The 46,715-nt window shown below is 39.8% G+C and carries 43 protein-coding genes and 1 tRNA gene; 30 read left to right on the top strand and 14 right to left on the bottom strand.

Features of this window, described 5'->3' with window-relative positions:
- The first annotated feature begins 214 nt into the window (after positions 1-214).
- Both LCH52_16525 and LCH52_16520 read left to right on the top strand, forming a co-directional pair.
- A tRNA-Ser gene (locus LCH52_16525) sits at positions 215-304 on the top strand.
- A 103-nt stretch (positions 305-407) separates the two neighbouring features.
- Positions 408-1,502: a site-specific integrase gene (locus LCH52_16520; GenBank protein ID MCA0390096.1), complete on the top strand. Its 1,095-nt coding sequence runs from the start codon at positions 408-410 to the stop codon at positions 1,500-1,502.
- Between the two features lie 250 nt (positions 1,503-1,752).
- Here LCH52_16520 and LCH52_16515 read toward each other — a convergent pair whose 3' ends face one another.
- From LCH52_16515 to LCH52_16505, 3 genes are all read right to left on the bottom strand, one after another.
- A complete protein-coding gene (locus LCH52_16515) occupies positions 1,753-3,099 on the bottom strand; it encodes a T9SS type A sorting domain-containing protein (GenBank protein MCA0390095.1) in 1,347 nt (448 codons plus the stop codon).
- Between the two features lie 492 nt (positions 3,100-3,591).
- Positions 3,592-4,539: a hypothetical protein gene (locus tag LCH52_16510; protein ID MCA0390094.1), complete on the bottom strand. Its 948-nt coding sequence runs from the start codon at positions 4,537-4,539 to the stop codon at positions 3,592-3,594.
- A gap of 50 nt (positions 4,540-4,589) precedes the next feature.
- On the bottom strand, positions 4,590-4,913 hold the full coding sequence (locus LCH52_16505; GenBank protein MCA0390093.1) for a hypothetical protein: 324 nt from the start codon (positions 4,911-4,913) through the stop codon (positions 4,590-4,592).
- 296 nt (positions 4,914-5,209) lie between these two features.
- Here LCH52_16505 and LCH52_16500 point away from each other — a divergent pair, with 296 nt between their 5' ends.
- The 8 genes from LCH52_16500 to LCH52_16465 all read left to right on the top strand — a co-directional run bounded on the left by LCH52_16500 (position 5,210) and on the right by LCH52_16465 (position 10,358).
- The gene (locus tag LCH52_16500; protein ID MCA0390092.1) at positions 5,210-5,911 is read left to right on the top strand and encodes a hypothetical protein; all 702 of its coding nucleotides are present in this window, start codon (positions 5,210-5,212) and stop codon (positions 5,909-5,911) included.
- Between the two features lie 15 nt (positions 5,912-5,926).
- On the top strand, positions 5,927-6,538 hold the full coding sequence (locus LCH52_16495; protein ID MCA0390091.1) for a hypothetical protein: 612 nt from the start codon (positions 5,927-5,929) through the stop codon (positions 6,536-6,538).
- Positions 6,539-6,574: 36 nt separating this feature from the next.
- Entirely contained in the window at positions 6,575-7,495 is a 921-nt protein-coding gene (locus LCH52_16490; GenBank protein ID MCA0390090.1) for a hypothetical protein, read from the top strand.
- Positions 7,496-7,515: 20 nt separating this feature from the next.
- Complete coding sequence (locus tag LCH52_16485; GenBank protein ID MCA0390089.1) at positions 7,516-7,689, top strand: hypothetical protein; 174 nt, start codon at positions 7,516-7,518, stop codon at positions 7,687-7,689.
- 2 nt (positions 7,690-7,691) lie between these two features.
- Entirely contained in the window at positions 7,692-8,258 is a 567-nt protein-coding gene (locus LCH52_16480) for a host-nuclease inhibitor Gam family protein (protein ID MCA0390088.1), read from the top strand.
- Positions 8,197-8,679: a hypothetical protein gene (locus tag LCH52_16475; GenBank protein MCA0390087.1), complete on the top strand. Its 483-nt coding sequence runs from the start codon at positions 8,197-8,199 to the stop codon at positions 8,677-8,679. Before LCH52_16480 ends, LCH52_16475 begins: the two co-directional genes overlap by 62 nt.
- Before the next feature lie 9 nt (positions 8,680-8,688).
- Entirely contained in the window at positions 8,689-9,444 is a 756-nt protein-coding gene (locus LCH52_16470) for a DUF945 domain-containing protein (protein ID MCA0390086.1), read from the top strand.
- A 404-nt stretch (positions 9,445-9,848) separates the two neighbouring features.
- Positions 9,849-10,358, top strand: a complete 510-nt coding sequence (locus LCH52_16465) for a hypothetical protein (protein ID MCA0390085.1) — start codon at positions 9,849-9,851, stop codon at positions 10,356-10,358.
- Between the two features lie 891 nt (positions 10,359-11,249).
- Here LCH52_16465 and LCH52_16460 read toward each other — a convergent pair.
- Genes LCH52_16460 through LCH52_16445 form a run of 4 tightly spaced genes read right to left on the bottom strand, consistent with a single transcriptional unit; the run spans position 11,250 to position 14,165 of the window.
- Positions 11,250-11,621, bottom strand: coding sequence for a hypothetical protein (locus tag LCH52_16460; GenBank protein ID MCA0390084.1), 372 nt, complete (start codon positions 11,619-11,621; stop codon positions 11,250-11,252).
- Positions 11,611-13,710 (bottom strand): DUF5906 domain-containing protein, encoded by a 2,100-nt coding sequence (locus LCH52_16455; GenBank protein MCA0390083.1) that lies wholly within the window; start codon positions 13,708-13,710, stop codon positions 11,611-11,613. Before LCH52_16455 ends, LCH52_16460 begins: the two co-directional genes overlap by 11 nt.
- Positions 13,679-13,933 carry a hypothetical protein gene (locus LCH52_16450; GenBank protein ID MCA0390082.1) on the bottom strand — a complete coding sequence of 85 codons (255 nt, stop codon included), beginning with the start codon at positions 13,931-13,933 and terminating at the stop codon, positions 13,679-13,681. The genes LCH52_16455 and LCH52_16450 overlap by 32 nt, the downstream gene beginning before the upstream one ends.
- Complete coding sequence (locus LCH52_16445; GenBank protein MCA0390081.1) at positions 13,923-14,165, bottom strand: hypothetical protein; 243 nt, start codon at positions 14,163-14,165, stop codon at positions 13,923-13,925. The genes LCH52_16450 and LCH52_16445 overlap by 11 nt, the downstream gene beginning before the upstream one ends.
- A 421-nt stretch (positions 14,166-14,586) precedes the next feature.
- On the opposite strand from LCH52_16445, the gene LCH52_16440 reads away from it, so the two are divergent.
- From LCH52_16440 to LCH52_16395, 10 genes are all read left to right on the top strand, one after another.
- Positions 14,587-15,270, top strand: a complete 684-nt coding sequence (locus LCH52_16440) for a helix-turn-helix domain-containing protein (protein ID MCA0390080.1) — start codon at positions 14,587-14,589, stop codon at positions 15,268-15,270.
- A gap of 844 nt (positions 15,271-16,114) precedes the next feature.
- Entirely contained in the window at positions 16,115-17,815 is a 1,701-nt protein-coding gene (locus LCH52_16435) for a GHKL domain-containing protein (protein MCA0390079.1), read from the top strand.
- Between the two features lie 2 nt (positions 17,816-17,817).
- Positions 17,818-19,161 (top strand): sigma-54 dependent transcriptional regulator, encoded by a 1,344-nt coding sequence (locus LCH52_16430; protein MCA0390078.1) that lies wholly within the window; start codon positions 17,818-17,820, stop codon positions 19,159-19,161.
- 323 nt (positions 19,162-19,484) lie between these two features.
- Positions 19,485-22,841, top strand: coding sequence for a CusA/CzcA family heavy metal efflux RND transporter (locus LCH52_16425; GenBank protein ID MCA0390077.1), 3,357 nt, complete (start codon positions 19,485-19,487; stop codon positions 22,839-22,841).
- Entirely contained in the window at positions 22,841-24,169 is a 1,329-nt protein-coding gene (locus tag LCH52_16420; protein MCA0390076.1) for a TolC family protein, read from the top strand. Before LCH52_16425 ends, LCH52_16420 begins: the two co-directional genes overlap by 1 nt.
- A gap of 38 nt (positions 24,170-24,207) precedes the next feature.
- Entirely contained in the window at positions 24,208-25,509 is a 1,302-nt protein-coding gene (locus LCH52_16415; protein MCA0390075.1) for an efflux RND transporter periplasmic adaptor subunit, read from the top strand.
- 21 nt (positions 25,510-25,530) lie between these two features.
- Positions 25,531-25,896: a hypothetical protein gene (locus tag LCH52_16410; GenBank protein ID MCA0390074.1), complete on the top strand. Its 366-nt coding sequence runs from the start codon at positions 25,531-25,533 to the stop codon at positions 25,894-25,896.
- A gap of 36 nt (positions 25,897-25,932) precedes the next feature.
- Positions 25,933-26,487, top strand: coding sequence for an Ig-like domain-containing protein (locus tag LCH52_16405; protein MCA0390073.1), 555 nt, complete (start codon positions 25,933-25,935; stop codon positions 26,485-26,487).
- 152 nt (positions 26,488-26,639) lie between these two features.
- Positions 26,640-27,194: a hypothetical protein gene (locus LCH52_16400; GenBank protein MCA0390072.1), complete on the top strand. Its 555-nt coding sequence runs from the start codon at positions 26,640-26,642 to the stop codon at positions 27,192-27,194.
- Between the two features lie 121 nt (positions 27,195-27,315).
- Positions 27,316-28,089: a methyltransferase domain-containing protein gene (locus LCH52_16395; protein ID MCA0390071.1), complete on the top strand. Its 774-nt coding sequence runs from the start codon at positions 27,316-27,318 to the stop codon at positions 28,087-28,089.
- Positions 28,090-28,502: 413 nt separating this feature from the next.
- On the opposite strand, the gene LCH52_16390 is transcribed toward LCH52_16395, so the two are convergent.
- The gene (locus tag LCH52_16390) at positions 28,503-29,648 is read right to left on the bottom strand and encodes an ATP-binding protein (GenBank protein ID MCA0390070.1); all 1,146 of its coding nucleotides are present in this window, start codon (positions 29,646-29,648) and stop codon (positions 28,503-28,505) included.
- A 187-nt stretch (positions 29,649-29,835) separates the two neighbouring features.
- On the opposite strand from LCH52_16390, the gene LCH52_16385 reads away from it, so the two are divergent.
- Positions 29,836-30,828: an alpha/beta hydrolase gene (locus LCH52_16385; protein MCA0390069.1), complete on the top strand. Its 993-nt coding sequence runs from the start codon at positions 29,836-29,838 to the stop codon at positions 30,826-30,828.
- An 18-nt stretch (positions 30,829-30,846) separates the two neighbouring features.
- On the opposite strand, the gene LCH52_16380 is transcribed toward LCH52_16385, so the two are convergent.
- Together LCH52_16380 and katG are read right to left on the bottom strand one after the other, a co-directional pair.
- Positions 30,847-31,677 carry a Fic family protein gene (locus LCH52_16380; GenBank protein ID MCA0390068.1) on the bottom strand — a complete coding sequence of 277 codons (831 nt, stop codon included), beginning with the start codon at positions 31,675-31,677 and terminating at the stop codon, positions 30,847-30,849.
- A gap of 360 nt (positions 31,678-32,037) precedes the next feature.
- Entirely contained in the window at positions 32,038-34,236 is a 2,199-nt protein-coding gene (gene katG / locus LCH52_16375) for a catalase/peroxidase HPI (GenBank protein ID MCA0390067.1), read from the bottom strand.
- Positions 34,237-34,890: 654 nt separating this feature from the next.
- On the opposite strand from katG, the gene LCH52_16370 reads away from it, so the two are divergent.
- From LCH52_16370 to LCH52_16350, 5 genes are all read left to right on the top strand, one after another.
- Positions 34,891-35,370 carry a hypothetical protein gene (locus LCH52_16370; GenBank protein ID MCA0390066.1) on the top strand — a complete coding sequence of 160 codons (480 nt, stop codon included), beginning with the start codon at positions 34,891-34,893 and terminating at the stop codon, positions 35,368-35,370.
- Positions 35,371-35,579: 209 nt separating this feature from the next.
- Entirely contained in the window at positions 35,580-36,140 is a 561-nt protein-coding gene (locus tag LCH52_16365; protein MCA0390065.1) for a hypothetical protein, read from the top strand.
- Positions 36,137-37,057 carry a hypothetical protein gene (locus LCH52_16360; protein ID MCA0390064.1) on the top strand — a complete coding sequence of 307 codons (921 nt, stop codon included), beginning with the start codon at positions 36,137-36,139 and terminating at the stop codon, positions 37,055-37,057. The genes LCH52_16365 and LCH52_16360 overlap by 4 nt, the downstream gene beginning before the upstream one ends.
- Positions 37,058-37,235: 178 nt before the next feature.
- The gene (locus LCH52_16355; GenBank protein ID MCA0390063.1) at positions 37,236-38,255 is read left to right on the top strand and encodes a hypothetical protein; all 1,020 of its coding nucleotides are present in this window, start codon (positions 37,236-37,238) and stop codon (positions 38,253-38,255) included.
- A 123-nt stretch (positions 38,256-38,378) separates the two neighbouring features.
- The gene (locus LCH52_16350; GenBank protein ID MCA0390062.1) at positions 38,379-38,765 is read left to right on the top strand and encodes a DUF4878 domain-containing protein; all 387 of its coding nucleotides are present in this window, start codon (positions 38,379-38,381) and stop codon (positions 38,763-38,765) included.
- Between the two features lie 76 nt (positions 38,766-38,841).
- Here the strand turns inward: LCH52_16350 and LCH52_16345 are convergent, their stop codons facing one another.
- Positions 38,842-39,186, bottom strand: a complete 345-nt coding sequence (locus LCH52_16345; GenBank protein MCA0390061.1) for a hypothetical protein — start codon at positions 39,184-39,186, stop codon at positions 38,842-38,844.
- Positions 39,187-39,296: 110 nt separating this feature from the next.
- Between LCH52_16345 and LCH52_16340 the strand changes: the two genes are divergently transcribed.
- The 3 genes from LCH52_16340 to LCH52_16330 all read left to right on the top strand — a co-directional run bounded on the left by LCH52_16340 (position 39,297) and on the right by LCH52_16330 (position 43,569).
- On the top strand, positions 39,297-40,211 hold the full coding sequence (locus LCH52_16340; GenBank protein MCA0390060.1) for a hypothetical protein: 915 nt from the start codon (positions 39,297-39,299) through the stop codon (positions 40,209-40,211).
- A 55-nt stretch (positions 40,212-40,266) separates the two neighbouring features.
- Complete coding sequence (locus LCH52_16335) at positions 40,267-41,067, top strand: cation transporter (protein ID MCA0390059.1); 801 nt, start codon at positions 40,267-40,269, stop codon at positions 41,065-41,067.
- A gap of 222 nt (positions 41,068-41,289) precedes the next feature.
- Positions 41,290-43,569 carry a PAS domain S-box protein gene (locus LCH52_16330; protein ID MCA0390058.1) on the top strand — a complete coding sequence of 760 codons (2,280 nt, stop codon included), beginning with the start codon at positions 41,290-41,292 and terminating at the stop codon, positions 43,567-43,569.
- 62 nt (positions 43,570-43,631) lie between these two features.
- Here the strand turns inward: LCH52_16330 and LCH52_16325 are convergent, their stop codons facing one another.
- Together LCH52_16325 and LCH52_16320 are read right to left on the bottom strand one after the other, a co-directional pair.
- Positions 43,632-43,787: a toxin-antitoxin system HicB family antitoxin gene (locus LCH52_16325; GenBank protein MCA0390057.1), complete on the bottom strand. Its 156-nt coding sequence runs from the start codon at positions 43,785-43,787 to the stop codon at positions 43,632-43,634.
- A gap of 1 nt (position 43,788) precedes the next feature.
- Positions 43,789-44,667 carry an SPFH domain-containing protein gene (locus tag LCH52_16320; protein MCA0390056.1) on the bottom strand — a complete coding sequence of 293 codons (879 nt, stop codon included), beginning with the start codon at positions 44,665-44,667 and terminating at the stop codon, positions 43,789-43,791.
- A gap of 192 nt (positions 44,668-44,859) precedes the next feature.
- Here LCH52_16320 and LCH52_16315 point away from each other — a divergent pair, with 192 nt between their 5' ends.
- Entirely contained in the window at positions 44,860-46,014 is a 1,155-nt protein-coding gene (locus tag LCH52_16315; protein MCA0390055.1) for a serine/threonine-protein phosphatase, read from the top strand.
- 82 nt (positions 46,015-46,096) lie between these two features.
- Here the strand turns inward: LCH52_16315 and rpsT are convergent, their stop codons facing one another.
- Positions 46,097-46,357, bottom strand: coding sequence for a 30S ribosomal protein S20 (gene rpsT, locus LCH52_16310; GenBank protein ID MCA0390054.1), 261 nt, complete (start codon positions 46,355-46,357; stop codon positions 46,097-46,099).
- Positions 46,358-46,715 lie beyond the last annotated feature (358 nt).

The following is a 46,715-nucleotide window of genomic DNA, read 5'->3' as shown; positions in this document are numbered from 1 at the left end:
TATTTCTCTTTGACTCATTTGAAATGTTGATCCCAATCTTAGGTCTCCTGTTTTTGAAACCTAATTTATTAATTTGAGTGTCATTTCTATCGAGTCGTAGCAGTGTCATTTCTATTGTGTTATTACATAATTTATTTAGTTGTGTCTAAAATATTTGTCGGAAATTGAAAAAAATAATATATTTGTGGTCTAAATTTTCGGTAATACGAAAAATGGAGAGCTGGCAGAGTGGTTGAATGCGGCGGTCTTGAAAACCGTTATATCCTCACGGGTATCCGGGGTTCGAATCCCTGGCTCTCCGCCAATTGACAATAAGCCCTTTATCTGAAACAACTTAGATAAAGGGCTATTTTTTTTATTTGCACATTTTTTGTACATTTTAACCTCAAAAAATGGGAAATGTGCATATGAAAAAGAAAATCCCTTCAATCAACCTCACGAGGCGGAAGACAAAAAAAGGTTATTCATATGGGGTCTCCTACCGGTACGCCGGTGAGCATTACCGCTATGTAGTAGGGACCAAGCAGGAAGCCGAACGTGAAAGAGCAAGACTAATCAGGCAATTTGACGAGGGAAGGTTCGGATTGGATTCGATTAATCCGATATCATTGGAAAACCTCATTGCAGACTACGCGGAAACCAAACTTCATCATTTTGCCGAATCTTCGATTAAACGCTATAATAATTATGCTCAACCCTTCTTGAAATACATAACTAAGTACTTCAGTCTCGCTGCTAAAGATGTCTCACTTATGAAGTCTAACTATATTCAGAAGTTCTTGAACGAGGTTTTGGGATCAAATGATTTCACTGAAAAACCATGGGCAAAAAAGACAGCAAACAGTTGCAGAAAATATCTTATCGGACTCTTTGTACATGGAATAAAGATCAAAGCATGTAAAGAAAATCCCGTTACGGGAATAGAACCTTTCAAGATAATTGAAAAACCTCGTGTTAAGTTCTATTCCTTAGATGAGTTAAAAATCATTTTTGAAAAGTTGAATGACCACTGGCGTCCCTTCTTCAGGTTTCTTCTTTTCACTGGATTAAGAAATGCAGAAATCAGAACCCTGAGATGGTCGAATGTGCACCTCGATGTGCCACATCCCTTTATGGAGATAACATCAAATGAAGATATTACTACAAAGAATCGCAAAGTAAAAATTCTTCGACTCAACGAACATGCAATCGAAATACTTCAAAAGCAGGTTAGAAAAAACGAAACCTATGTGTTCTACACCCCGAAAAGTTACAAAATGATTTCAAAAAATGTTCCGTTACACATAATTAAAGGAATACTCAAGAAGGTGGGACTCAAAGGAAATGTTCATAAGTTTAGGCATAGCTTTGCTTCCCACTTGGCGATGCAAGGTGTAAACTTTAATGCACTTGCCGAGCTTCTAGGACATAGTGATCAAGATTCGGTAAAAATCTACGCACATCTTTCGCCGGCACATTTACACTCTGAAGTTAAAAAGCTCGACAACTTAAAGATTGATTGATCTAATGCTAAAGCGTCAGGATGAATGAATTCCAGTTTGAATAATGACTTTTTCGCATAAAGTGGCTTAGGTGATAGTTAATCGACCTTAACAAACCTTAACATCAAATCGTCGAGTCTAAACAGCAACTTAACTTGAACCTTTAAAAGTCTAGTTAAAAAAGAAAGAGCATATGGATCGATAAATTTCTTATCTATCCACATGCTCTTCTTTGTTTTCATCTTCGGTGATGTTAAGCTAAAGCCACTAACTACTTCAACAAAGTCATCTTTTTTGAAATCGAACCTTGCTCAGTAGTTAGCCTGTAGAAATAAACACCAGATGTCAGTTTTGACGCATCAAAGGTAACCGTGTGCCTTCCGGCTTCCTGATATCCATTAACAAGTGTCGCGACTTCCTGACCCAGAGAGTTGTAAACCACTATTGACACATCACCCGCAACCGGCAACGCGAAACGCACAACGGTTACCGGATTGAACGGATTCGGGTAGTTTTGTGAAAGCTCGTAAGAGGCTACTTCTGACTGCCCATCTTCAACACCGGTGATATACTGATATGTAGCAGTTGCCGTTGTTGAAGAGATGGACACATTATCTTGCTTGTTGTTGTAGTAAAATTCACATTGATTCGGCGTTAACACCCAACTATTATTTGACCATAAATGGCAACTTGCAGATATTGTGTTGTTGAAAGAATCGTAAGAGTAAGTGTATCTCACCCAATTCACCCATGCACCGTTTTCCAACTTCTCCGTCAAATAAGTCAATTGATTTCCACTTGCGTCATAGGTGTAGGTTACTCTACGAGTAGTGATCCAAGCACTATTTTGCCAATTTTCCCACAACTCTGTCAATCGATTTTCATTTGCATCATAATTAAATGTGCCTCTAACTTCACCCACCCATGCACCGTTCCGCCAAGGCTCACTCAACCATGTCAACTGGTTCCCATTTGTATCATAGGTATAGGTGTATCTATAACTATTAACCCATACGCCGTTTTCCATTCTATGCCTTAAATCAGTCAATAAATTATTATTAAAGTCGTAGGTGTAAGTTTCTCTCCACTGATTCACCCATGCACCGTTTTCCCAATCCTCTCTCGTAAAGGACAATGTATTGTCGTCACCGTCATAGGTATAGCTGTCTCTCTGATCATTCACCCAAGCACCGTTTGTCCAATCCTCCCACAGGTAAGTCAATATATTCCCATTTGCGTCATAGGTGGCGGATCCTCTGAAATCATTCACCCATGTACCGTTTTGCCAATTCTCACGAATACGCGTCAATCGATTCCCATTTGCGTCATAGGTGGAAGTTCTTCTTGAATCATTCACCCAAGCACCGTTTGTCCAATCCTCCCACAACTCTGTCAATTGATTCCCGTTTGCGTCATAGGTGTAAGTATATCTCCTAATATTAACCCATGCACCGTTTTGCCAATTCTCCCTCAACTCACTCAATCGATTTCCATTTGCGTCGTAGGTGTAAGTGTAGCGCTCGTCATCTCCAACAAGAGAAAGTAGTATAAATAATCCACCCCCTGAATATACATCTGATTTTTTGATTCGGAGAGTTCTCTCAAACTTTGAGTCCAAATCGGGATTCTCTCGGTTATCAAGCTTCTGTAGAGCGTCTCGCTCATGCCTTAGGTTTTGTTCATGCTTGGAAGATTCACGGTACGAATCAGGGATCTGTCCGAAAGTTATAAATGATAATATGCCGATTAGAATTAACAACCTGCTGTAAAAGGTTTTCATATACTGCCTCTAAATTTATTGTGGGTAAAAAAATGCCCTAAAACTTACTCATATTTTCCGACTTCACCAAAAAGATGAGCAATTGAGAATTAAAGTCCGATGTTCAGTTCATTAACCTCACTAAAAATTAAGTGGTCCGAAGCATCACAATCAATGATTCAATTTCATCATAAAGGTTGAAAAGATTGTGAAATGCGATGATTGCGAAAAATATTTGAGAGGTATGAAGGCTAGAAAATTCAGCAGTCTTAGGGGATTCAACGAAGATAGTCTTGTGTTACCAATCTTAGATGAAATACGATTTCAATGGTTAATACCACTTCATGGGGATCACCTCAAAGATGAAACTACTCTTTTTAAATATTCATCTAGTATCGGATTTTTTAACAACCTGTCAATTTCTTTCCCGATATAATGTTTATATGCGGTCTTCACACAAAGATAGGTATTGGCAATGTGTTCAATTATGAAGAACTCCTCCGAAATATCTTCTTTAACAATCCCACGGGGTACAACAGAACAAAAGAACTGATTCTCATAAGTCCCGATCATGATAGCATTTTGAAATGAAATGAAATCGTAGGAAAAGTAGAGATAATCACTGATTACCATCACTGAGAACTTTCGACTTAAGCCTACTGTCTGTAATTTTTCAGTAATCATATCCTTGACCTTATCACGAAGGTATTCACATTCTGGCCTGATTATCATTTCGGATGTAAGAGATGTGGGAATTACAATAAACAGATTGAAGTCGTTTCGCTTTAGAAAAGCTATCTTACCCTGATAATCATACTCGAGGGGGCTATTTAGAATAACCTTTTCCTCGAAATCGTATGACCCATTCGGTAGAAAATTCTTTAATATCAGGCCATTATCCGTCTGGAAATACTCATAGAAGTAGTATCTTTTAGGCGTTTTCTCCTTGAGAACTTCTTCAAATAACCATCTAACAACATAAGATAAACTTATAAGAGCCGGTTGGAGAAAATATCTTGCGTCAACAGATTCATCATGGTGGCCGACATTACTCAAGTATTGAATACTTTTAATCTGTGAATAAACATCTACAGAGATTCCTCGTGTGTTTTGAATTCGCTCTAATTTTTTACTGAGTGGAATTTGATAAAAGTCTTTATCCAGGAAGTGGAGATAGAGATAGTCACAAATTTTTTCAAGGATGAATCGAACTTTTGCAAGTGCGGAGTGGAATTCTTGGCGTGAGATTTTCCAGATGAGGTCTTTATAGGCTTCTGCTAATTCGTATTTTATATCCATACCTTACCAAAAAATAAAAAGAGTGCTGTGAAAACACAGCACCCTAGAAATCAATTTAATTTAGTATTGCGGGAAATCGCAAGTGTAAGATCGTTACTCTCTCGTTCGAATTGAACAATGAGATTCTCTCTGTTACTGACAAGAACTTTAATCTGTTCTTGCCTGCCTCTAATCGCATATTCTGAAGAATTAGATTCTTTCAGTTTGGCAATTTCAGAATTTTCATCTGCAATTTGCTTTTCCACCTCTGCGATTTGGTTTCCTAACTTAATTAAATTGTCTTTCCGCGCCTCTATCCTCTTTTGCGGAATTCTACGGGTGGTTTTAGATTCGCTAGATGATGATGCGTTGGCTTTTGTGTTCGATGTTTCCATCTTTACCTCTTTATTTATTCATTTATGGGTCTAGGTTAATCCTAGGTAGGTATAAACGATAAATAAGAGTAAAAAGCCGTTGGAAAGATAAATATTCTATAGCTAATCTGCAAGAACAATTACACATCAATAAAGTATACTCATCTACAGAGTGAGTTATGAAAAGTTAAGTAATTCTAATCAACATGAACCAACCGTGAATCAGAATATAGCAGATGTTAACGGTTGCTTAAGATAGCTAAGAGTTCAAGTAATTATTTGGTATAAGAAAGACATACTAACAAACAGGAGTTACTATGTCTTTCACTATCGGTTGCGATCCGGAATTAATTTTAAGGCTCGACGGAGCTTTTGTACCGGCATCAAAATTCTTCAAACGAAACTCTTCCTTCGGTCTCGATGGCTGCAATTCAGTTGCAGAGTTAAGACCCGGATTCTCTGAATCCCCTATCGATTTAACAGCAAAACTAAAGATCATCATCGGCTGTGGGCATGAAAAACACCCTGAGCTTGAGATGTTCTCAGGTCATTACCAGAGCGGTTATCCAATCGGAGGTCACATCCACCTCTCAGTTAACCCACAACCCAACATCGTCGATTCACTGGATACAGTACTGTACTCCTTATCAGATTGTATCGATGATAGAGCACAAAGGAAATCCCGTGAGAACACCGGTTACGGAAAAAGACTTGCCTACCGTGAGAAATCTCATGGAATGGAATACAGGACACCGGGAAGTTGGTGCCTGTCGCCCACTACTGCACTCGTGACACTAACACTTGCGAAGCTGACCGTGATCGCGGTTACTGAAGACGGATTGAACCTTAAAGATTTCAAAAAAAACCTCTCATCAAGGACATTCCTTCGAAAGTTAGAGTCGATGTTAGTCACAATTCCGGATGACTGTCAGGAAGGATTGACTGAGTTAACCAAACTGATCAACAAGAAGTTGGATTGGGATCAAAACATACTGCCCAACTGGGGCCTCGCAGCTTAAGAAAGGAGTTCGATAATGTTAAACCATTCATACTGTGAAGCATGCAACGAGCCTCTTGATGAAGATGAGATCTGGTGGGCGTTTGAAGAGCCTTATTGTATCACTTGCTATCGCGAACGATTCAGCACCTGTTCAGAGTGCGATGAGTTACTGCACGCTGAGGATGGTCATTACACAGATGACTCTTGTCTTTGTGATGAATGCTATGAAAAGTTCGGCAGTGATCCGGAAATGCCTGAGAATCCTGTCATACTTCCCAACGATAGAGAAGAGATTCTTAATCTCTGCCGGACATGGCTTTACTCGAAGAAAAAAAGAAAGCAGATGATAAAGATCAACTCAAAGGATATTGGGCTCTCAAGAATCCGTGAGCTTGTAGGACATGTCAGCAAACCGGTATATGTCTTTGGACTTGTTGATAGAGAAGAGTATGATGTATCGGTTTCCATCGACCTAAAGGACAGGTTAATGGAGTATCGACTTCTGCACGGATTGCCTTGGAGGGTTATCGAGACTGATGGTAACCGAAGGATCGGTTTTACCCTCAAGCTCCGAAGTGAATCCCCTGAGATCATAGCCAACCTTCTAAAATCCCTCTGTAAACACCACAAACCAATCAAAGCCTAACCAAACTTATAAATTTCTAAATAGAAAGGATACTCTATGTGTGGTATCATGGGCTACTATTGCTTTGGCGACAAACGACCAAACAAAGACAAAGTAACCACAATGTTTTCAATACTTGAGACCCGGGGTAGAGATGCCTCGGGTTTCGCATTTGTAAAGGGAGGTAAACTTAATGTATTCAAAGAGCCGGTTCGATCGTCCGTTCTTGTAACCAAACCAGCTTGGAAGAACCTTGAGTTACCGAAGATACTCATTGCACACACCCGTGCTAAGACTCAAGGGACTGAAAAGAACAACAAGAATAATCACCCCCTCTTCGATGCTTCAGGGCTCTGCATTGTCCATAACGGTATGATCTGGAACGATGGTGAAATCTTCGCCAACCGGAGAAGAGATGCTGAAGTGGATTCGATTGCCATCCTTGAAGTGCTGTCAAAGAAGAAGAATGGAGACAGATTCAAGCATGTCTTTGAGAAACTTGAAGGATCTTTCGCCTTCGCTGTGATTGATGCAAAGAATCCAGACACCCTAACACTCGTGAAGAAGGATAATCCCCTCCAGCTGTACTACAGCGAGTATGACGATATCTTCTACTTCTGTAGCGAGAGGGAGATCATGCAGGAGGCACTTCAGATCAACAACAGCAAGCGAAGAGGCTTCTCACTCGGTGAGATTGGTTATCACTACTACAACATGGAGAACAACCATGTCTTGACGATCAATCGTGAGGGTGTTGAAGATTACAAATCCTATACTCCCAGGAGACGAAGTTGGTACACGGATGACGAAATGCTTGAGCAATACTACGGCTATAATAAAAAAAAGGATCTGAATGATCAGGTTTACATCCAGTGTCCCTACTGTCTCGAACAAACGAAATACCAGTTGGGACTCTTCGATAACAGATGTCAGCACTGTGGTATGGAGCTACAGATGGAGGATGAGCTATATGTATAGCTAATAAACACGGAGGTCGAATGTTACCGACAGAGCTTTGGTATTACGACCCAAACAAACCAGAAAAGTTAACAGATTACGATCACTTTATTCAAAAGGAGGATAAAATGGGTTGGGAAAGAGTATTACTGACTATTGCGGTTATGGTCGCAGAAGAAACCCTAAGACAATATTTTGGTGATGGAAAGGACTAACCATGATACATGAAGGACATCAATTCATGGAAAATCTCCTTCGTGAGATAGAAGAGAAAGAAGTGGTCTCGGAAAGGGCCCACTTCGATCTTCTTCTCATCGAAGTGAAGAATCTTCAAAATGAGATAGCCAAGAACTTCGAACAGGCTGATAAGGAAGTCAAGTTGATTCAGGAGTGGGCTTTACAGAAGAACTCAAAGCTACAGGATAAGGTCGAAAGGATCGAAAGGCTTCTGGAAGCTTTCATAAGAGCTTCAGGCGAGAAGACAATCGATCTCCCGAACGGAATCCTCAAGTTGCACAAGAAACCTGACAAGATCGAGATCGAGAATCTTGAGCTTTTCCTGCAACACGCACGGATGGAGATGCTGTCAAGGGTGCCTGAGACTTACAAACCGGACATGGCAAAGATCAAACAATACTGCGCTAGCCACATGAATCCGCCTAAAGGTGTAAAGGTCACCAAGGGACAGCCGGAGTTCACATATAAACTTAAGGAAGGAGACCATGATGCAGAACGAACAGAGGAAGAAGCTGGATCTGCAATTGAATCAGCCGGTACAGATTGAACTGATGTTTGATTCGCCGGTCATTGGACAGAGCCAGTATGGCGAATACTACCTGTACGCAGTTAAGAATGGCGACGGAGCAACTGAATACAGCTTCTTTGCGCCGGATGAAGTGCATGCTGTACTGAGAGAACACAAGAAGGGCACAAAGTTAACGATATCAAAGCTCGCTGAACAGAAAGGCTCAAAGATCATAACCAAATATGAAGTAAAGCCAATGGCAGTCGAGACATCCGCTAACGGTTCGAAGGAAGAATCAACGCCACCAACACCACCGGCTGAAGCTCCGAAGCAGGGTGACAATCTCTATGAGATCATGTTACAGTCGTGCAGGGATGCAGTTAAGATACAGACAGAGTTGGGAGGCTTGATGGATGCCAAGTCTATCGCCGTGAGCCTTTTCATTGCTAGAACGAAGTGAGGATGAGCCATGACCAGTACAGAAATGTATAAGCTTGCACCGTTCTTCTTCCCTGTTGAGTCTCGCAAGGTCTACTATGAAGGTGAGGACGGTTTTCCCGTCCTTTCACCTGATTATCAGAGCATCGTTCATCAGGAGAAGAACGAACTGATCTCGGTAATGTCTGATACCTACCGTCTGGTGAGGAATGAAGAAGTGATTATCCCACTCATGGATCAACTTCACAATCTCGATTCCAAGTGGTACATCGACCAAAGTCACTCATTCGTGAATGACTCAAGGATGCGACTTCAAGTAACATTCCCTGATCTAACCTTTAACGATGGCAGGAGTGACATTGCTCTGAGTCTCTATCTGCACAACAGCTACGATGGAAGTGAAGGCGTTCGTTTATTCTGGGGTGCCATCAGAGGTATCTGTAGCAACGGAATGATCTTCGGGAAGGTGCTTGCCAAGTTCTATGCCAGGCACACAGTAGGGATCAGGGTGGATAACCTCAAGGAACAGGTTGAGTTGACCTATGAACAGATCCCGGTCATTCAGAACAGGTTCCAAATCCTGCAAAATCTTGAGGTGACTGAGGATCTGAGCAAGAAAGTCAAGTCAGAGCTTGGGAAGAAAGTGACCAAATTCATCGATGAACAACCAGAAGCCGTTAATCAGTGGGCACTATACAACTACCTCACCTGGTATGTCTCCCATGTCGTTGACAAGCGACTCAGAGCCGGCTACCAGATGCAAGTGAGTAAACTGTTCAATCTGTAAAATGTTAAGAGGGTTCCGACAGGAGTCGGATTAAATGCGGACCGGATGTGTTAGTGCATCATGCCAAGTGCCACGCTGCCCTTAATATTTATCAGAAAGTTCTTGGTTTAGAAAAATAGAATTCATAATATTGTTTCCGATAAAAAAAGGAAATTCCGGGAATAAAATTCTACCGATTAAACGCCTCAGATCACAAATTGTCCTTGGGAAACAATTGTTGATTTCAACCTTTTAAGAATCTTCACGGGTAATTTTTTTACGTGATTTAAAACGGAAACCGACTTTTGGTCATAGCCAAGGCATGATGTGCTGAGGTGTGTGCCCAAGGGATGGTTTCCGTTTTTTTGTTTTTACATTATTTAGATCAATAAGACAGTCTCAATAATATATAAAGGAATATAATCATGAAAGCTTTGTTCAGTCTAACAACAATAATCATTGCTCTGTTAATTTCAGGGTGTAAAGAAGAGGTAAAAGTCGTACCAAAGCCCGAAGTCAAAATTGATTCATCAAAACTCACACCCAGTATTACGATGCTGAACAGGGACTTTAGTATATCCTATTCGTACCAAGGAAGAGAAGGCCTTACTAAGATACAGCGCAAAATAGAGATAAAACTAACCCCTATATCTTATGACACTTCAGGAGCGACGGTTTCCAATTTGAAACTGAAAGTAAAAAATACAGGCTTTGAATTGTTTATAATAGTAGGGGAGGATCTCTTTTTAATGAAAAACGAAGAACTTTTAGGTAACTTGGCAAATTATTTCTATAGAATTGAAATTCAGCCTGGTAAGGAACAGGAATTTACTATTTCCATCCCAAAATCTCTAGCAAGTGGTGCAAATTTGATTGATGTCAGAAAAAGATCAGCTGAAGGTCTTATAAGTGCATTTCAAATAAAATTAAGATAAAACGGTTCTCCAGATTGTTTACAACAACGAATTGTTGGAGCAAAGTTGATAGCTGAAGAACTAGAAATCTATGTTGAGCTGGCTAATTAACATCTTGCTCAACAGTAAGATTATATAGAACTCATAGAATCACAACATAAATTATAGGAGCTAAAGTATAAGTATGCAGCAAAAATCAGAAGAGCGTAAGCTTCCATTCGTCTTTATTAACGAAAGAGATTGGGACTACAAGTTACCTTCTTCCGGTATATTTTCAATACCGAATGAAGTAATACCGGATTTCAAAAAGATGAGACCTCCAGGGTATACTCTGACTAAAGTCTGTCTTGAGAATGTTGAAGGCAGAGAATATCTTGTCTTTATATCTATGAAAGACGAATACGATATGAAATCAAGATTCAGCAAAGATGAAAGACTAATCAAAATTTTCAAGTCTTGGTTGGTTTAGTTTTCTGAGCAGGAGGATTTTTCTCCTGCTTTTTTCTATGTTTCTCTCATCAGTTCTTATTTTTAAGGGCTGTATTGAAGTCGATTTCTAAGTAATTGGCATATCTTCAGTTGTTTAATCCCCCCAAATTATAAATTGAAAATTTAAATGACGGGGGTGGGTAAACAAAGCGGGTGTACCTGTTGAGATATTTTTTATTGGGTCCCATTCTAGGGGGGTACACTATGGAACCTTAAATTTTGTCAACTGTTTTGCTTTCGAAAATTCATCATCAGTTGGTGCAAGTTAGCTTAAAAATGTTTTGTTTTTACTCTCTAATCAATGTTTTTTAGCCAATTGTTGCATGTATGAAGGTCGCTCTGTAACATGTTCCCGTAACATGTTTCAAATGCCGGCGAAGTGCTTGAACCGGATAAAAAAAAGCTGGGGTTTACCCAGCTTGTTTAACTTCTCATGTGTTTTGTTGATATCGGGATCAGAATGTCCGGCGTGCCTTCTCGTCTTTTCCACGGGATTCCAAGATGAATACATGCGACAATCATGCACCCCGCAGGGATATACATTTTCGACTCTTGTTCAACACACACCTTAAGATTCTGAGAATACCTGTCCGCATAGAATCTTCTGATTACCTGTTGTCTCGAAAGCCATTCAATACATTTTTCAATGTTCGGTATCCATTTTTCCGTCATCGGGCTTGTAGCAGTGCTTACATTTCCATATGAACCTATTTTATGGTTCAAATTGTCTTCAAATCCGTAAAGACAAAGTGTCGGATTTGCATTTAGTATTGTCTGTAATTGATTATTCGTCATTGGGTTTTCCTCCTTGATTATTAAGTTTATTGTTAACAGGATCTAGAATTTCATAAGATCTGTATTGCTTGCCATGATCTCTCTTCTGTTGCAGTTCTGAGCTCATCCATTTTCTTTCCTTTAGCTCCTTTATCAGCCAGGTGCTATTCACGCTGTTATCTTTGCACCACTTCTTGATCTCTGAAGGTCTGACCTCCTTTTTGAAACCAATAAGGCTATTCTCCCACTCTTCTATGAATTCATCGGCAGCCTCCTCATTAGGAGAAACAGAGCGATTATACATTTCCTTCAGGGGGTCGGTAATCGGAACCGGGATGGCGTAACGGAAGTTTTTCATATTTCCTTTAATCGAATTAAAAACTTCTAGTAACTCGGTCCTTATGTAGTGCCCTATCCTCTCCTCTAGTTTTTCTTTCAGTTGAGCATCCATCTTGTTGGACGGTAATGTCGGAAACTCCCAAGCGAAGAACTGATTCCTGATCTCATCGGCAGGCACTTCATTTCTCTTAAGCCAGATTGGCGTAGAGTCGTTACTGGCGATAATTACATTCAAGTTATTCCTGACTTGAACAGGATCAGCGAATTTCTTTTCCATCTGAAGGAAATCAGAGCCGCTGAGTTGTTTCAACAGTTTATACTGTTTTACTCCCGATTCGAGGTGCTCATCTAAGAAAATCAACTTCCTTTCCACATATGGATTGAACCTGGCATCGAGATCAATTGGAGTAGCTACTGAGTTAGGGAAGGATTTCATAACCATTTCAACAAAAGTATTTTTCCCTGTACTTCTTTTTCCGGTAAGCAGTAATGTAGGAAGCTTCACAAAGTTGGTGTAGCAGTATGAAGCCCACCACTCCTTTATAAAATCTTTGTAATTCCCAAACCATTCATCTAAAACATTCTCAATGAATTGATTGTCCTGAGTTTGAACCGGTATTGCCGGGATCTTTAATCGCAATGTATTTCCCTCACGCTCGAACTCTTCTTTCTCCCACTCAGCGGAGTGAAGGTATTCCACTTTAAAGCTAGTGCTGATAAACTTGTTGTTGACAATGTGAGCGAAAAATTTGTCTTCAAGATCTTTGTTATTCGCAACTTTGGCTCGAATGAAGAATATTTTATCTCTAACCTCTGTTACCCATATTTTGTGATCTTCTACTGAAACCTCGTAAACGGCTTTCCCAAGAACATAATACGGCTCCGTGGCCAACTCTACATTAGGTTCAAACCATATTGTTTTGCTTTCAGAACTGCAATACAAGTAGTAAGCTCCTTTAGAATTCACGCTTATAAAGGCGTTGTTCTTTCCTTTATTACTCCTGCCGGGATTATTTCCGCAGTCTGGGCAGAAGCATTGCTTTTTCTGACCTTCCTTTAACGATAACTCACCAAGTTTGAACTCACCTGAACTAGCTTCAAGTGTTATATCAACTATCCCATCCAGAAGTTTTGTTTCCTGACGCTTGGCTTTGCTATAGTCAATCTCATCGAGCTTTCTAACCACCGGGATATTAAAGTACTTTTCTATCCTCTCAATTGACAGAAGTTCAGTTGCTTCGTTCGTTGAATACAGTGCGGATGATGCCGGTTGCCAAAATCTCATGGTGCCGGCTGTCGGGTCCAGTCCTTTCGCAAATGGAGTTTTGGACTTCGCTATCAAGTTTATGATCTCTGATAACTCCATGCCTCCTATTTGCTTTTCTAAAGGGAAGATGATTCTGAATGAGTCCTTAACAAGGGGGTCATATGAACTTCCACCAACAAGATAAGCTTTGAAGTTCATGTTTTTGATGAGCTCATCGGCTTCTTTCGATGTAATACTTCCATCCTTGGCATCGTAATCGAGGACTATAGCTGAAATCGAGGAAAAGTCAGTGTTGAGGTGGTCTTTACCTTTGGAGTAGTCGAACAGTTCTGCAAAATACTGCGCACATGAGGAGAAAAAATCTCCGGTAAGATTGAATGGGTCTACAGTTAGGGGTTCCCAGCCGTCACGGCTGATAGAGTTTATGTATTCCTTACCCTTTTGTTTTCTAATTTTTTCGGTTAAATTCTTATTAATTGATATTGATATTGTTTTTCCTTTCATTGGTGATTGACTCCTGTGATCTATATTGATTGAGCTGAAGTTCTTCCTTCAACTCTTTGACAGACATGGCATCATTTGAACCATACTGTCTTAAGCATTCCTTTTCATCTTTCGTACCATCAAAGATATACTCAAATGTTCCGGTTTCACTTGTTTGTATTCGACTCCACTTAAAACCATTAAATGTGAGCCATGCTAGCTTAAATTTATCTCTAACTAACATCGTTTTCCTCTAATTTATCATAACTTCTCTTAAGTATGAAGTTACTCAGGTTAATATTTTCTTTACCGGCAATAAAATTTCTTATTGCTCTGATCATTTTGACTGTACATCGACCTTTATTGAGGGCGACATTCAAAGCGGCTCTGGAAAAACCGATTTCCGTCGCGAATTCGCTTTGAGTCATCTCGAGCTCGGATAGAAGCTCCTTTAGATTGATTTCGATAGTTGTCATGGTTACCTCCTTCAAATTTTATTTTAGTATCTGTATTAAGTGTACGCTAAAATCTTGAAAGTGTCAAGTGGGATTCAAAAAAATTTTTTTTCTGTCACACCTGTCACGCTTGATGTCACATCTGATTTTAGGTAAGTGTGACACTTTTTCTGCGAATTTGAGCTATAAACGCAGTTTGTCACACTGTCACACTATATTTTACCTAAATTAAGTTTTCAGAAACAAAAAATATTTTTTTATTTTTTTATAGCTTATTTTTTGAAATAGTTATGAAAATGAGGTGTGACACCTGTGACACTGTGACACAGCCATTAAAATACATAATTACAGGCCAAAAACGCACTTTTTACACCCCCATAACTGTAATACCCGCTGTCACACCGATTTGCAGAGTGTGACATCCCCATATGAAAGGACATGAGTGAAGAGACTCATTAATCTACAGAAGATTATCACCTATGAGGATGGAATAAATCGCTACGGGATTAAAGAAATCCTTTTAGAGGAGACGATCACCCCGGACTACGCACAAGATTTGGGATTGAAGAGGTCAGAACATTTTCATCCTGGTAGGATACGCATCTTTGATAAACCACTTTTTGACAGTGAAAACAAAGCCACAATTCAGTATGATGTAGGTAATCGAGGTGTATTGTTTTTGATAATGCGAGAAAGCCATTATCTGAGCGGGCTATTAACCTCACCTTACGATGTTGAAGTGAAACTTTCAACAAACCGGACTAACCGATTGGTCTATGAGTTTCACAACCTTTCAAGGGAAAATGTGATCACTGTCTACTGTGTTCTCTCGCCCGATACAAAAGGTGTCATATCTGAGATACTGTTGAACCCCGATGATGATGGTTTGCGACAATACTATGTATTGAAGGCCCAAGAGGATTTTCCAAAAATTATTGCAGGCGACCGATCGAGCAGTATGATGATGGATTTTAAGCAGGCCATCTCTTATTTAAAGGTGACACAAAAAACGCTTTACAATTACAATTCGATAGGGGCCATTCCTTACATCAAGCAAGATGGAAAGATTTTTTACAAGAAGAGCGATCTGGATTTTTTTCTAGCCGATCGGAGGACGGAATCGTGAAAATTTTATGCAATACCCCAATAAAAAATTTGTACATTTATTGCACACTATTACCGACAAAAATGGGAAATATTTCAACCGGAATGCACCAATATTTTGCGATTTCAAATCAAAAAAGCGTTTTTTGGAGTGGTATACAAATAGGGGGTTCGAATCCCTGGCTCTCCGCAAAGAATGAGGCCTGAGAAATCAGGTCTTTTTTTGTTTTAAATAAGTCTGATTTCCGGGTTCTCCCGCAGGGATGCCTTCGGCAGAATCCCTGGCTCTCCGCCGGAAAAAGATCAAATGAGAGTCTGATCTTTTTTGTTTTTATCAGCTCAATTAAAGAAACATTTACACCTACCCTATCCCTCCGAATAATAAACTTCACCAAATTGTATGGAAAAATTTGTTAATTTATCCATAATCCTTTCAAAAATTTAAATAAGCAAGCCTGATAATGCAAGATATGTTTTTCCATTTTCTATTTCTGGTAGCAACTTTTATTGGAGCGGCAGGGATTCTGTTTGTAGTCTGGAAAAGAGATACAGGAAACAGGACGAGTAAACTCCTGATCCTTTTACTAATCCTGATTTTTGGATATCTTATATCACACGGGATACATTTCTTATTAATGTATAACAAGGATGTAACAATTCTTGACATATCTTGTCACTCTTTTTTGCTCCTGATACTTGTTACTACTACATTCCTGTCGATGGACCTGACAAAGAAAAAGACACTGGGAATGTTTAAGAGTTTATTTATTCTGGCTCCATCCATCATCATATTAGTGCTTTTGTGGTCAGGATTATTAATAAAAGTATCTCATTCCCATTTTGGTACATTTCAAGTTAATTTCAAGATGGCTTACCCCCTCTTCTTAGTATGGTATTTAATTCTCATTATCTATTCTATATTTATCACTATCCAAAACATATCTGAAGAAAACGATATTAAGCTAAAAAAACAATTGAAAGTTTTTCTTCTTGGCGTAGTCATCACAAATTTATTTACATTTACATCAGGTCTGTTATTACCATGGTTGTATGGTTTTTATAGTTTGGTAGAAGTAAGTCCTTTAGCATTTCTTTCCGGAGTGATCCTTTTTACCGGCATAAGCATAGGCAAGTACAACATGTTTCCAGCAACAATTGATAAAATCGAACATTTTAGTATTAAGCGAAAGATGTTCTTTAGTTCAATAATTATCGTCCCGATCGTAATACTTGTTATCCAAATACCTTTGGGAAAAATATTGTTTGGTATCGATTCAAATGTTGATCTCATACAATACTTTTTGATCAGTTTATTTGTAGGGATTATTGTTAGTCTCAGTATGACATTTGCAGTAATTCAGATTATCTCGAACCCGCTGAGAAAACTTAAAGGACAGGCCGTCCAAATTGAGATGGGAGAGTTAGGTGTCCAATTTGAATATCCGTCAAATGATGAAATAGGAGAGCTTTCGGCTGCATTTAACAAACTCTCAGTTTCATTAAAGAAAAATGCCTTGGAACTAATGGCAAAAGAAAACCGGATAAATCTTTTATTAGACGCCATTGACAAGTCTACCGCTTCGATTGCTCTCGTCGGAGAAGACTTGACAATTTTGGAAATAAACCAACAATTTGAATCCCTTGTTAACGATAACCCACAGAATATAAAGGGGAAAAAGTTGGATACACTCCCCATCTTTAAGGGTAAGGAGATATTGAGGCAGATGGTCAATTCGAGTAATGAAGATGGTCATCATAACGAAGAAATAACAGTGCCTGGCGAGATCGATGAAAAAGTAATCCTCTTATCCTTCTCAAAAATAAAGACAGTTTACGATACATCCGATTTCCTCTTTGTTGGACTTGATATTACCCGCTTAAAAAAATTGGAGAGAGAGCTTGCCCATTCTGAAAAACTTGCAGCTCTTGGTAAGATGTCGACCATAATGGCGCACGAAATAAAAACCCCACTCACATCAATAAAGTTAAATGTTGAAATGCTAATGGAATCTTTGGTTCTATCAAAGGAGGATAATTCATCTTTTAGAATTATTCAGAAGGAAATAAACAGGATGAATGGTTTGGTCAACGATGTTTTGCAGTTGTCACGGGTTTATACTCTAAATTATTCATCTGTCGTTCTGGATCGGTTTATAGAAAATATCATTGAAGAAGTTAAAATCAAGTTGCAACAGAAGGATATTAATGTGAGGAATTTTGTTGAAGATGTCAACCTGGAAATCGATTCTGATAAGATGAGACAGGTTTTACTTAATCTGCTTGATAATGCAATTGAAGCAAGCGAAGAGCACGGTATCATCGAACTGATCTCTGATTTTGATGAATCGAGGGGCGTTTTTGCTCTGAGGATAAAAAACAGTTGTTCACAACTTCCTGAGATTGAGAAATTTTTTGAACCATTTTATACCAATAAAGCTTCGGGGACCGGATTGGGATTGTCGATCTCCCGAAATATAGTTGAACAGCATCATGGAGAAATAAAAGTGAATCTTCGCGAAGATAATCAAGTTGAGTTTGAAATAATAATGCCTGTCAGGAGGAGTTAGGAATGGAAAAAATATTAATTATCGATGATGATGAGTCTATCAGAGAGTCGCTCGTAACTTTGTTAAGGAGGTGGAAATATTTTGCAATCCCTGCGGAGAATGGGATACAAGGAATTGAGCTTGCGCTGTCTGAAAATCCTGATCTTATTATTTCCGATATCCGAATGCCGAAAATGAGCGGACTGGAAGTTTTGGATGAACTTCATAGATTAAAACTCTCAATTCATCTGATTATCATTACAGCACACGATGACATGTCGACCACGATTCAGGCGATACAGAAGGGGGCTTATGACTTTGTTGAGAAACCAATAGAGACAGAAAGGCTAAGAATTTCCATACAACGAGCTCTTGAAAACAAAAGATTGAGCGAGACTATTAAAGTGATCTCCTCCAATACGGAAGTAAATGTAGAGAACACAATTATTGGTAAAACCGAAAAGATGAAGGAAATATTTAAGAAAATAGGTTCAGTTTCAGATAATAGAGTAACCGTGTTGATCAGGGGCGAGAGTGGAACGGGCAAAGAACTGGTAGCGAAGGCAATCCACTATGGAGGGGTTACCAGAAATTTTCCTTTTGTTGCGATTAACTGCACTGCGATTACTGAGTCTCTGCTTGAAAGTGAGCTTTTTGGTCATGTTAAAGGTGCGTTTACAGGTTCTGTCAAAAATAAGAAAGGGAAATTCGAATTGGCTGACAGAGGAACAATTTTCCTCGACGAGATATCAGAAATGTCTTTTAATCTTCAAGCGAAACTTCTCAGGGTACTTCAGGAAAGGGAATTTGAATCTGTTGGTGGGAACGATACAATTCCTGTAAGAGCCAGGATTATTGCTGCGACAAACAACAATTTGGAGAAATTGGTGGAAGAGAAAAAATTCAGGGAAGACCTCTATTTCAGGTTAAATGTCGTCAACTTTGAGCTTCCCCCATTAAGAGAAAGACGGGAAGATATTCCACTTCTCATCAACCATTTCGTCAGAAAAATTAATTTGGAACTCCATAAGTCGGTGATGAAAGTACCTGACGAGGTAATTAAATATTTGCAGGAATATTCGTGGACAGGTAATGTTCGTGAGTTGGAAAACCTTTTAATGCAGGCAATTGTACTTACAAAGGGGGATATGCTTCTGATGGAAAATATTTTAGTGAAAAAACAAGAGGATACCGGGCATAGACCGGAAGATGTGCTGCTTAGTCTCGAACAGATTGAGCGACAGCACATTGAGAAAGTTTTAAACTACTTTAAGTGGGATAAAACAAGGTCTGCAGAGTCTCTTGGGATATCGCTCCCCACATTATACAGTAAGATTAAGAATTTCAAAATTGAAAACGATTTTTAAATCTTTTAATTAATTTTAAATTTTCTTTAAAATCCTACGCGAGACTGTCCAGAGTTTTGGGTAAATGAGCAATAAACGCAATTATTGAAAATGGCATGATTGTTGATAAAATGTATAATCACTTATAAGATTTGGAATATGCTGATTCAACTTTCAATTTTCTCGCTCTACCTGATTTCAATCGGGATCATTTTATACATATGTTATTTAATAATCACTGCTGACAAGCAGGAAAGAACTCCGCTCTCCCAAACTCCGTTCGCGAATACCCCAAAAATAACCAGAACCGGAGGAATGCCGGGTTCCGGTAGAGGAGAATTGTGATGATAGAAAAGATTATTGATTGGTCGGCGAACAATCGTTTTATTGTTATTCTAATCTATTTTGTGATTATTGGAGGTGGAATATATAGCGTCATAAACCTTCCAGTGGATGCAATTCCCGATCTTTCAGAGAACCAGGTCATAATTTTTACAGAGTGGATGGGCCGTTCTCCTGAAATAATTGAGAACCAGGTTACCTATCCGATTGTTTCAGGGCTTCAAGGTTTACCTGATGTCAAGGCTGTCAGAGCCTCGTCAATGTTTGGTATGTCTTTTGTATTTGTGATCTTTAAAGATAATGTAGATCTTTACTTTGCAAGGAACCGAGTACTGGAAAGAATGAATACAATCCAGGCTCAATTGCCCTCGGGAGTGGTTCCGTCTCTTGGTCCCGATGGAACAGGAGTTGGCCATGTATTTTGGTACACCTTAAAGGGGGACAACCAGGACCTGGGGACTCTGCGTTCCATTCAGGACTGGTATGTTAGATACAAATTATCAGCTGTCGATGGAGTAGCCGAGGTAGCAAGTATCGGAGGTTTTGTTAAGCAGTATCAGGTTGATGTAAATCCAACGGACTTGCGCGGTTATAATTTAACCGTCAGCGATGTGGTAAATGCTGTCCAAAGAAGTAACAATGAAGTCGGGGGCAAGATATTGGAAGTAAATGATGCCGAGTATTTTGTACGGGGGCAAGGTTACATTAAAACAATTGAGGATGTTGAAAACACAGTTATTAGAGGTGGTCCTAACGGTATTCCCATCATGATAAAAGATGTTGCAAAAGTACAGTTGGGCGGGGATATCAGAAGGGGTTCTCTTGAGCTGAATGGAGAGGGTCAGGCTGTCGGTGGTATAATTGTGATGCGAACCGGTGAGAATGCTCAAAAAGTAATTGAGCGAGTTAAGGAGAAAATAAAAGAGATCACTCCGGGGTTGCCCGATGGGGTCGAGATTGTAAGTTCTTATGATCGAAGTACCTTGATCCATGAAGCCGTGGGAACTTTGGAACGGGCTCTGATCGAGGCCTCAATAACAGTTGCAATAATGGTAATGATTTTTCTTTTACATTTCAGAAGTATTATCAGAATACTAATTGAACTTCCGATTTCCATCCTGATTGCATTCATATTAATGTATATTTTTGATATCTCGTCAAATATTATGAGTTTGGGAGGCATAATACTTGCGGTGGGGGTAATCGTGGATTCCTCTATAGTTCTTGTTGAAAATGCATATCGCAATCTGGCAAGAGCTATTTCTGAAAAAGGGGCTCTTACCAAAGAAGAGTACACCAGGATTTCGGTTGATTCTGCCAAACAGGTAGGTAGAGCTATCTTTTTTTCCGAACTTATTATTCTGGTCTCCTTTCTACCCGTCTTTCTTCTCACCGGGCAGGAAGGGAAGATGTTCCAACCCTTGGCATTTACGAAATCATTCGCAATGCTTGGCTCAGCAATAGTGGTCATTTCTTTGATACCTGTTTTGATGACAATGCTTATGAGAGGGAACTTCAAGCCTGAAGATAAGAATCCGACAACCAGATTTTTCAAAAGACTGTACGAGCCGATAATTCACTGGGTGCTGAAACATAGAAAAATTACAATCGCCCTTAATTTAATTGCATTAGTAATCACGATACCAATGATCCTTGATACGGGGAGTGAATTTATGCCACCCCTTGATGAAGGATCAATTTTATATATGCCTGTTACCCTTCCGGGTGCATCAATTTCAGAAGTGAACAGAATTCTTCAGGAACAGGATAAAATAATAAAGGCAGTACCGGAAGTACATCATGTTTTAGGAAAAGCAGGAAGGGCAGAGACTGCAACAGATAATGCCCCTCTAAGTATGATCGAGACGATTATTTTGTTAAAGCCAAAAAGCGAATGGCGTCCCGGAATTACGAAACAGGATATTATTGCTGAATTGGACTCGAAACTGCAAATTCCGGGAGTGAGAAACGGGTGGACACAACCTATTATCAACAGAATAAACATGCTTTCAACCGGAGTGAGAACCGATGTAGGATTTAAAATTTTCGGTTCTAATTTGGATACTCTTGAAGAATATGCCATTAAAGCCGAACAATTGCTAAAGACAGTTGATGGTGCCGCGGATGTTGTGGCAGAGCGGGTTCAAAACGGCTACTATCTCGATATCAAGGTTAAAAGAGATGCTGCCGCACGCTATGGCGTAAATATTTCTGATATTCAGGACATCATTGAAACTGCAATAGGAGGCCAAAATCTCGGTGTAGTAATCGAGAACAGAATGAGATTCCCAATTCGCATGCGTTATGAAAAAGATTATCGAAATAATATTGAAGATATTGAAAATTTGATAATACCGGTTGCAATCGCAGGAGGCATGCCCTCGCAATCCTCCGGTATGAATCTATCGGGAGGCAGTAAGGGTGGCAGTTCTTCAAGCGGAGGAATGTCTTCCATGGGAAAAACGAGTAACGCCAGTGTCATTCCTTCCTCAGTTGAAGATGCTAATAATTCATCACTGACATCGAATGACGAGAACTCAATAACATATATGCCTCTGGCTGAACTTGCGGAAATTAAAACATTAACCGGTCCTCCGATGATCAGCAGTGAGGACGGAATGTTGCGTTCCATAGTTTTTATGAATACGCGCGGGAGAGATATGGGTAATGTTATGGTGGATGCAAAGAAGGTAATCGAAGAAAATTTGAATCTGCCTCCGGGATACAGCTATACCTGGAGCGGGCAGTATGAAAGTAAGGTTCGAGCCCAGGAGACAATGGAATATATTATGCCGGTGGTGTTTATGATAATCTTTCTTTTGTTGTACATGACTTTGAAAAACTATGTTGAAGCAGGTGTGGTTATGTTGTCAGTTCCCTTTGCATTGATTGGTGGTATGTATATGGTTTACGCTTTGGGTTATAACTTTTCAGTGGCTGTCTGGGTGGGTTTCATAGCCCTCTATGGAATTGCTGTAGAGACAGGCGTGGTAATGGTGATTTATCTTCATGAGGCATTGGACAAAAAACTTCGCGATTATCATAATGGCAAGAGAGGTCCGATAACAAAAGAAGATATTTATGATGCTACTGTTGAGGGATCTGTTCTCCGATTGCGTCCCAAATTAATGACAGTCGCAACAGCACTGGTTGGTTTGGTCCCCATTATGTGGTCAACAGGTACAGGGGCAGATGTAATGAAACCCTTGACTGCTCCAATGATAGGCGGGCTTCTTACATCTGCAGTGCATGTTCTTGTGGTTACTCCAATTCTCTTCGCTATGATGAAGGAGCATGCTCTTGAGAAGGGGAAGCTTGACATATCAAAAATGGCTGAATGGATGAAGGAGGCAGATTAATGCAATTATTTAATGACATGCTTTTAAGATACACCAGACCTAAGAATTTATTTCCATTCATCGTCCTGGTTACTGTTTTACAATCGTTTTCAACTGCTCAGTCACTTGATTCTTTGATCGAAGAAGCGCTTTTGAATAACCCGCAGTTAAAAGCGATGCAATTCAAAATTAAAGCCTCTGAATTTAGAGCTGAATCGATCAACAATTATCCGGCTCCAAATGCTTCTTTGGAGTTTTCCCAGGTACCAATTTTAAATCCGATTTTCCCGACCCAGGCTCTCTCAATTAATCTAGGGTTTTCGCAGATGTTCCCCTTGGGTGACAAACTTGGTGCCATGACTGAAGTTGAGAGAAGAAATACAAAGATAGAAGGGAAAAATTTTGACGAGTACAAGGTAAATCTTATTGGAAGAATAAAAATGTCATACTATACTTTATGGCTAATTGACCGCAAAATTGAAGTCCAAAAGAAAAGTAACAAGCTCCTTTCTGATTTGATGAAGTCGATGGAGACCACTTTGTCAGTTAACCGGATTAATCAAGTTGACCTGCTGACTATTCAGAGCGAAATAGCCACAAATGAGACACAAGTGCTTATTCTTGAGAAACAGAAAGATTCAGAAAACTACCGGTTGAACGGGTTGCTCGGCAGAAATTTAGATGGATCGATGATTCTAATACCCGAGGAGGTGTCAGATATTAAATTGACTGCCAGCCAAGTCCAGCTTGAAAAGCTGCTTTCCGATTTAAATCCAACTCTAAAAAAAATGGACAACATGATAGAGATGAATCGGGCAATGATTGACGCAAATGAAAGGGAGTTAATTCCTGATCTGATGCTTCAAGGTATGTTTATGGTGATGCCACAAGGAATGATACTGACTTCACAGTCAGATTTAGGTATGCTCGATTCTAAGGTGGAGTTTATGTATTCTTTAATGGTCTCGATCAACCTCCCTTTTGCTCCATGGTCGATTAATAAATACAAGGCGAAATCTCAAGAACTGGCGGCGGGGATAAGCAGTATTGCTTTTGAAAAAAGTAATATGCAGAGGGAAATGGGTGTTAAACTGAGGGAAGCTTCAGTTAAGTTTTCAACTGCATCTGAATTGTTAAAATTGTATGACAAAAAGATTATTCCCCTGACCAGGCAAACCACCGAATCCCAGATATCTGCTTATCAGAACAATAAAAGCACTATAACCGCGGTATTGGATTCTTATCGTATGATGTTAATGGTTCAAATGAATTATTACATGGCAATGGCAGATACCCAAATGTCATTGGCAGAAATTGAGATGATGGTTGGCGGAAAGCTTACGGAATAATAAATGCAAAATGGTAAAAGAAAATCAGGACTACCAAGATGAATGGAATTAAATACTCATTACAAATATTAACTTTATTCTCTTTTTTGTTCATTGGCTGTTCCGGGAATGAAAATTCGAAGGACAACAAGAATGAAAAACCAAAAGCAAAAGAATATTGGACATGCACAATGCACCCCCAGGTTAGAATGGACGGGCCCGGTGCCTGCCCTATTTGTGGAATGGATCTAATTAAGAAAACGGAAGAACCGAAGGAACCTGCAAGCTCAAGCGCGACCGACATGGAGAAGATGGTCTCGCTGAGCGGGGAAAAACAAATTTTGGCGAATGTATCCATCGTAAAGGTTTTACGCGAAAAACTCACCAAGGAAATTTCCGTTTATAGTTATCTCGATTTTGCCGAACAAAGCAGAAAAGTAATATCAGCAAGATTTAGCGGCAGAATTGAGAAGCTATTTGTGGATAGAACCGGCCAGTATATAAAAAAAGGTGAACCTCTTTTCGAAATTTACAGCCCCGATCTTGTTCAGGCACAGAATGATTTTCTTATTGCATTAACCGGAGCACAACAGATTGACAACTCTTCTTTGGTTGCTGCTGCCAAAAACAAACTTGAACTTTTCGGTATGACAACGGCACAAATAACTGAAATAGAGTCGACCCGGAAGATTAAAAATTTACTTACTTATTACTCACCGGCAAGTGGAACAGTTATCGAGAAAAAAGTGCAAGAAGGGGTGTATGTCAATGAGGGGTCTTCGATTTTTGAGATTGCAGAACTATCAACCCTTTGGAATATTTCAGAAATAAACGAAAAGGACCTGGGCTCAATCAGGATTGGTGCTACAGTTAAATTAAACTTAAAAGCCTTCCCACAGGAAGAATTCACCGGGAAAGTTACTTTTATTTACCCTGTGGTTAATTCAAAAACCAGGACGATTAAAATCAGAAGTGAAGTTGCAAATAAAGGTGGAAAATTGAAACCTCAAATGTATGGTGAGACTGTTTTTTCAACATCCTCGGGTGAAGGATTGTTGGTGCCGGCTGAAGCATTAATATTCTCAGGTAAAAGAACAGTAGTTTGGGTGAAAGCCTCTGACGGTATGTTTGAGGCTCGTGATGTGAAAACAGGGAGTAAATATGGTAAGAAATACCATGTGTTGGAAGGTTTGGAAGAAAATGAAGAGGTTGCCGCCTCTGGTGGATTCCTCATAGATTCGGAAAGTCAGCTAAAATCAGGTATGCCTTCGGGCCATCAGCACGGAGAAACATCTACCCCAAAAAAAGAAGGTGTAGTGGATAAATCAACCAAAAAATCAGAAGAACACAAAAATCATTAACCAATATTAACGGAGTACAAAATGAAAACAATCAAATATTTCAGTCTGTTTATTGCACTTTTGGGAGTGCTAAGTATCAATCTCTATTCTCAAGGGCATGACCATTCCCACTCGAACGATAAAAATGCTCATAATAAAAATGGAATGACAGAAAAAATGGGCAACAAAAAGGAGTCTGTCGATAAAAATCCATTGATCAGAAAAGGTGTTATTGATCTAAAGTCGATTGATAAAAATAAAGACGGCAAAGTTTATCAAGATCAGATGGATTGGAATGTGATTTCAGATGAACCAGGAAAATGCCCGATCTGCAAGATGGAACTTAAGCAAGTAACGCTAAAAAAAGCTAAAGAAAACCTGACTAAAAACGGGTTTAAAGTTAAATAACAATTCTATTTATATTTCAAAAGCAAGATCAAACAAATGAAAACCTCAATAAAATTCTTTTTATATTCATTAAGTATTCCGGTTCTCCTGGTTCTGACGGGATGCACAGAAATGAGTTCTGATCTCCACGATTCTCTCACGAATTCATCTTCAAATTTTACGGTTTCTCCAACTGATAATCAAGCAGGTGTCCCCGTAGATCAGAAGATTGAAATACGGTTCTCAGAGCCCGTTGACCCCCTCTTGGTGGAAAGTAATCTCCATCTCATTTCAGAGCTCGAATTTGCTGATTCAAATTGTCGTTTTGATTCATTGATGAATCATTCAAATATGGGTATGGCGATGATGGATACAATGAAAATGAATCACATGAGTCAGTTTCACTCTGCCGGTGGAAGATTTACCTGGTCTGATGGCAATAAACTGTGCACTTTTACCCCTGATTCATTATTAAAACCAAATACAAACTATATGATACATATTGGTAGAGGCATGATGCAATCAGGAAATATGGGAGGTATGGGGAATATGGGTGGACATGGAGGTTCCGTTCAGCAGGGGCAAATGATGCTCCATTTCAAAACCAGATGATGGTCAGTTGATCGTGGGTTCCATTAATTGGAAATGTAATAACTAAACTCTTCCGGTATGCCTGATGGCGTGAATCACAAGATACGATATTGGACATACCGGATAATAATCGAGCATCAATTAGGATATCTGTAACCCAAAGGAAAACCCAAATGAAAACGATAATTCTGTTAATTGTAATTACATCCTTGCTTTTTGAAGGATGCATGATGGGAATGATGGGAGGCATGGAGCATGGTAGTCACGGGAACAAAAATTCACGGATGAATCCCGGAATCAAGGAGGTACTTGTTTCGAATTACAGCCTTGTAGCAGAATTTCCTTCACCTGAATTAAACGGACAAATCAACTATACACTTAACATAATTAACCGGGAAACGAAACAAATCATTGATTCAGCGGAAGTTTGGTTTATAACAGGTGACGAAAACAAACAAGGTGAGTTTTCGCAAACAAAACTTAATCAGAATCTAACCGGTGAATATTCCGTTTCGTATAAATTTGAAAATGAAGATTCAAAACTCATCGGTTTTAAAATTCTCTCCATTAATGGCGAGCATTTTCAAATCCCGATAGAAATATTCATTGAACAGCAAGCCATGATGGATCATCACGGTGAACACTCCGGAATAATGGGTTATATGCCATATATGATAGGCGGTGTGGTTATGATGGGCGGGATGATGTTCCTATTAATGAGTAGATAAGGTTTGTGGTTCATTGATAAAATACTAAATTAACACTGCAAATTACTATGGATATCTTCACCTCTGAAGAGTATCCGCACCACTGGCTTTCGGTGGAGAAATAACCTAATCTCAAAACACCATGAGTAACGAAGATAAATCCATACACGATTTCGACTTTAATTTGATCTGTGAATACTTTTCAAATATAGAGAGACAGGGACCCGGAAGTCCTGAAGCTACACTTAAAGCCCTTAGCTTCATAGAGAATCTTAATAAAGATTCCAGGATTGCGGATATCGGTTGTGGAACGGGGGGACAAACAATGACCCTGGCTCAGAACTGTACCGGGAATATTACCGGTATCGATCTTTTCCCCGCATTTGTGGAAATTTTTAATTCGAATGCTGAGAAGCTGAATTTGCAGGATCGGGTAAAAGGAATCGCCGGTTCGATGGAAAATCTTCCATTCGATGAGAATGAACTCGACCTGATCTGGTCAGAGGGTGCAATCTACAACATTGGCTTCGAAAGAGGAGAGAACGAGTGGAAAAAGTTTTTGAAACAGGGAGGATATCTTGCTGTTACGGAAGCCTGCTGGTTTACTGAATCAAGACCGGAAGAGATTGACAGATACTGGCAAGCTGCATACCCGGAAATTGACACCATTTCCAATAAAGTTAATGTAATGCAAAAAGCCGGATATGTTCCTGTTGCAGTATTCACACTTCACGAAAACTGCTGGTTGGATAATTTTTACGATCCTCAAAGTGTTATTCAGGAGGAATTCCTTAAAAAACATCCTGGTAACCTGAATGCTAAAAACCTGGTTGATGAAATGAAGCACGAAGTGGAGATGTATAACAAATACAAAGAATTCTATGGTTATGCATTTTTTATCGGGAGGAAGATTTAATCTGTTGATTTAGTTGTGGTTGATTAAAAATCGGCACTCCTTATTTTACCAAAAACGGCAATTTGTTGCAAGACAGGCTGCAGTTTTTTTTAATTAAAGGGGATCGATTGGGGACCAATACATCCTCCTTTTGAATAGTGTTGCATTCTCAGAAGTTTGATGTAATAACACAATAAACTATAAATCGCACAGCAGAATAAACTATAAATCACACAGCAGAATAAACTATAAATCACACGACTTTTGGTAATTAACCACGATCTATTTAACCCCCCAATTTTTTCTGTTTAAACATATTTATATACATCAAGCAAGTCATCAAATATTTCCAGAATTGCAGAACGATCTTCAAATGTGATGTCACCAATTTTCTTTCTTCAGCATAGCTAACATCTTAAAATAGCCCGAACAAATCACCCCTCCTTAAACCTCTCAGGATAGAGAAATCCCTGATAATTTTCTCTGTTCACAATCGCAGTTTCGGAGATTTTATAGTTATCGAGAAAGGTTTGTGAAATCAGTCCTTTTTGTTTGGGATTAAATTTCATTTCGAAAGCTGAAAAGTTTCCTTGTCTTTCTTCTATCAAATCGATTTCCTGCTGGAGTGTTGTTCTCCAAAAGTAAGTGAATACAAGTTCTTTTTTCGATCGTAGAAGTTTCAACCTTTCAGCGACGATATAGTTTTCCCAAAGTGCTCCGGTGTCACTTCTTGATTCAAGAGGGTTGAAATTTCCAATTATTGCATTTCGGACCCCGTTGTCCCAAAAATAGAATTTTTTACTCTTTCTGAGTTCTGTTCTGACATTTCGACTGAATCCGGAGAGCCTAAAAATAATGAAAGCATCCTCAAGAATTTTGATGTATTTCTCAATGGTCCCTCTATCCGCACCGGTCAGTCTGGAGAGTTCACTGAATGAAACTTCACTTCCTGCCTGAAGAGTAAGTGCCTTCAATAAAGTTTCGATTAAATTTGAATTTCTAATCTTGTCAATCATCAGAATGTCTTTGTAGAGATAACTTCCGGAGATTAATTTGATTATTTCCATTGCGTCAGCCTGATTTACAGCAACCTCGGGATATGATCCATAGATTAACCGTTTTTCTAGCAATGCCATTTCAGCGGGCAATCCATGATGCTCAACAAGTTCTGAGAACATAAAAGGATAGAGTGTGTATTCATATTTTCTGCCGGTCAGGCTTTCAGAAGATTTACCCAAAAGTTCGAATGAGGATGAACCTGTCGCGATTACCTGGACTTCTTTTATCTGGTCAGTAAATATTTTTATTATATTCCCGATGTCGTTTATTTTCTGAGCCTCGTCGATAAACAGGATGTCATATCCGGCAACAAGCGACTTTAGCATCGACTTTGAAGCCCTTCCCAGCAGGGCTTTGTCATCTGTGTCATCACCGTTTATTCTCAGTACTTTTTCACTACGGTTTTTCAACATTAATTCAACCAGTGTACTTTTGCCGGTTTGCCTTGCGCCATAGATCAGAATTGCCTTGCCATTGAAGAAACGGCTGGAAATGTCGTCAGCTATATAACGGTTTATCATAAATTTCTCATTTTTAAGATACAATTTACTAAAAATGCGATTATGATCCCAAATTTATATATAAAAATGCGATTATGATCCCAAATTTATATATAAAAATGCGATTTCCGGTTTATTCAGTAGTATCATAACGATTCTTTATACTTTTCAGTTCCTTAATTATAATTTTACGATCGGCAAGCTTTCAATGGAAGAAATCAGAATTCACGAGAAAATATTTATAAACATTGGTAATACCCGTCAGGGAATGTTCATTGTTGGTGAAAGTATCAATAATCCTGTACTCCTTTTTCTTCACGGTGGACCCGGGATGCCCACATTTTTTTTAGAGAAGCAATACCCGACGGGGCTGGAGCAGCATTTTACAGTTTGCTATTGGGAACAAACGGGTGGCGGAATTTCCTTTAGCCCTGAAATTTTGCCCGAAGAGATGAGCATAGAGAGGATTGTCACGGACGCGATTGAAATTACAAAGTATCTCAGGCAGAGATTTGGGAAAGAAAAAATTTACCTGATGGGTCACTCATGGGGTTCACTGATCGGAATATTGACTTCAGCAAAAGCTCCCGATCTCTTTGAGGCTTATATCGGTGTTGCTCAGATTACAAACCAGTCGGAATCGGAGAAACTTGCGTTTAAGTACATGCTTGATAAATATACTGAGGCAGGTAACAAGGCAATGATTTCAAAATTTGGAAGTTACAATTTGGAAAATGGGAAAGAAGAAATAATAAGATTCTTCAAATCGCCACTTCGGGACAAAACAATGCACGAACTCGGGATTGGTACAATGCGAGGGATGAGGTCGGTAATAACCGGTGTCTTTATTCCTTTTATGACCTCAAAACATTATACAATAACTGAAAGGATAAATCTCTGGCGGGCAAAAATGTTTCTGCTGAATAAAACAAAACTTATCGAAGAACTGTTTAATCACGATTTACCTGTTGAGTTTCCAAAACTTCCGATTCCGGTTTACTTTCTTTCGGGAATCCATGATTTTACTGTGAATTACGAACTATCCCGTGAGTATCTGAAGAATATCGATGCTCCTGTAAGGGGATTTTATTCTTTCGATGCATCAGCCCACTCTCCAATGCATGAGGAGCCGATGAGGTTTATCCATTTGTTAAAAAACGATGTGATTGAAAGGAAAAATTCATTAGCCAATCCAAACTGAATTTTTCTGTTTGTGTGTCTACAGATTCTCTAAAACTGATTTTTGGGTATCAATGCAGGCATCAGCTATAAATTCTGTAAATTTATTCAGGTTGCCTTTATCGGCTTCCGAAAGAGCCTCAATATATTTCCTCCTGTTTTCATTTTTGATAATCGCCGGTGGAAATCCTTTTTCGATTAATATCAGATTCATCAATATTCTGGCTCCTCTGCCATTCCCGTCATCAAACGGATGAATTCGCACCATATTATAGTGGGCGACTGAGGCGACAATTACCGGGTGAATATTATCTATATTTTCCTTTATCCAATTACAGAGGTATTCCATCTCAGAGGCAACATGCACGGGCTCAACATATTTATGAATTCTACCGTCACTTTGTAAGACATGGTTTGGTAATAATTTGTAGTCACCGGGAGTTGCTTTTTTATCCGTTTTATTTCCATTGTTATCTATCGCGGGGGTCGATTTAATTCCGGAAAGTAGAAATGCATTAAATTCTTTAATTAGTGAAGTTGATATTTCTCTCTTTTTCTTTACGACATCATAAAGAAACTCAATAGCCTCAGCATGATTCCTGGCATCGATAAAATCCTTTAACGGTTTACCCTCAACTGTGAGTCCGTTTTTTAGGAAAAACATTGTTTCTCCCAGCGTTAAAGTACTGCCTTCAATGGCGTTGGAATTATAAGTCCATTCGATTAATAATTTTTCTTCTACCGTTTTCCAAAGATCGCCCTCAATTGGCTTTTTACTTTCGATTTCATATTTCAACTGATCGGTAAGGTTCAGCTTCTTTTCAAGCGTTAAGTCCGGTTGTAATGTATAATTGGTCACTTCAGATCTCATATTATTTCATTCTTGAAAAACTATTGTCCATATAATTAAAGAGTTTAAATAATTTTTTTGGTTTCGCTGAATTTATTGTTCTCACAAATACTATGAGTTTAGTTTGTGTAACCGCCATATTATCTCCAAATCAAGACTCTTAACCGTTTAATACTTCGGCTCACAGGTATTCACCACCCAAAAAGAAGAATTAGTGTTTATAAAAGCTACAAAATTTATTTAGAATAATTACTCAATATTTTTGTTATTCTCCTGCCAACAGGTCGCTAAATCAAATCTCTTCATTGCTATAAAACAAAAAAGCCGTGATATCACTACCACGGCTCGTTTGAAATCATTAAAGTAATGGAAGTTCGACAGTTATTTCAGATCGAACCTGTCGAGATTCATAACTTTATTCCAGGCAGCGATGAAATCCTTAACGAATTTTTCATTGCCATCGGAACTTGCATATACTTCTGCGACTGCTCTTAGCTCGGAATTTGAACCAAAAACCAGGTCGGCGCGTGTAGCTGTCCATTTAACTTTACCTGTCTTGCTGTCTCTTCCTTCAAATTTTTCCTTTGCTTCATCTGTTGCAGTCCAGACGGTATCCATTGCCAGCAGATTTACAAAGAAATCGTTGGTCAAGACGCCGGGACGACTCGTGAAAACACCTGTTACAGAATTGTCATAATTGGCATGAAGTGCACGCAGTCCACCAACCAGTACTGTCATTTCAGGAGCTGTGAGGGTGAGGAGCTGTGCTTTGTCAACAAGGAGGTGCTCTGATGGAACAGCAAAAGGAGCTTTAAGGTAATTACGGAAACCGTCGGCATAAGGTTCGAGAACCGAGAAGGATTCAGCATCGGTCTGCTCATGTGATGCATCCATTCTTCCTGGTGTGAAAGGAACTGCAACATCATGTCCGGCATCTTTTGCAGCTTTTTCGACACCTGCACATCCGGCGAGAACGATCAAATCAGCGAGTGAAATTTTCTTTCCGTCTTTTTGTGTTGAGTTGAACTCTTTTTGGATCTCTTCGAGGACACCAAGTACCTTGGCAAGTTGTGCAGGATTGTTCACAGCCCAGTTTTTCTGAGGCTCCAGTCTGATTCTTGCACCATTGGCACCGCCTCTTTTATCTGAACCACGGAAAGTGGAAGCAGAAGCCCAGGCGGTGGAGACGAGCTCGGAAACCGTAAGACCGGAGGCAAGGATTTTAGTCTTCAAGTCTGAAATATCAGCGGAATCGACTAATTTATGATCGACTGCGGGGATTGGGTCCTGCCAGATAAGGTCTTCAGCAGGTACTTCCGGTCCAAAGTAGCAGGCTTTAGGACCCATATCTCTGTGAATGAGTTTGAACCATGCACGGGCAAAAGCGTCAGCAAACTGATCCGGATTCTCGTAGAAGCGTCTTGAGATTTTCTCGTATTCAGGATCGAATCTGAGCGACAGATCTGTTGTCAACATCGTCGGGAGATGTTTCTTTGATGGATCGTGGGCATCGGGAATTGAAGGCTCTGCATTTTTTGCCACCCATTGCTGAGCACCGGCAGGGCTTTTGGTGAGCTCATATTCGTATTCAAAAAGGTGTTTGAAGAAATCGTTGCTCCACTGTGCCGGAGTGGTTGTCCATGTTACTTCAGGACCACCGGTTGTAGTGTGTGCGCCTTTACCTGTACCATAGTTGTTGTGCCAGCCAAGTCCCTGTGCTTCGATATCTGCGGCTTCGGGTTCAGGTCCCATAAGTGAAGGATCGCCTGCACCGTGAGCTTTACCAAACGAGTGACCACCTGCAATCAGGGCAACAGTTTCTTCATCGTTCATTGCCATGCGGGCAAATGTATCTCTGATGTCATGAGCAGCAAGAACGGGATCGGGATTGCCACCCGGACCTTCGGGATTTACATAGATAAGTCCCATCTGAACTGCGGCGAGAGGATTTTCGAGGTCTCTTTTACCTGAATAGCGTTTTTCATCTGAAAGCCATGAGGTTTCCTTGCCCCAGTAGATACTGCTGTCCGGCTCCCAAGCATCTTCCCTTCCTGCACCAAATCCGAAGGTTTTGAATCCCATCGATTCGAGAGCTACATTTCCGGCGAGGACAAGCAGATCAGCCCACGAGATTTTGCCGCCATATTTTTGTTTAACTGGCCAAAGCAGTCTGCGTGCCTTGTCGAGGTTTGTGTTATCGGGCCAACTGTTCAGGGGTGCAAATCTCTGATAGCCACCGGAAGCTCCGCCTCTTCCGTCACTCGTTCTGTAGGTGCCGGCAGCATGCCATGACAAACGAATAAAAAATGGTCCGTAATGGCCGAAATCAGCTGGCCACCAGTCCTGAGAATCAGTCATAATTGCGGTAAGGTCTTTTTTCAGCCCTTCAAAGTCCAGATCCTTTAAGGCTTCTTTATAGTCGTATCCTTCATCCATCGGATTGGTGAGGGGAGAATTCTGTCTTAATATGTTGAGGTTCAACCGGTTGGGCCACCAGTCTTTATTCTGTGTGCCGCCTCCGCCAATTCCAGAGGAATGGGGAAATGGACACTTGCCTCCGCTTTGTGAATTATCACTCATATGTAATCCTTTCTGAAATAATTTACGGTTTAAATATAAACATTTAAGCACCGTAAAACATCCGTTTATTAATGTTTTTTGAGAGTCAACCGGTTGATTTGTTCCCGGTTATTCACTCGAATCTCTTATTATAAAATACATAAAATGAAGAAATTTAGTTCCATCGTTGAGGCTGGTCAGTGTTACTTCCCGGTTTCCTGACTGGACACATTCTTTCTTTCATATAAAAACAGAAGGAGGTGTGGAAAGGAAATCAGATTCAGCCGGATACAGATAAAAATTTATTATAAAACAACAAAAATAAGTGTTAATACCTATTGATTATTATTTAGATTTAGTCTATATTTGCGTTGAAAATTATCGTGATGTTAATAATGCCGGATAATCTGTTGCTGCAAACAGTTATCGTTCGGGTTGGGGTTAACTTTCAATTCAATTTGACCAGGCTAATCATTTTGTGATATTAGTCACTTACCGGGTATGCTGAAGTAAATTAATAAGAATATTTAATAATTATCCGGAACAATAATTTGTTCCGTATGTAGAAGCATATAGAAACACACATTTAATAGATAGATCAGTTTCAATTTGTGCGGTACCTCCGCAAATTTTTTAATCAATAATCAATTAATCACATTCAAAGAAAGAGGCGTTATGTTAAAGAAATTAACATTTTCCGCATTTTTATTGTTCATTTTCTTCGCAAATACAAATTTTGCACAGGAAACATTTACCCAGTCTGATGCACAGGTCAGTGTTACACTTCCCGCCGGCTGGCAGTATGAGACATCAGATAAAATGATGATAGCATCCCCTGCAGAAGGTGGTTTCTTTGTCTATTTCAAAGTCCTTCATGTAGATGCTTTGGATGCAGCTCTTGGCGAAGCAGATCAGATTTTAGCGGGTCAGTTCAAAGAGATAAAACTTGGTGACGCAAGAAATGAAGTCGTTAACGGAATGAACGCAATTTCGGTTTCCGGCACAGCAGACGGCGCACAGCTTTTCGTTGGTGTACTGGATACACCTGCTGCCAATATTTCACTTCTCGTCTGGGCGATGGGAACTGACGATATTATCACTAAATACTCCAATGATATCGCGACCATTCTCACCAGCATCCAGCCGGCGAAATAGTCAAGTTCTCTTACCTTAAGATTTTCAAAATCTTTGACGGATGGACCTGTGAATGGTTCATCCGTTTTTTGTTTTAAACCGGATAGAGGGGCCAGACTTCTTTATTAAGATTTAGACTAAATAATAAATATAATAACTGGTATAACTATTTGGTGCATTTTCCGGAAATTGTTATTTTCATTTTGATTTTTGAACAAATTTGATTTTTAATGAAACGGATAGTTCCATCTGTACTTTTATTTGCCGGTCTGATAGCAATCTCCATTTTCATAGATTACATGCTGCATCTCTTCAATCTGGTAGAGGTAGGGAGATATCTGGGAATTGCCGGTACAGTTTTGATTATCGTTTCGTTTACATACTCATTGCGTAAAAGAAAAATTATCACCTCGGGTGTTCCCAAAAAACTGCTCGCATTTCATGAATTCCTCGGCTGGCTCGGGGCAGTTGTCATAATAGTTCATGGTGGAATACATTTCAACGCGATCATTCCCTGGGCTGCACTTTTTGCGATGATAATTGTTGTTGCCAGCGGATTGACGGGGAAATTTCTCCTGAACGAAGTGAAGCAGGATCTGAAGGAGAGGATCGCTGAGATGAAGGCGAAGGAAATGACACAGGAAGAAATAGACAAAGAAGTGTTGTTTCAGGCTTTGCTTGTCGATAAAATGCAGAAGTGGCGGAAGGTTCATATGCCGTTGAACATGATTTTCATGGCTCTGGCTCTTATCCACATTTTCGGCACTCTTTTGATGTGGAGCTGGAGATGATGCGGACATATTACTGGTTTATCGGTGCTGTGGTTTTCGGCGTCATGATGCTTTTTGTGTCTCCTTACTACTCAATCAACCCGGGTGTCCTGAGCAAGGGACATGAAAATCTGAAAGATGACTGTATGACCTGCCATACTCTTGTTCAAGGGGCTGTTACAGAAAAATGTATAGCCTGCCATAAACAGGATCAAATTGGCGTTACAACTGCTACGGCTTCACATCCTGCAAGGGAAAACAAGCGGGCTCTTCTTCTGCACAAAAACATCAGAGAGATCGACTGTGTGGTTTGTCACAGAGAACATACAGGGGAGTCGAAAAACCTTGCCGTAAAGAAATTCTCGCATGATATAATTAACTCAGGTGTCAGAGAAAAGTGCTCTGCCTGTCACGACTATCAAAAGCCCAAAGATGATTTTCACGCGAGTCTTCAGGTTGAATGCGGAAGCTGCCATAACACATCGAACTGGAAAGAGGCGGAATTCAATCATGATTTGAACGGAGTCGATGTCAAGAACTGTAACCGGTGTCACGAAAAAGACAAGCCGAAAGATGACATGCATGCTAATTTCAATGCCGGTGAATCATGTTCAGCCTGCCACAATACGAAAGGATGGAAGCCCTCAACATTCGACCATTCCAAGTATTTTGTTTTCGATAAAGATCATCCATCAACCTGCTCGAACTGCCACACATCGGGGCAGAACTTTAAAACATACACCTGCTACAACTGCCACGAGCATAATGAGGCGAAAATTTCATCCAAGCATTTGAAAGAAGGAATAACGGACTTTAAGAATTGCGTCCGTTGCCACCGGTCAAGTGACAAACACGGTCTTGAGGGCGGTGAGGGGAAGAAAAATGAGGGAGAAAAAAAGAAAAAAGACCACAGTAAAAAAGAGAGAGATGATGACTAACCAATAAGTTTTATGCCGGTTTTATAAAATAATTTGCCCTGCCCAAAATTAGTTTACTGGATTTCCGAGCCACAGTTTTTTCCTGCTATTAACCTCATTGGGTGTCCCCGAGTATGGGGCATCTGCATTTCTGAATAATTTTTTATTCACTTTTCTAAAATTAAATATCGAGTGTCTTATGCAAAACACAGATTTTGATCCTGATTTCATCTCTGAGTCACCATATTTTAATGAATTACAGTTCAGAAAAATTCTCATGGTTGCCGGAGTCATTTTAATAATCTCATTTGTTTTTCCCATTTATGCCGACGGGAAATTGATTGTACCCAACATTTTAAGGTTGCAAAGCAGTGAATCTGACAAATATGATTTTATTGCGAAACAATCAAAGATCTATTTTCTCCTGCCGTTAATTCTTGGACTTGTATATCTTATCGCACCCTCATTGATGAAAGGGAGGCAGCTTTTAATTTCAGGGATACTCGTTCCCGTGTTCATGATGTTTTTCATTGCTCTGAAACCTGCTGCTTTCATTTACATGGATAATGCTAATCTGCCTTACGCCACGGTATTATGGATTCTTTTGATTTCAGTTACCCTGATGTATGTTGGTAATAAAAATCTGACTGATCCTAAAACCGCCAGGGTTTCCAACATGCTTGCAGGAATTGGTGGTGTATTTTTTATTCTCTTGTTGTTTTTGTCTGTTGACTACGACACAGGCAGCAGGAATGGTTATAAAACGAGTATCACATTTCTTGAAATTCCGTTCAAACTGTTCGAAGCTGATATGTTTTTTTCGGGGATAATGTATATTGTGGCAATTGGACTCGGGCTGACTGTATCAATCCGGAGTATTTACAATCTGATTAAACCGGTAAGATTTTATGAGAGCTATGCTGATGCAAATATCAATTATTTAATCTGGTCCCTCTTCTGTTTATTTATAGGGACTGTCATCGGATTCATGATTGATTTGGTAATCAAAATGCCCGAAATATTTAAAGATCATGTCGCTGAAGTGTTCCTTGCTCTTCTTCTTGCAGGATTCAAAGTGTTGCTTAATTTCCTGCCCCATTTTGTGTTGGGTGTAATGGCAATTTCGATAGCATATCGCTTTTTTATGAACGAGGGATTCGAATTTTCACCTCCAAACAGAGAGAAAAAAGACGGGCAGAATGGGCAAGCGGGATTTTGATTGGGAATTAATATTCCTCATCCTGATCGATTTTTTGATTATCGCTCTGATCGTCAAGATAATTTGATGCGAAAGAGTGGCTAATATCAAGTTTAACTTAACTATCAAAACCGGAGACTAAATATGAAATCAAAAATAACAAATCTTACGATTGCGATATCGTTTCTTTTTCTGGTAGGCTGTTCAGGAACAAGGTCACCTGAAGGAGCGGTAAAAGAACTTTTAAAAAGAATTGAAAAAAAAGATAAAAGTGCCTCTGACCTTATCTATTTTAAAGAGTTTTCAGAGCACAAGTATGAGAGATTCTCTGAGAAAAATGAAGCAGCCAGCCAAAAATTTGCGAATGAAGGCGGCATAAAAGAGATACTGTTTAAAGATGTTATTATTAATGCTGACAATGCCGCGTTAAAGGTGCTTATTGTTTATAAGAGCGGGCGGGAGGATGATGAGCGCCTGGAACTAAGGAAGATCGATGGCTCATGGAAGGTGGTATATGAAAGTCTGTATTGAGTAATCAGGGAACCTTTATTAACCTGTATGGACTGAACAAGGCTGTCCTTTTTGAGGCAGCCTTTTTCCTTTTTTACTAAAACAAAAAATTTAAAATCACTGCCGCAGAGGGGGGAATCTCCACTTTCTTTTCCTTGATTTCCTTTGGTGGAAAATCACGCATCGCAAGATTCATCCACTCCCGCGAAGTGGAAAGATTAAGGAAGGTCATGAAGCCTTTATCTCCCATTCTCACGAAATTGTAACCGATTATTCTTACTTCAAGTGTCTGCAATTCGCCTTTCAGCAGAAGAGTTGCGTTTATTTCCTTTGTGCTGTCGTCAATTGAAAGAGCTGTTACTTCTCCATAGGGATCGATGTAATGTTGTATTACCTTCCGCATCCCGCGATTGAGTGCTTCATTCATAAAATTTCCAAACATGGGTCTTCCTTTAATTCTGGAATAAAGATTCTCAAATCTAGAAAAAATTCAATAAATTGGGGTACAATTATAAATGCTTTTTCTAAAATCGTATCCGTAACCTGCTTTCTATGAAACCTGTAATATTTCTGATTTTCATTTTACTCATTTGTGGAACAATAATTCCGCAAAAAGTCAAACCAACTGAACAGAGCAATCCAAAACTTTCGTACGAAGATTTCATAACGGGATTTAAAAGCGTATGGGTGGAGATGGATGAGCAAACCCAGTCAGTGATTGATCAGGGGAAATCGGGAGAACTTGTGAAAACATTCAAAAAGTATTTCGGTGAACTTGGTCTTGACCCCTGCTACATTACATCTGAGGAGAAGAATGAACTCAGCAGAAAAGCCTCCACTTCCTGCACCAGTGTCAATTTCAGGTTCAACTGGGTATCTGACGGGTTTGAAATATCCGGCATCTATATTCATGTGAGCGACTGTAACGGGCTTTTCTATAAGTTTGTAAGAAAGGGAAATGTAAAAGTTGACTTTTCTCTTGAACGGACACTGCTAACAGAGTGGCGAAAACTGCTTAACCACAAGAGGGCAACCTACGATCCTGACAGAGCCCCTCAACTGATAAAGGGAACCACAGGCTTGACAGAGACAGAATTCAGAAAAAAACTTGATAAAGAGGGAGCGAAGGAGATTGAAGGTGTCTATGAATTGATGAAGGAACCGGGCAGCAACGAACTTTTCAGGAAACTCCGAATCGGTATCGAGAAAATGAATGAAAGGGAATACCGGCTTTACTATTATTCCGGGGCATTACACAAAAGCGACTGGCTTGATGGTGAATTCAAAGGAGACATGATTAAAACCGGGAAAAAGGATTATTACAAGGTTTCCTGGAAACGGGACAACAAAACAACCGATGACGAAGTTTTTTGTTCTTCCGCAGAACAGGGGATGCTCTCATTTTACTTTATAGACGGGGATAAAACGGTCACAATGAGGTTTCTAAAACTTTATCCTGTCTTTTGAATACAGAAGTTAAACAACCATACCGCCGCTAAAAACTTCTGAATTATGTAAAATCATGAAAATTGACACATATAAGATAGCAAAGATGGATTGTCCCTCGGAGGAGCAGATGATCCGCATGAAACTTTCAGGAATCACAAGCATAAAAAATCTTGAGTTTGATCTCGCAAACAGAAAACTGACGGTCCTGCATTCCGGGGAATCAGAAGAGATTTACACAAGACTTGAATCACTTGATCTCGATACCGTTCTGATAGAGAGTGCAGCATCCGACAAGGAGATCTTTGAATCGCACGGGGATGATGAGCATCACCAGAAAAAACTTTTGATTACGGTTCTTGCCATTAATTTTTTCTTTTTCATCTTTGAAACAGTTGCCGGCTTCCTCTCAAATTCGATGGGGCTTGTTGCCGATGGTCTGGACATGCTTGCCGATGCGATTGTTTACGGAATGGCACTGGCAGCCGTGGGTTCACACCTATCCAGGAAGCAAAGAGTAGCTTCAATCAGCGGATATCTTCAGTTGATCCTTGCACTACTCGGATTTTTTGAGGTGGTGCGGAGGTTTATTTATCCCGAGGAGACACCTGAATATCTTCGAATGATAGTCGTTTCATCTCTCGCACTTCTGGGAAACGGTGCTTCTTTGATTATCCTCAACAGGTCAAAGAACGATGAAGCTCACATCAGGGCGAGTAAAATTTTTACATCAAACGATGTTCTCGCCAATATAGGGGTGATTATCGCGGGCGTCCTCGTCCATTTGACAGACACTCGATTCCCTGATCTTGTAATTGGTGCAGTTGTTTTTTACCTGGTACTCCGGGGGGCGATAAGGATATTGAAATTGAGGTGAGAATCAGTTGCTTTGTGGATTTTGATTTAAGTATACCTTCAATCATTTTTCATTAAATTAATGTTGAAATTTTCATCAGATTTAATAAATTATTTAATGTTTATTTATTATTTTAACAAGCGGGCGTCGAGATATTTTGTTTAATCCTTCTATCTCTTCAATTTCGACTAATAGTGCATTTTTATTAATTGTGCTTTTTCCTCAAAATCGAAATTATTTAATATGAAGAAAATTACCACACAATCTCCAAACATTAAGGCTACAGGTCTGCTGTTCGATACAAATCCTCAGACGATGTGGATTTATGACCTGGAAACCCTTCAGTTTCTTGCCGTCAATGATGCGGCGATTGCAAACTATGGATACTCCCGTGAAGAGTTTTTAAGTATGACACTCTCTGATATCAGACCCCAGGATGACATAACCAAACTGCATGAGGATGTTGCGAACACAACAAAGAGTTATAATAATGCAGGTATCTGGAGACATCTTAAAAAAGACGGTACCCTCATTTATGTCCAAATCATCTCACACGAAGTTGTATTCAGAAACCGTCCGGCACGACATGTTTTGGTTTCCGATGTAACCGGTCTGATTCTGAAAGAGCAGGCACTGATCCAGTCGGAGAGTAATTTCCGCGGGCTGTTTGAAAAAAATGTTGCAGTAATGTTAATTTTCGATCCAACCGATGGGCAGGTGGTTGAAGCGAATGAATCTGCTGCCAGATTCTACGGATACAGCGTGGCAGAACTCAAACAAAAAAGGATGACTCAGATCAATTCACTCGGGGAAGATTGTTTGCCACTCATGAAGAAATCATTACTGGAGGAACAGTCATATTTTGTTTTTGTGCATAAATTGAAAAACGGGGAACGCAGGGTGGTGGAAGTCTATTCCAGCAAGGTGATAATCGACGGCAGACTCTGTTTGCATTCCATTATACATGATGTCACGGAGAAGAAGGAAGCTCAAAAAATGCTTCAACTCCTCAACAGAGCGGTAGAGCAGAGTCCCACCGGGATATTTATTACAGATACCTTCGGAAGAATTATCTATGTAAATTCCAGATATTGCCAAATTACAGGTTACACTTCACAAGAATTATCAGGGGAAAACCCAAAGCTGTTTAAATCCGGGAGAATGGAAAGGTCGGAATATGAAAATTTATGGAATACGATTCTGGCGGGAAATATCTGGAGAGGAGAACTGCTGAATAAACGGAAGAATGGTGATTTATACTGGGAGTATGCTGTGATCGCTCCCGTATCCGACGATTCCGGTGAAATAACCCACTTTGTTGCTGTGAAGGAGGATATTACAACCCGGAAGAAAATGCTCGAACAACTGGAACTCTCCAAAGCCGCCGCCGAGGAAGCCAACCGGTTGAAATCTGCTTTTCTGCAAAATATGAGTCATGAACTCAGAACCCCTCTTATAGCCATACTCGGTTTCGCCGAAATATTGAATGAAGAACTGGAGGATTCAGAACTTCGCGGGATGACTGAAAAGATTGAATATTCCGCCAACAGACTGTTGGAAACAATCAAGTCGATTCTTGCTCTCTCACATGCGGAGTCAAAACTTCTACCGGTTAATACCACAGTAATAAATGTCTGTGCCGTTGCACAGGATCAGTTCAATATTTTCAGGGAAAAAGCCGGGGTAAAAGGGCTTGGATATAATATCTTACTTCCGGAAGAGACTATTTATGCTCTTCTCGATGAGGAAATGTTCAGCAGGATTATCTACCATTTGCTGGATAATGCAATTAAATTCACGATGAAAGGGGAAGTCAGTCTTTCAATTCATACTGAAATGATGATAACGGAAAACGGGCACGAGTTGCTTGAGGTTAAAGTCCGGGTTGCAGATACGGGGATTGGAATCGCAGAAGAGAAAATTCCATTGATATTTAGTGCATTCAGACAGGTAAGTGAGGGATACAACAGGGCTTTTGAGGGTTCCGGGTTGGGACTCACACTCTCCAAAATGTTTGCCGAAAAAATGGGGGGAAGGATTGATGTCAGGAGCACTCAAAATGAAGGGACGGTTTTCGATGCAGTTTTCACCGTGAGGAAACAGGATTATTCATTGGCAGAACCTGTAAACACAAGGAAGTGTTCCGGATCGGGTCTAATACTTCTTGTCGAAGATGAACCGGTTGTGTTTAATATAGTCCAAAAGATGCTCGGTTCGACCATGGTGCTGGAATTGGCGGGGGACGCAGAATCTGCCTTGGAGATGATGAAGCAAAGGAACTATGAACTTGTTCTTCTGGATATCAATTTGGGCGGCGGGATGTCCGGGCTGGAAGCTGTTAATCTGATCAGAAGAATTCCCGGATATGAAAGTACTCCTGTGATTGCATGTACTGTTTATACTAAAGGTGGAGATGACGATGAGTACATAAGACAGGGTTTTGACGACATACTGCCCAAACCGTTCTCCCGACAGACACTGAACGAAAAAGTTTCGAGATGGATGAATCCGGAAAAAAATTAAAACCGGGGGTTGAGAAATAGTGTAAACAAAATCTCACAACCCCGATCCCAATTTTCTTTAATTCACTTTTCAGATTTCCCGGTTCTTTTCTTTACCTGTTCTCTCAAAATGTATTCAATTTGAGCATTGACAGAGCGGAGTTCATCCTTTGCCCATTCGTTGAGGGCATTGTAAAGTTTTGGATCGATTCTAAGGATGACCGGCTTTTTCTCTGCCATTTTAATACAAAGTACCTGAATTGATAATCGGCTGAGCAGCCCTGTCGGAGCAGAGCACAACCATCAGATTGCCCACCATGGCAGCTTTTCTTTCTTCATCGAGTTCGATTACATTTTCCTCGCTCAATCTCTTCAATGCCATTTCCACCATTCCCACTGCACCATCGACAATCTTGGTTCTTGCTGCGATAACAGCTTCTGCCTGTTGTCTTTGAAGCATCGCATGAGCAATTTCCGGAGCGTATGCAAGGTGATTGATTCTGGCTTCCTCGATGACGATACCCGCACCTGCAATTCTTTCCTGGATTTCCTTACCGAGTGCCTGTGATATTTCATCGAGGGAGGAGCGGAGGCTTATCGGATCATCTTCTGTGGAATCGTAGGGATAAATTGTGGCAATATGCCTGATGGCAGACTCCGATTGAACAATTGTGTAGGTTTTGTAGTCTTCGACGGCGAAGAGGGCTTCCGCTGTTTCATTTACTCGCCATACGACAACCGCAGAAATTTCTATCGGATTCCCTTTTTTGTCGTTCACTTTCAGTTTTTGACTGTCAAAGTTGTTCGTCCTCAAAGAAAGTTTCTTCTTTGTGTAAAAGGGATTTGCCCAGTGAAAACCTTCTGTGCGATCAGTTCCTTTGTACTCACCAAAAAGGAGGAGAACAACCGCGCTGTTCGGTTCAATTGTGTAGAGACCCCCCATCATAATGAGAGAAAAGATTATCACAAGTATTGAAGGAACTATATAAAATACATCCCTGTAATCATTTGAGGCGTTGTTACCCCGGTAGATTAATACCAATGCTGCGAGCAGTATCAGTGAAATATATGTGAAGAGATAAATGAATCCGTTAGATGTCCGGATTTCCTTTTCTTTTATCATTGCTGACTCCATAAGTTAAAATGATATCAAAATAATATCAAAAAGATACGGTGGAAATATGTGAAAATCGAAAACCAAAGTCAAGAGGTAAATGAAAAAAAACGGATGGACGGTGAAAAATCATGGTTTAATATTCTAAATTGAAAAAAATTCTTGTTATTTTGGTCTTTAAAATCACCGGAATAATTGATGACTGAGAGTTATATGTCGTTAAAAAACTATTTAAAGAGACAGAGAAGAGACAATCTTTTTTTTAAGAGCCTACCCTGGCGGTCATACCTTACTTTTCTGTTCGCGATTTTCTTTCTTTTCTCAATACTGGGATTTGTCTCCAGTCTGATGTCAATGGGCAGATCATCTTACTGGATGATCGTGATTAACTGCGTTATCTCGGGACTTACCGGAGCTTTATATGCACACAGTTTTATCAGGGATTTAAAATTTCTGGTTCCGTCAATAATATTCCAGTTCGGTTTGATCTTTTATAACAGCACTCAGACGCCATCTGAGGCGACACAGTTGAATAATCCGGCGTATTTTCAGTTTCACGCTTTGGGGATTCTTTTCCTTATGGTTCTGGGGTATGTGTTATTCATTGTATTTATAAACGGTGAAGGGTATAAACACTTCAAATATAAAACAGAAATAGACCTCGCAAAGAAACTGCACGACATACTTGTTCCCAAAGTGTCGATGACCTCCGGCGGTTATGAAATTTTCAGTTTTGCGAAGCCTGCCGGGGAAGTTGGCGGTGACCTGTCTGATGTTTATACCGGTTCCGAAGGTGAAATTGTAATAACCGTTGCAGATGTATCGGGTCATGGGGTGAGCGCAGGACTTTTGATGGGAATGTTCAAAAGTGCCCTGAGGAGCAATTTGGACAGGAGTTGCAATCTTGCAGAGTCGTATCGATTTATAAATTCAACTCTTTATTCGATGAAGGAGAGGAAAATGTTCATCACTGCTTCATCACTTAAACTGTCCGAGGGGGGTTGCGACTTTACTGTTGCCGGGCACCTTCCTTTGCTTCACTTCAAAGCTGCAACGGGAGAAGTTGTGGAAGGGATGATAAAACAGATACCCTTCGGAGTGAAGAAGGAATTCGATTTTAAGGAAGAGAGGATCGCACCTGAAAAAGGCGACATAATACTGTTGCTGACTGATGGAGTTACTGAAACATTTTCCGGAGGGAAAAAGATGTTTGGAATGGAGAAGGTGAAGCAATTGCTGATCGACAACTCACATCTCGGGAGCGAGGCGATTACGACAAAAATAATATCGGAAGTGGAAAAGTTTGGTAAGCCGGTTGACGACCTGACGCTGGTTACGGTGAAAAGGGTATAGCTATCCCTTGAAACCTGCAAAATTGAAGAGGGAGACAACCCGGAATGAACTTCTGCGGTGACCGCAGAAGTTCCTTAGGCAATTAAGCTTTTGTTAAGCTGTTAATGTGGAGAGTCAATCTCGATTTTTTGCGGGAAGCGTTGTTTTTGTGGATTCTTCCTTTAACACTGATTCTGTCAAGATGAGCGACAGCTTCTTTATAAAAAGCAGTAGCTTCGTCGAGAGTTGTGGTGGTAAGAACCTTTTTGACCAAAGTTTTCATCTTGGAGATGGAAGCTTTGTTGATGTCGCGTCTTCTTGCGCTTTGTCTGATTCTCTTTTCAGCAGATCTGTGGTTTGCCATAGTTAACTTTTTGGAATCTTTTTGTTTGTTTGAGTTAATTCAAATTTAGTCTGCAAATATAACTGAAATAAATAAATTGTGCAAGAAAAGAATATTTTAATTATGAGTTATGACTTTTGAGTTATGAGTTTTCGTCCTTGAGCAGCCTTAGCCGTACTTTAAACGCTGTTTTAAATAATCTGTTGTATATTTCTAAAAATCCCGGGGTAATCCGAAATCATAATTCATAAGTGTTATGTTAAAAAGCAATAGGAGCACCCAAGTTTTCTTCATTTTCTGCACAAATTTCGTTTATATATTCGCTTTGTCCTCTTAGTTACCGAAAGGGTGGACATAGAATCTCCATGAGGGTGTCAAG

The sequence above is a fragment of the Bacteroidota bacterium genome, from assembly GCA_020161395.1.
Taxonomy (GTDB): Bacteria; Bacteroidota; Ignavibacteria; order Ignavibacteriales; family Ignavibacteriaceae; genus UTCHB3.
The sequence above is the reverse complement of the archived record's forward strand: the minus strand, read 5'-3'. Positions and strand labels throughout refer to the sequence as shown.

Coding starts and splice junctions, on each gene's coding strand:
- LCH52_16385 (MCA0390069.1), top strand. CDS start 29,836: ATGGAAGAAATCAGAATTCACGAGAAAATATTTATAAACATTGGTAAT.
- LCH52_16510 (MCA0390094.1), bottom strand. CDS start 4,539: ATGGATATAAAATACGAATTAGCAGAAGCCTATAAAGACCTCATCTGG.
- LCH52_16465 (MCA0390085.1), top strand. CDS start 9,849: ATGAAAGCTTTGTTCAGTCTAACAACAATAATCATTGCTCTGTTAATT.
- LCH52_16485 (MCA0390089.1), top strand. CDS start 7,516: ATGTTACCGACAGAGCTTTGGTATTACGACCCAAACAAACCAGAAAAG.
- LCH52_16420 (MCA0390076.1), top strand. CDS start 22,841: ATGCAATTATTTAATGACATGCTTTTAAGATACACCAGACCTAAGAAT.
- LCH52_16520 (MCA0390096.1), top strand. CDS start 408: ATGAAAAAGAAAATCCCTTCAATCAACCTCACGAGGCGGAAGACAAAA.
- LCH52_16340 (MCA0390060.1), top strand. CDS start 39,297: ATGAAACCTGTAATATTTCTGATTTTCATTTTACTCATTTGTGGAACA.
- LCH52_16470 (MCA0390086.1), top strand. CDS start 8,689: ATGACCAGTACAGAAATGTATAAGCTTGCACCGTTCTTCTTCCCTGTT.
- LCH52_16425 (MCA0390077.1), top strand. CDS start 19,485: ATGATAGAAAAGATTATTGATTGGTCGGCGAACAATCGTTTTATTGTT.
- LCH52_16370 (MCA0390066.1), top strand. CDS start 34,891: ATGTTAAAGAAATTAACATTTTCCGCATTTTTATTGTTCATTTTCTTC.
- LCH52_16460 (MCA0390084.1), bottom strand. CDS start 11,621: ATGACGAATAATCAATTACAGACAATACTAAATGCAAATCCGACACTT.
- LCH52_16360 (MCA0390064.1), top strand. CDS start 36,137: ATGATGCGGACATATTACTGGTTTATCGGTGCTGTGGTTTTCGGCGTC.
- katG (MCA0390067.1), bottom strand. CDS start 34,236: ATGAGTGATAATTCACAAAGCGGAGGCAAGTGTCCATTTCCCCATTCC.
- LCH52_16415 (MCA0390075.1), top strand. CDS start 24,208: ATGAATGGAATTAAATACTCATTACAAATATTAACTTTATTCTCTTTT.
- LCH52_16390 (MCA0390070.1), bottom strand. CDS start 29,648: ATGATAAACCGTTATATAGCTGACGACATTTCCAGCCGTTTCTTCAAT.
- LCH52_16405 (MCA0390073.1), top strand. CDS start 25,933: ATGAAAACCTCAATAAAATTCTTTTTATATTCATTAAGTATTCCGGTT.
- LCH52_16355 (MCA0390063.1), top strand. CDS start 37,236: ATGCAAAACACAGATTTTGATCCTGATTTCATCTCTGAGTCACCATAT.
- rpsT (MCA0390054.1), bottom strand. CDS start 46,357: ATGGCAAACCACAGATCTGCTGAAAAGAGAATCAGACAAAGCGCAAGA.
- LCH52_16380 (MCA0390068.1), bottom strand. CDS start 31,677: ATGAGATCTGAAGTGACCAATTATACATTACAACCGGACTTAACGCTT.
- LCH52_16450 (MCA0390082.1), bottom strand. CDS start 13,933: ATGTTAGTTAGAGATAAATTTAAGCTAGCATGGCTCACATTTAATGGT.
- LCH52_16325 (MCA0390057.1), bottom strand. CDS start 43,787: ATGGCAGAGAAAAAGCCGGTCATCCTTAGAATCGATCCAAAACTTTAC.
- LCH52_16480 (MCA0390088.1), top strand. CDS start 7,692: ATGATACATGAAGGACATCAATTCATGGAAAATCTCCTTCGTGAGATA.
- LCH52_16505 (MCA0390093.1), bottom strand. CDS start 4,913: ATGGAAACATCGAACACAAAAGCCAACGCATCATCATCTAGCGAATCT.
- LCH52_16455 (MCA0390083.1), bottom strand. CDS start 13,710: ATGAAAGGAAAAACAATATCAATATCAATTAATAAGAATTTAACCGAA.
- LCH52_16365 (MCA0390065.1), top strand. CDS start 35,580: ATGAAACGGATAGTTCCATCTGTACTTTTATTTGCCGGTCTGATAGCA.
- LCH52_16410 (MCA0390074.1), top strand. CDS start 25,531: ATGAAAACAATCAAATATTTCAGTCTGTTTATTGCACTTTTGGGAGTG.
- LCH52_16400 (MCA0390072.1), top strand. CDS start 26,640: ATGAAAACGATAATTCTGTTAATTGTAATTACATCCTTGCTTTTTGAA.
- LCH52_16395 (MCA0390071.1), top strand. CDS start 27,316: ATGAGTAACGAAGATAAATCCATACACGATTTCGACTTTAATTTGATC.
- LCH52_16350 (MCA0390062.1), top strand. CDS start 38,379: ATGAAATCAAAAATAACAAATCTTACGATTGCGATATCGTTTCTTTTT.
- LCH52_16335 (MCA0390059.1), top strand. CDS start 40,267: ATGAAAATTGACACATATAAGATAGCAAAGATGGATTGTCCCTCGGAG.
- LCH52_16315 (MCA0390055.1), top strand. CDS start 44,860: ATGACTGAGAGTTATATGTCGTTAAAAAACTATTTAAAGAGACAGAGA.
- LCH52_16495 (MCA0390091.1), top strand. CDS start 5,927: ATGTTAAACCATTCATACTGTGAAGCATGCAACGAGCCTCTTGATGAA.
- LCH52_16445 (MCA0390081.1), bottom strand. CDS start 14,165: ATGACAACTATCGAAATCAATCTAAAGGAGCTTCTATCCGAGCTCGAG.
- LCH52_16330 (MCA0390058.1), top strand. CDS start 41,290: ATGAAGAAAATTACCACACAATCTCCAAACATTAAGGCTACAGGTCTG.
- LCH52_16490 (MCA0390090.1), top strand. CDS start 6,575: ATGTGTGGTATCATGGGCTACTATTGCTTTGGCGACAAACGACCAAAC.
- LCH52_16435 (MCA0390079.1), top strand. CDS start 16,115: ATGGCTTACCCCCTCTTCTTAGTATGGTATTTAATTCTCATTATCTAT.
- LCH52_16430 (MCA0390078.1), top strand. CDS start 17,818: ATGGAAAAAATATTAATTATCGATGATGATGAGTCTATCAGAGAGTCG.
- LCH52_16500 (MCA0390092.1), top strand. CDS start 5,210: ATGTCTTTCACTATCGGTTGCGATCCGGAATTAATTTTAAGGCTCGAC.
- LCH52_16345 (MCA0390061.1), bottom strand. CDS start 39,186: ATGTTTGGAAATTTTATGAATGAAGCACTCAATCGCGGGATGCGGAAG.
- LCH52_16475 (MCA0390087.1), top strand. CDS start 8,197: ATGATGCAGAACGAACAGAGGAAGAAGCTGGATCTGCAATTGAATCAG.